Source organism: Arthrobacter sp. BGA-UO-ETr-C19, assembly GCF_059568005.1.
This window is the reverse complement of the sequence record NZ_JCAQPC010000007.1, coordinates 114417-170538: the sequence shown is the minus strand read 5'-3', so window position 1 is coordinate 170538 and position 56122 is coordinate 114417. Positions and strand designations below refer to the sequence as shown.

General features: G+C 67.1%; 54 protein-coding genes, 1 tRNA gene and 2 riboswitches (2 of these 57 only partly in view). Of the genes, 35 read left to right on the top strand and 20 right to left on the bottom strand.

Annotated elements, in window-relative coordinates; genetic code table 11:
• Together AC57BR_RS02840 and AC57BR_RS02835 are read left to right on the top strand one after the other, a co-directional pair.
• Positions 1 to 957 carry the 3' portion of a lipid II:glycine glycyltransferase FemX gene (locus AC57BR_RS02840; RefSeq protein WP_496358246.1) on the top strand. Its footprint begins 117 nt before the window's first position, so 957 of the gene's 1074 nt are visible here — the last part of the coding sequence; its start codon lies off the left edge, out of view; its stop codon occupies positions 955 to 957.
• Between the two features lie 54 nt (positions 958 to 1011).
• Positions 1012 to 2508, top strand: a complete 1497-nt coding sequence (locus AC57BR_RS02835) for a threonine/serine exporter family protein (RefSeq protein ID WP_496358245.1) — start codon at positions 1012 to 1014, stop codon at positions 2506 to 2508.
• Between the two features lie 21 nt (positions 2509 to 2529).
• On the opposite strand, the gene AC57BR_RS02830 is transcribed toward AC57BR_RS02835, so the two are convergent.
• Complete coding sequence (locus AC57BR_RS02830) at positions 2530 to 3369, bottom strand: siderophore-interacting protein (RefSeq protein WP_496358244.1); 840 nt, start codon at positions 3367 to 3369, stop codon at positions 2530 to 2532.
• Positions 3370 to 3379: 10 nt separating this feature from the next.
• Entirely contained in the window at positions 3380 to 4174 is a 795-nt protein-coding gene (locus tag AC57BR_RS02825; protein ID WP_496358243.1) for a uracil-DNA glycosylase, read from the bottom strand.
• A gap of 139 nt (positions 4175 to 4313) precedes the next feature.
• Between AC57BR_RS02825 and AC57BR_RS02820 the strand changes: the two genes are divergently transcribed.
• The 6 genes from AC57BR_RS02820 to AC57BR_RS02795 all read left to right on the top strand — a co-directional run bounded on the left by AC57BR_RS02820 (position 4314) and on the right by AC57BR_RS02795 (position 10119).
• The gene (locus AC57BR_RS02820) at positions 4314 to 4688 is read left to right on the top strand and encodes a DUF3263 domain-containing protein (protein WP_496358242.1); all 375 of its coding nucleotides are present in this window, start codon (positions 4314 to 4316) and stop codon (positions 4686 to 4688) included.
• 48 nt (positions 4689 to 4736) lie between these two features.
• Entirely contained in the window at positions 4737 to 5387 is a 651-nt protein-coding gene (locus tag AC57BR_RS02815; RefSeq protein ID WP_496358241.1) for a LytR C-terminal domain-containing protein, read from the top strand.
• Between the two features lie 158 nt (positions 5388 to 5545).
• Positions 5546 to 5749, top strand: a complete 204-nt coding sequence (locus tag AC57BR_RS02810) for a cold-shock protein (protein ID WP_496358240.1) — start codon at positions 5546 to 5548, stop codon at positions 5747 to 5749.
• Complete coding sequence (locus AC57BR_RS02805; protein WP_496358239.1) at positions 5749 to 7023, top strand: ABC transporter substrate-binding protein; 1275 nt, start codon at positions 5749 to 5751, stop codon at positions 7021 to 7023. The genes AC57BR_RS02810 and AC57BR_RS02805 overlap by 1 nt, the downstream gene beginning before the upstream one ends.
• A 289-nt stretch (positions 7024 to 7312) precedes the next feature.
• Positions 7313 to 8941 (top strand): chaperonin GroEL, encoded by a 1629-nt coding sequence (groL, locus tag AC57BR_RS02800; RefSeq protein WP_003804695.1) that lies wholly within the window; start codon positions 7313 to 7315, stop codon positions 8939 to 8941.
• A gap of 104 nt (positions 8942 to 9045) precedes the next feature.
• The gene (locus AC57BR_RS02795) at positions 9046 to 10119 is read left to right on the top strand and encodes an RNase H family protein (protein WP_496358238.1); all 1074 of its coding nucleotides are present in this window, start codon (positions 9046 to 9048) and stop codon (positions 10117 to 10119) included.
• Between the two features lie 13 nt (positions 10120 to 10132).
• Here the strand turns inward: AC57BR_RS02795 and AC57BR_RS02790 are convergent, their stop codons facing one another.
• The 6 genes from AC57BR_RS02790 to AC57BR_RS02765 all read right to left on the bottom strand — a co-directional run bounded on the left by AC57BR_RS02790 (position 10133) and on the right by AC57BR_RS02765 (position 17293).
• Positions 10133 to 10420, bottom strand: coding sequence for a WXG100 family type VII secretion target (locus AC57BR_RS02790; protein ID WP_496358237.1), 288 nt, complete (start codon positions 10418 to 10420; stop codon positions 10133 to 10135).
• A gap of 127 nt (positions 10421 to 10547) precedes the next feature.
• Positions 10548 to 12050 carry a sensor histidine kinase gene (locus AC57BR_RS02785; RefSeq protein WP_496358287.1) on the bottom strand — a complete coding sequence of 501 codons (1503 nt, stop codon included), beginning with the start codon at positions 12048 to 12050 and terminating at the stop codon, positions 10548 to 10550.
• A gap of 74 nt (positions 12051 to 12124) precedes the next feature.
• Complete coding sequence (locus tag AC57BR_RS02780; protein ID WP_043419482.1) at positions 12125 to 12838, bottom strand: response regulator transcription factor; 714 nt, start codon at positions 12836 to 12838, stop codon at positions 12125 to 12127.
• 61 nt (positions 12839 to 12899) lie between these two features.
• The gene (locus AC57BR_RS02775; protein WP_496358236.1) at positions 12900 to 14543 is read right to left on the bottom strand and encodes a DNA repair helicase XPB; all 1644 of its coding nucleotides are present in this window, start codon (positions 14541 to 14543) and stop codon (positions 12900 to 12902) included.
• A gap of 13 nt (positions 14544 to 14556) precedes the next feature.
• Positions 14557 to 17049, bottom strand: coding sequence for a helicase-associated domain-containing protein (locus AC57BR_RS02770; protein ID WP_496358235.1), 2493 nt, complete (start codon positions 17047 to 17049; stop codon positions 14557 to 14559).
• A gap of 10 nt (positions 17050 to 17059) precedes the next feature.
• Entirely contained in the window at positions 17060 to 17293 is a 234-nt protein-coding gene (locus tag AC57BR_RS02765; RefSeq protein ID WP_494018091.1) for a hypothetical protein, read from the bottom strand.
• A 183-nt stretch (positions 17294 to 17476) separates the two neighbouring features.
• On the opposite strand from AC57BR_RS02765, the gene AC57BR_RS02760 reads away from it, so the two are divergent.
• The gene (locus AC57BR_RS02760; RefSeq protein ID WP_496358234.1) at positions 17477 to 17860 is read left to right on the top strand and encodes a cold-shock protein; all 384 of its coding nucleotides are present in this window, start codon (positions 17477 to 17479) and stop codon (positions 17858 to 17860) included.
• Between the two features lie 7 nt (positions 17861 to 17867).
• Positions 17868 to 18467, top strand: coding sequence for a DUF3027 domain-containing protein (locus AC57BR_RS02755; protein WP_496358233.1), 600 nt, complete (start codon positions 17868 to 17870; stop codon positions 18465 to 18467).
• Between the two features lie 204 nt (positions 18468 to 18671).
• On the opposite strand, the gene serC is transcribed toward AC57BR_RS02755, so the two are convergent.
• Positions 18672 to 19802, bottom strand: a complete 1131-nt coding sequence (gene serC, locus AC57BR_RS02750; RefSeq protein ID WP_496358232.1) for a phosphoserine transaminase — start codon at positions 19800 to 19802, stop codon at positions 18672 to 18674.
• Positions 19803 to 20147: 345 nt separating this feature from the next.
• On the opposite strand from serC, the gene AC57BR_RS02745 reads away from it, so the two are divergent.
• The 10 genes from AC57BR_RS02745 (at position 20148) to AC57BR_RS02700 (ending at position 31421) form a co-directional block, all read left to right on the top strand.
• A complete protein-coding gene (locus AC57BR_RS02745; RefSeq protein ID WP_496358231.1) occupies positions 20148 to 20843 on the top strand; it encodes an iron-dependent transcriptional repressor DtxR in 696 nt (231 codons plus the stop codon).
• 149 nt (positions 20844 to 20992) lie between these two features.
• A riboswitch (cyclic di-AMP (ydaO/yuaA leader) is annotated at positions 20993 to 21232 on the top strand.
• 11 nt (positions 21233 to 21243) lie between these two features.
• A complete protein-coding gene (locus AC57BR_RS02740) occupies positions 21244 to 22068 on the top strand; it encodes a M23 family metallopeptidase (RefSeq protein WP_496358286.1) in 825 nt (274 codons plus the stop codon).
• Between the two features lie 136 nt (positions 22069 to 22204).
• A riboswitch (cyclic di-AMP (ydaO/yuaA leader) is annotated at positions 22205 to 22374 on the top strand.
• A 52-nt stretch (positions 22375 to 22426) separates the two neighbouring features.
• A complete protein-coding gene (locus tag AC57BR_RS02735; RefSeq protein ID WP_496358230.1) occupies positions 22427 to 23137 on the top strand; it encodes a C40 family peptidase in 711 nt (236 codons plus the stop codon).
• A gap of 101 nt (positions 23138 to 23238) precedes the next feature.
• Complete coding sequence (locus tag AC57BR_RS02730; RefSeq protein ID WP_496358229.1) at positions 23239 to 24027, top strand: NlpC/P60 family protein; 789 nt, start codon at positions 23239 to 23241, stop codon at positions 24025 to 24027.
• A gap of 222 nt (positions 24028 to 24249) precedes the next feature.
• Entirely contained in the window at positions 24250 to 24750 is a 501-nt protein-coding gene (locus AC57BR_RS02725) for an HNH endonuclease (protein WP_306921098.1), read from the top strand.
• A 35-nt stretch (positions 24751 to 24785) separates the two neighbouring features.
• Complete coding sequence (mobA, locus tag AC57BR_RS02720; RefSeq protein ID WP_496358228.1) at positions 24786 to 25394, top strand: molybdenum cofactor guanylyltransferase; 609 nt, start codon at positions 24786 to 24788, stop codon at positions 25392 to 25394.
• A gap of 35 nt (positions 25395 to 25429) precedes the next feature.
• A complete protein-coding gene (locus AC57BR_RS02715; protein WP_496358227.1) occupies positions 25430 to 25777 on the top strand; it encodes a DUF6457 domain-containing protein in 348 nt (115 codons plus the stop codon).
• Positions 25774 to 27219 carry a molybdopterin molybdotransferase MoeA gene (locus AC57BR_RS02710; protein ID WP_496358226.1) on the top strand — a complete coding sequence of 482 codons (1446 nt, stop codon included), beginning with the start codon at positions 25774 to 25776 and terminating at the stop codon, positions 27217 to 27219. The genes AC57BR_RS02715 and AC57BR_RS02710 overlap by 4 nt, the downstream gene beginning before the upstream one ends.
• A gap of 46 nt (positions 27220 to 27265) precedes the next feature.
• Positions 27266 to 28138, top strand: coding sequence for a formate dehydrogenase accessory sulfurtransferase FdhD (gene fdhD / locus AC57BR_RS02705; RefSeq protein WP_496358225.1), 873 nt, complete (start codon positions 27266 to 27268; stop codon positions 28136 to 28138).
• A 226-nt stretch (positions 28139 to 28364) separates the two neighbouring features.
• Positions 28365 to 31421, top strand: a complete 3057-nt coding sequence (locus AC57BR_RS02700) for an alpha-mannosidase (protein ID WP_496358224.1) — start codon at positions 28365 to 28367, stop codon at positions 31419 to 31421.
• Between the two features lie 113 nt (positions 31422 to 31534).
• Here the strand turns inward: AC57BR_RS02700 and AC57BR_RS02695 are convergent, their stop codons facing one another.
• From AC57BR_RS02695 to AC57BR_RS02665, 7 genes are all read right to left on the bottom strand, one after another.
• Entirely contained in the window at positions 31535 to 32371 is an 837-nt protein-coding gene (locus tag AC57BR_RS02695; protein ID WP_496358223.1) for an amino acid ABC transporter ATP-binding protein, read from the bottom strand.
• A complete protein-coding gene (locus AC57BR_RS02690; RefSeq protein ID WP_496358222.1) occupies positions 32358 to 33023 on the bottom strand; it encodes an amino acid ABC transporter permease in 666 nt (221 codons plus the stop codon). The genes AC57BR_RS02695 and AC57BR_RS02690 overlap by 14 nt, the downstream gene beginning before the upstream one ends.
• On the bottom strand, positions 33024 to 33845 hold the full coding sequence (locus tag AC57BR_RS02685) for an amino acid ABC transporter substrate-binding protein (RefSeq protein WP_496358221.1): 822 nt from the start codon (positions 33843 to 33845) through the stop codon (positions 33024 to 33026). It lies immediately after the preceding gene.
• 285 nt (positions 33846 to 34130) lie between these two features.
• On the bottom strand, positions 34131 to 34865 hold the full coding sequence (locus tag AC57BR_RS02680) for a hypothetical protein (protein ID WP_496358220.1): 735 nt from the start codon (positions 34863 to 34865) through the stop codon (positions 34131 to 34133).
• Complete coding sequence (locus AC57BR_RS02675) at positions 34862 to 35593, bottom strand: hypothetical protein (RefSeq protein ID WP_496358219.1); 732 nt, start codon at positions 35591 to 35593, stop codon at positions 34862 to 34864. Before AC57BR_RS02675 ends, AC57BR_RS02680 begins: the two co-directional genes overlap by 4 nt.
• A 35-nt stretch (positions 35594 to 35628) precedes the next feature.
• Positions 35629 to 36363 (bottom strand): hypothetical protein, encoded by a 735-nt coding sequence (locus AC57BR_RS02670; protein ID WP_496358218.1) that lies wholly within the window; start codon positions 36361 to 36363, stop codon positions 35629 to 35631.
• Positions 36360 to 37109, bottom strand: a complete 750-nt coding sequence (locus tag AC57BR_RS02665) for a hypothetical protein (protein ID WP_496358217.1) — start codon at positions 37107 to 37109, stop codon at positions 36360 to 36362. Before AC57BR_RS02665 ends, AC57BR_RS02670 begins: the two co-directional genes overlap by 4 nt.
• Before the next feature lie 194 nt (positions 37110 to 37303).
• Here AC57BR_RS02665 and AC57BR_RS02660 point away from each other — a divergent pair, with 194 nt between their 5' ends.
• The gene (locus AC57BR_RS02660) at positions 37304 to 38968 is read left to right on the top strand and encodes an ABC-F family ATP-binding cassette domain-containing protein (protein WP_496358216.1); all 1665 of its coding nucleotides are present in this window, start codon (positions 37304 to 37306) and stop codon (positions 38966 to 38968) included.
• Positions 38965 to 40878 (top strand): ABC transporter ATP-binding protein, encoded by a 1914-nt coding sequence (locus AC57BR_RS02655; protein ID WP_496358215.1) that lies wholly within the window; start codon positions 38965 to 38967, stop codon positions 40876 to 40878. Before AC57BR_RS02660 ends, AC57BR_RS02655 begins: the two co-directional genes overlap by 4 nt.
• A gap of 59 nt (positions 40879 to 40937) precedes the next feature.
• Here AC57BR_RS02655 and AC57BR_RS02650 read toward each other — a convergent pair whose 3' ends face one another.
• The 3 genes from AC57BR_RS02650 to AC57BR_RS02640 all read right to left on the bottom strand — a co-directional run bounded on the left by AC57BR_RS02650 (position 40938) and on the right by AC57BR_RS02640 (position 41982).
• Positions 40938 to 41342: an NUDIX hydrolase gene (locus AC57BR_RS02650; protein ID WP_306921127.1), complete on the bottom strand. Its 405-nt coding sequence runs from the start codon at positions 41340 to 41342 to the stop codon at positions 40938 to 40940.
• A complete protein-coding gene (locus AC57BR_RS02645) occupies positions 41339 to 41908 on the bottom strand; it encodes a DUF6314 family protein (protein ID WP_496358214.1) in 570 nt (189 codons plus the stop codon). The genes AC57BR_RS02650 and AC57BR_RS02645 overlap by 4 nt, the downstream gene beginning before the upstream one ends.
• Position 41909: 1 nt before the next feature.
• Positions 41910 to 41982, bottom strand: a tRNA-Arg gene (locus tag AC57BR_RS02640).
• An 87-nt stretch (positions 41983 to 42069) separates the two neighbouring features.
• On the opposite strand from AC57BR_RS02640, the gene AC57BR_RS02635 reads away from it, so the two are divergent.
• Positions 42070 to 42855: a DUF998 domain-containing protein gene (locus AC57BR_RS02635; protein ID WP_496358213.1), complete on the top strand. Its 786-nt coding sequence runs from the start codon at positions 42070 to 42072 to the stop codon at positions 42853 to 42855.
• On the opposite strand, the gene AC57BR_RS02630 is transcribed toward AC57BR_RS02635, so the two are convergent.
• Positions 42852 to 43493, bottom strand: a complete 642-nt coding sequence (locus AC57BR_RS02630) for a hypothetical protein (protein ID WP_496358212.1) — start codon at positions 43491 to 43493, stop codon at positions 42852 to 42854. The two genes, AC57BR_RS02635 and AC57BR_RS02630, sit on opposite strands and share 4 nt — an antisense overlap.
• Before the next feature lie 103 nt (positions 43494 to 43596).
• Here AC57BR_RS02630 and AC57BR_RS02625 point away from each other — a divergent pair, with 103 nt between their 5' ends.
• The 12 genes from AC57BR_RS02625 to AC57BR_RS02570 form a co-directional block, all read left to right on the top strand.
• Positions 43597 to 44445 (top strand): inositol monophosphatase family protein, encoded by an 849-nt coding sequence (locus tag AC57BR_RS02625; protein WP_496358211.1) that lies wholly within the window; start codon positions 43597 to 43599, stop codon positions 44443 to 44445.
• Positions 44446 to 44558: 113 nt separating this feature from the next.
• Complete coding sequence (pcrA, locus tag AC57BR_RS02620; protein ID WP_496358285.1) at positions 44559 to 47096, top strand: DNA helicase PcrA; 2538 nt, start codon at positions 44559 to 44561, stop codon at positions 47094 to 47096.
• A 56-nt stretch (positions 47097 to 47152) separates the two neighbouring features.
• The gene (locus AC57BR_RS02615) at positions 47153 to 47824 is read left to right on the top strand and encodes a hypothetical protein (protein ID WP_496358284.1); all 672 of its coding nucleotides are present in this window, start codon (positions 47153 to 47155) and stop codon (positions 47822 to 47824) included.
• A gap of 224 nt (positions 47825 to 48048) precedes the next feature.
• Positions 48049 to 49215, top strand: coding sequence for an ADP-forming succinate--CoA ligase subunit beta (gene sucC, locus AC57BR_RS02610; protein WP_003804621.1), 1167 nt, complete (start codon positions 48049 to 48051; stop codon positions 49213 to 49215).
• Between the two features lie 30 nt (positions 49216 to 49245).
• Positions 49246 to 50148: a succinate--CoA ligase subunit alpha gene (sucD, locus tag AC57BR_RS02605; RefSeq protein WP_003804619.1), complete on the top strand. Its 903-nt coding sequence runs from the start codon at positions 49246 to 49248 to the stop codon at positions 50146 to 50148.
• Positions 50149 to 50332: 184 nt separating this feature from the next.
• Positions 50333 to 50695 carry an ArsR/SmtB family transcription factor gene (locus AC57BR_RS02600; RefSeq protein WP_496358210.1) on the top strand — a complete coding sequence of 121 codons (363 nt, stop codon included), beginning with the start codon at positions 50333 to 50335 and terminating at the stop codon, positions 50693 to 50695.
• The gene (locus AC57BR_RS02595) at positions 50692 to 51165 is read left to right on the top strand and encodes an SRPBCC family protein (protein WP_496358209.1); all 474 of its coding nucleotides are present in this window, start codon (positions 50692 to 50694) and stop codon (positions 51163 to 51165) included. The genes AC57BR_RS02600 and AC57BR_RS02595 overlap by 4 nt, the downstream gene beginning before the upstream one ends.
• Before the next feature lie 231 nt (positions 51166 to 51396).
• The gene (locus AC57BR_RS02590) at positions 51397 to 51801 is read left to right on the top strand and encodes a tautomerase family protein (protein ID WP_496358208.1); all 405 of its coding nucleotides are present in this window, start codon (positions 51397 to 51399) and stop codon (positions 51799 to 51801) included.
• Between the two features lie 221 nt (positions 51802 to 52022).
• Positions 52023 to 53036, top strand: coding sequence for a 5-dehydro-2-deoxygluconokinase (gene iolC, locus AC57BR_RS02585; protein WP_496358207.1), 1014 nt, complete (start codon positions 52023 to 52025; stop codon positions 53034 to 53036).
• Entirely contained in the window at positions 53033 to 53983 is a 951-nt protein-coding gene (locus tag AC57BR_RS02580; RefSeq protein WP_496358206.1) for a Cgl0159 family (beta/alpha)8-fold protein, read from the top strand. Before iolC ends, AC57BR_RS02580 begins: the two co-directional genes overlap by 4 nt.
• A 24-nt stretch (positions 53984 to 54007) precedes the next feature.
• Positions 54008 to 55936, top strand: coding sequence for a 3D-(3,5/4)-trihydroxycyclohexane-1,2-dione acylhydrolase (decyclizing) (gene iolD, locus AC57BR_RS02575; RefSeq protein ID WP_496358205.1), 1929 nt, complete (start codon positions 54008 to 54010; stop codon positions 55934 to 55936).
• A 51-nt stretch (positions 55937 to 55987) separates the two neighbouring features.
• Positions 55988 to 56122: the 5' end (the start) of a CoA-acylating methylmalonate-semialdehyde dehydrogenase gene (locus AC57BR_RS02570; RefSeq protein ID WP_496358204.1), read on the top strand. Its footprint extends 1374 nt past the window's final position; only the first 135 of its 1509 coding nucleotides appear in the window; it begins with the start codon at positions 55988 to 55990; its stop codon lies beyond the right edge, outside the window.

Here is a 56122-nt window from a genome sequence, read left to right as displayed (position 1 = left end):
AAGCAGCACTTCGGCTGGAAGACCCTGCACCTCGTCTACGAAACAGCCGACTACACGAGCTACAACCTGGTACTGGAAAAGAGCTTCCCGGTGCTGGGCAAGCTCTGGTACCTCATCAAGGGGCCGGACGTTGCCGGCGTCGAGGACATCCCGGGGATTGCCGCGGCAAACGCAGAGTTCGTCAAGCGCGCACGGCTGGGCGTCTTCGCCATCAAGATCGAGCCGGACATCATCCTTAGCGACGCCGCCCGCCGGGTCATCGAGGGGGCGGGGCTGGTCAAGACGCACAATCTGCAGCCCAACGACTCGACCGCACTGCTGGATATTTCGCCCGAGGAGAACCAGCTGCTCCGCAACCTTCACTCACGGGGACGGAACGCCGTCCGCCGCGCCATCCGTGAGGGCGTCGAAGTGCACAACGTTGACCCCAGCGAGGAAAACTTCAAGTCTATGTACGCCCTGATGACCGACACTGTCCAGGCGAAGTCGCAGGTCCGGGTCCGCGAGTACGGGTACTACCGCCAGTTCTGGACGAACTTCATCAAGCGCGGCCAGGGCAGGCTCATGTTTGTGTACGAAAACGGCGTTCCCTCGGTGGGCGCGTTCGTCATCAACTACGGCCGCAAGGGCACCTACAAGGACGGCGGGTCCCTGCAGAAACGCAACCAGTACGGTGATTCGCACCTGGTGCAGTGGACTGCGATCAACCAGCTCAAGGAGCTGGGCTGCACCGAATACGACTTCTGCGGAACGCCGCCCAGCGACAAGCTCAAGGACACGTCGAATCCCTTCCACGGGCTGGGGCTTTTCAAGACCAGTTTCAGCAAGACAGTCACTGATTTCGTCGGCTGCTATGACCAGGTCATCAGCCCGTTGAAGTACAAGGCGTGGATTGTTGCGGGCGAACGCGTCGCCCGGCAGCTGTACACGCGGCGCACCGGGCAGCAGTTTTACTGAGGCATGAACGGCTGAGGCACTGAACGGCTAAGGCACTGAACGGAGGGAGCCCCGATGACTAAAGAACCCCGCGGCGCCAACCGGCCGCCCACGGACGGGCTGCCCAAGACGGAGCCGCTCACCGCCTCTCAGCTGCACCAGAACGCGGCCGCCAAGCGCATGCTGCGCCGTTTGGTGCAGGGGGAAAATCCGCCGACGGCGCCGCTGAGCATCGTGGACCGGCTCGCCGGGAGCCCCTACGCCAATCCCATGATTCAGGTGAGCGGGATCGATGAGTCTGCCCGCAAGACGATGGACTTTGCGCTGCATCTTGCCGAGTCCATGTTCCGCTACGGTGCCGGCGCCCTTGAGGTGGAAACAAGCATCATTGCCGTGACGGCTGCGCTGGGGCTGAAAAACATCGAGGTGGACATCACCAACCAGTCCGTGGGCATCAACTATGCAGCCAAGGACCAGACACCCATCACCCTTCTGCGGGTGGTCCGTTCCTGGACGAACAACTATGCGGGGCTTGCCCAGGTGCACCAGCTGGTCACCGATATCGTGGCCGGAGGCGTCGGCCGCGATGAGGCCGTCCGCCGGCTCGACGAGATCGTCCGCCGCCCCAAGCCGTTCCCGCGCTGGATGGTGACAGTGGCGTTCGCGGTGTTCGCGGCCGTGTTCGTGGCCGTCATTGGCGGCGGTCCGGGCGCCTCGGCCGTCGCGTTCGGCTCCAACCTGCTCATCAGCCTGGTGGCCCGGAAGCTGGGCCGCTGGCGGACTCCTGACTTCTTCATCACGGCGGCCTGTTCCTTTGTGGTGACGGTCATCGCGCTGCTCCTGTGGAGGTTCGGCAGTCCCGTGGGGATCCGGTTGGCCCCCGCCATTGTGGTGGTGGGCGGAATCCTGTTGCTGCTGCCCACCGGGCGGCTCGTGTCCTCGGTCCAGGATGCCATCAACGGCTTTCCCGTCACGGCGGCCGGACGGTTCCTGTCCACCCTGCTGACGTTCGGGGCCGTCGTCGCCGGGATCGCCGTCGCGTTTGTGGTGGGGGACAGGATCGGCATGGAGCCGATCGACGTCACGGAGACCTTCCCGCCGGCCTATCCGCTGTGGGTGCAGGTGATCCTGGTTGCCGTCGCTGTCGTGGCGATCGGCGTTACGGAACAGACCGACTGGAAGCTGCTGCTTCCGACGGCGGCCGTTGGTGTGGTGGGGCACCTGGCCCTCATCGGCGGCGAGGCGATCGGCATTGGGCCGCGGTTCTCGCCGGCGCTCGCCGCTGTGGTGATCGGCCTGCTGGCCCGCGTGGTGGCATTGAAGATGGGCGCCCCGCAGCTGGTGGTCGCCGTGCCGGCCGGTCTGATTCTCCTGCCCGGACTCACCATTTTCCGGTCGATGTACGTCCTGACCATCGAGGAGTCCGAGATCCTGCTCGGGGCGGGCGGGATGCTCAGCGCCGGGGCGATCGTGTTTGGCGTAGCGGGCGGCATTGTTCTTGGTGACACGCTGGCACGGCCGCTCACGCGGAGCCTCGCCAGCAATGAGCGGCGGCGGTCCCGCCGCCGCTAGGGCCCGTTAGATCCTGCGGGGTTAAACCTCGCCTATCGGGAGTTTCTTCTCGGCCTGGAAGACGTCCTCGACGCGGCCCTTGGCCCAGTAGCCGGAGAGCGAAACCTGGCTGCGGTCCAGGCCGTGCTCGCGGAACAGCACGTCCCGCAGGCCCTTCATGTAGCCGCGCTCACCGTGCGCAAAAACGTTCACGCGGCCCTCGGGCCAGGCGGCGTTGCGCACTGCCTCCACGAGCAGGTCGCTCTCGCCGGCGGGAACGTCCGCGCGCCGCAGCCAGACCAGCTCGAGCCCGGCCGGCGCAGCAATTTCCTGGACGTCGGCCTCCGTCCCTACTTCGATGAACGCCAGGCCGCGGGCGTCCGCGGGAAGGGCCTCGATGACGGCGGCCACTGCCGGCAACGCGGCCTCGTCCCCGGCCAGCAGGTACCAGTCAGCGGCCGGATCCGGGTTGTAGCCTCCTCCGGGTCCGGTGAAGATGAGGCTGTCGCCCGTTTCGGCCGCAGCAGCCCAGGGGCCGGCGAGGCCCTCGTCCCCGTGGACCACGAAATCAATGGCCAGTTCGCCGGCGGCCGTGTCCACCCACCGGACAGTGTAGGTCCGGGTGTGCGGCCACTGCTCCCGGGGCATGGTTTCCCGGATGGACCAAAGGTCCAGTGGCTGGGGGTAGTCCACCCCGGGCTGGGGAAAGACGATCTTGACGTACCGGTCCACGAAATCGTTGTTGACGTAATCAGCGAACCCCGGGCCGCCGGCGACGATCCGCACCATGTGCGCGGAAAGCTGCTCCCGGCGAAGGACGGTCAGGGTGACCTGCGGCCGGGATTTTTTCGTGGCGGAGGTAGTGGCCGGAAGGGAAGTCATGCAGGTAAGCCTAGCCTAAGTACCGTGGCGGGACGGCCGGGAGTTCCCAGTTGACAGGCTCTGCGCCCTGCTCCGTCAGCAGCGCGTTGGCGCGGCTGAACGGCCTGGAGCCGAAGAATCCCCGCGAGGCGGAGAGCGGGCTGGGGTGGGCGCTGGCCACCACAGGTGTGCCGCCCAGCAGGGGGCGGACGCTCTCGGCGTCCTTCCCCCAGAGCACAGCGACGAGCGGCGCTGCGGTTCCCTCCGCTGTCCGGCGGCCGGCGACGGCGGCCACAGCCGCCGTCGTGATCGTTTCCCAGCCTTTGCCTCGGTGGGACCCGGCAGCACCCTCACGCACGCTCAGCACCCGGTTGAGCAACAAAACGCCCTGGTCCGCCCACGCACCGAGGTCACCATGGATCCGCGGCGGGAGGCCCAGATCCGATGCGAGCTCCTTGTAGATGTTGGCCAGGCTGCGCGGGATGGGGCGGGTGGCGCCGTCCACGGAAAAGGCGAGGCCCACAGCATGTCCGGGAGTCGGGTAGGGATCCTGGCCCACGATCAGGACCCGTACGCCGTTCAACGGCTGCCGGAAGGCCCGGAGGACGTTCGACGCCGAGGGCAGCACCCGCTGCCCCGCCGCCTCCTCGCCGGCGAGGAAGGACAGCACAGACCGCAGCTCCGCCTCCACTCCCGCCAGCGCATCCGCCCAGTCGGGTGCCATCAACTCGCCGAGGGGGAGCCCGGCCAGCTCCGCAAAGTCCGGGCCAGCTGCCATTGCGGGCTCGAGGTCGAAGAGCGGTTCAGGTTCCGTCACGGTGTCCATTCTCCCGCACGGCTGTCCCTGGCCCGCTGCAGCCGTCGGTGAATCGGCGGCGGGTGCCGCCGCGCCTCAAATGACAAGGCTGTTATTCCTCCGTAACATAGGGGAGGTACTTTGACCGGATTCAGCTAAGGAGAGCGCAGTGGCCGAGCCGTTGCAGGACCACCTCGCGGAGCGGGATTCAGGGCGGGATTCAGGGCGCGATTCATCGCTTGAACGCGGGCTGCGGGGCGGCTCGCTGCTGGACGACTTCACGCCCAGGGATTCGCCACTGAGCGAGCGGGAGCAGCAGATTCTCGCCCTGGAACGGCAATGGTGGAAGTACGCCGGCGCCAAGGAACAGGCCATCCGCGAGCTCTTTGACCTGTCCGCGACGCACTACTACCAGATCCTTAATGCCCTCATTGATACAGAGCACGCGCTGGCCCACGACCCCATGCTCGTGAAGAGATTGCGTAGACTACGTACGTCACGTCAGCGGGCCCGCACTGCCCGCCGCCTTGGATCTGACGCGTAACTGCCAGTGCCGGACTGCCGGCGAAACCAACGAGGACGCCTGTTTACCATGACTAATTTTGCCCGGGACGAATTCGACAGGGTGCCTGAGGTCTCCTCCCGGCAGGGCGTACACCGCGCTGTCTCCGCGCCGTCGCGCCCGAAGTTGTGGCCGATCCTTTCCGTGGGAATCGGGGCACTCGCCGTCGGACTGGTTGCTTTTTTCCTGCTGCCCCAGCTGGGTTTCCAGCCCGCCATCGCGCCGCGGCCGGCCGCGGCGGCAGGCACTTCCACGGCCTCGGCCAGCCCCACGGCGACGCCTTCTGCAAGTGCGACGCCCAGCGCCTCGGCCTCAGCCTCAGCCTCAGCGTCGGCGTCCGCCTCCGACCCGGCTTCGCCCTCTGCGCTGGAGCCCGCCACCTCGGAAACCATTGCCCCTGCAGCGGTGGACAAGTCGCAGCCGGTCGCCATTTTCAATGGAACGCTGACTTCCGGACTCGCCGGACGTGTAGGTGCCACAGTCAAGTCCGACGGCTGGGTGCTCGGTGAGGTGGCCAACTGGCAGGGTGCTCCCCAGCAACAGTCGGTGATCTTCTACTCGGACGCTGCCCACAGGGCCAACGCCGAGGCGCTCGCTGCCTTGCTGAACATCCCCACACTGGTGGAGAGTGCGGACTTCCCGACGCCCGTTGCGGTGGTGCTGGGCCCCGGCTACGAGTAGCTATTCCGGTTACGCCTAAATAACTATTGCCTCCGCTGCCGTCGGCCGGCCTGCGTCTGCAAGGGCCTGACTGGATAGAGTGATGACAGGCTTCAAGGCGTAATTTACGGCACACACCGACGTGGGCCTTACGGGAGCAACCTGAAAGTGTGGGGATCATGGCATTGGGAACCGTGAAGTGGTTCAACGCGGAAAAGGGCTACGGCTTCATCACCGTTGACGATTCGGGCGACGACGTCTTTGTGCACTGGTCGGCCATCCAGACTGACGGGTACCGGGCGCTGGATGAGGGCCAGCGCGTGGAGCTTGAAGTGGGCGAAGGCGAAAAAGGCCCGCAGGCAGAAAAGGTCCGGCCCGTCTAGTGGCACGACGCATGGGATTCCGGGGTTCCGCCGTCTGGGGCGCCGCCGTCGTGATGACGCTGGGTGCCTGCTCCGGATCCGGGGACAACGCCCGGACGGCTCCGGTTGAAGCCAGCGGCGACGGGACCCTGCGGATCGGGCTGATCCTCGACAACACCGGACCCCAGACCTTCCTGAACGCCGCACAACTGGCCGCGGCCAAGCTCGCCGTCCAGCAGATCAACGCGGCGGGCGGGCACAAGGGCCGGCCCGTGGAGCTGCTGCCCGAAACCACCGGCAGCGACACCGCCGCGCAGGCCCGGAAGCTAGCCGACGCCAAGGCGGACGTCGTGATCGGTCCCACCGATTCCAGCCGGGCGCCGGCCGCCATCGACGTGCTGTCCAAAGCCAGGATCACGCTCATCTCTCCCGCCAACACGGCACCCGAACTTAGCGGCTACAAGAGCGGCGGCTACTACTTCCGCACGACGGCGGCTGACATCGCACAGGCTCCCGTCCTGGTGAAACTCGCCAAGGACGGCGGCGCCAAGAGCCTCGCGGTGGTCTACGAGGACGGCAGCTACGGCCAGGCCATCTCTGCAGCAGTGTCCGCTTCCGCCAAGGCCGGCGGGCTGGACCCGGTCACCGTCTCCGGCTTCAAGGCGGGCGAGGCGAAGAAGTCCGCGGCCACTGCCCGCGACGCGGCGCCGGACGCCGTCGTCGTCATTGCCCGGGACGGTGCGCAGGGCGCCATCGCCGAGCTCACCAACGCCGGGCTGCCGGGCAATAAACTCATCCTGGGCGACGGCGCCTTCAGGCAGTACGGGTCCGCTCTCGGTTCGAAGTCGCTGGAGGGGGCGCGCGTCCTGGTGCCCGGGGTCTTCCCCTCGGCGCATTTCCAGGCTGAACTCGTGGCCATCGATGCGGGGCTCAAGGACACGACGTTCGCGGCCGAGGCCTTTGATGCCGTGAACCTCGCGGCCCTGGCCGCCGCTGCGGCAGAGGACGACGCCGGTGCCTCCATCGCCGGTACGCTCATCTCCGTTTCCGGCGGCACTTCCGGCAGCCGGGCGTCCGCCTCGCCGTCCGGCCAGCGGGCCGTCTGCTCGACGTACAAGGACTGCCTGGCCGCCATCCGGGACGGAAAGGCCATTGACTACGACGGCGAGTCAGGGCCAATCCGCTTCGATGCGAACGGAGACGTCACTGCCGCGAAGTACATGGTGTTCACCTACGGAGCCGACAACAAGGCCAAGCTCACGGGCAGCGAGGCCGCCGGCAGGGCTGCCGGCTGATCGCTGGCAGCGAATACTCCGCCCGTTCGCAGGATAAACAGACACATCTGCTTGCACTCTCCCCGGGGGAGTGCTAATTATTGATTAGCACTCCAGCGTGCCGACTGCTAATGGGTCGTCCGGTTCAGGCCGGCAGCACCCAGGCGGCGGCGCACGGAGCGAAAGAAACACCTGGTTGGGGTGAGATCCGGACCGTCGGGCATACAGAGGCCTGCGGAAAGGATCGTCCGTCGCGGGCACCGCAGCGAGGTTCCTTCTTAACGACTGTCCCGAAAGGACTATTGCCGTTATGGCCAAGATCATTGCATTTGATGAAGAGGCACGCCGCGGTCTTGAGCGGGGCCTGAACATCCTCGCCGACGCCGTCAAGGTCACCCTCGGCCCGCGTGGCCGCAACGTCGTCCTCGAAAAGAAGTGGGGCGCCCCCACGATCACCAACGATGGTGTTTCCATCGCCAAGGAGATCGAGCTGGACGATCCCTACGAGAAGATCGGCGCCGAGCTGGTCAAGGAAGTTGCCAAGAAGACGGATGACGTCGCTGGTGACGGCACCACCACGGCCACCGTTCTGGCCCAGGCGCTGGTCAAGGAAGGCCTGCGCAACGTCGCGGCCGGCGCTGACCCGCTGTCCCTCAAGCGCGGCATCGAGAAGGCCGTTGAAGCCGTAACCGCCGAACTGCTGAACTCCGCCAAGGAAATCGAAACCAAGGAAGAGATCGCAGCCACGGCTTCCATCTCCGCCGGTGACGACGAAATCGGCGCCCTGATCGCCGAGGCCCTGGACAAGGTGGGCAAGGAAGGCGTCATCACGGTCGAGGAGTCCAACACCTTCGGCCTCGAGCTGGAGCTCACCGAAGGCATGCGCTTCGACAAGGGCTACATCTCCGCGTACTTCGTTACGGACACCGAGCGCCAGGAAACGGTCCTCGAAGACCCGTACATCCTGATCGTCAACTCGAAGATCTCCAACGTCAAGGAACTGGTTGCTGTCCTCGAGAAGGTCATGCAGTCCAACAAGCCGCTGCTGATCATCGCCGAAGACATCGAGGGCGAGGCCCTGGCCACCCTGATCGTCAACAAGATCCGTGGCACCTTCAAGTCCGTCGCCGTCAAGGCTCCGGGCTTCGGTGACCGCCGCAAGGCGCAGCTTGCCGACATCGCCATCCTCACCGGCGGCCAGGTCATCGCCGAGGAAGTTGGCCTCAAGCTTGAGACCGCCGGCCTCGAACTCCTGGGCAAGGCACGCAAGGTTGTCGTGACCAAGGACGAGACCACCATCGTCGAAGGTGCCGGCGACGCCGACCAGATCGCCGGCCGCGTTTCCCAGATCCGCGCCGAGATCGAAAACTCCGACTCCGACTACGACCGCGAGAAGCTGCAGGAGCGCCTGGCCAAGCTGGCCGGCGGCGTTGCAGTCATCAAGGCCGGTGCCGCCACGGAGGTTGAGCTCAAGGAGCGCAAGCACCGCATCGAGGACGCTGTCCGCAACGCGAAGGCTGCCGTCGAAGAGGGCATCGTTGCCGGTGGTGGCGTGGCCCTGATCCAGGCCGGCGCCAAGGCATTCGCCAACCTGAACCTGACCGGCGACGAAGCAACCGGTGCGAACATCGTCCGCGTTGCCATCGACGCCCCGCTGAAGCAGATCGCCTTCAACGCCGGCCTCGAGCCCGGCGTCGTGGTCGACAAGGTCCGCGGCCTGCCTGCAGGCCACGGCCTGAACGCAGCAACCGGCGAATACGTCGACCTGCTGGCTGCCGGCGTGAACGACCCCGTCAAGGTGACCCGCTCTGCCCTGCAGAACGCGGCTTCCATTGCCGGTCTGTTCCTGACCACCGAGGCCGTTGTGGCCGACAAGCCGGAGAAGAACGCCCCGGCCGTCGGCGGCGGCGACGAGATGGGCGGCATGGGCGGCTTCTAGCCTCCCGCTGCTCCCAGCGTCTAATGAGTGCGGCCCCCTCCACCGAGGGGGCCGCACTTTTTTGTCTGCGCATTTTTGTCCGTGCAGTCTGGCAGGATGGTTCGGTGACGATTACTGCAGCAGCCGACGGTTCGGCATTGGGAAACCCGGGTCCCGCAGGGTGGGCCTGGTATGTGAACGACGACTGCTGGCGGGCCGGCGGCTGGCCCCACGGCACCAATAACCAGGGTGAGCTGATGGCCGTCCTGGACCTCTTCCGCTCCACCGCGCACCTCCCTGACGAAGACCTGCACATCCTCTGCGACAGCCAGTACGTGATCAACTCCGTGACCAAGTGGATGCCCGGATGGAAGCGCAAAGGGTGGCGCAAGGCGGACGGCAAGCCCGTGCTGAACGTGGACATCCTCAAGGACATCGACAGGGAGCTCGCCGGGCGGAAGTACAGGTTCGAGTGGGTCAAGGGCCACGCCGGGCACGAGCTCAACGAGGCCGCTGACGAGCGCGCCAGGGCCGTGGCGATCGCTTACCAGCAGGGCGTTGCCGCCCGCTCAGGACCCGGTTTCCCCGATGCGGAACCGGCAACAGGCCGGCGGGCCGTCAAGGAGGGCCGCGGCGAGGGCGGTATCCCTTCGCTCTTTGAGCCTGAAACACGGGCCCGCGGCGCGGCGGAAACACTCGCCCGCGGGGCCGCCGGGTCCCCGGCCCGCAGTGCTGCTGCCAACCGGGACGGCTTCGAGTCCGGAACTCCGGCTCTCTTCGGAGACGAGCCCGACCTCTTCAGCGAACTGGGTGCCGGCGAACTCGGTGACCAGGCGTTTGCGGAACCCCCGGCGGGCGCCACGCCCGAAGAGATTGTCGAGGCCCTGGAACGAGAGCTCCTCCGCCCTGACGTCCGCAGCGACATCGGCCGGACGGGACAGCTCCTGCACCCGGACTTTACGGAAATCGGTACCGCCGGGCGCCTCTGGACCCGCGACGCGATGATGATGTCCCTTGAGGAAAGCCCAGCGGGTCATGTCGACCTGGACGTGCTCAGCGCCGACCGGATCGGCACGGACACGGTCCTGCTGACCTACCGCAGCTACTCCCGCGCCGGCTCAGCCCTGCGCAGCTCCCTGTGGGTCCTGGACGGCGAACAGTGGCGCCTGCGGTTCCACCAGGGCACACCCGAAGCCTGAGCCGCCGCAGGCGTCAGCTGAAGCGCTGCGCGTTGCCCTGCTCCGCCTGCGCATAGGTGTCCGCGGCCGACGACAGGGCCAGGTTGATGGAGGCGAGGGAGGCCTCGACCTTGCCTTGCGTCAGCGTCCACTCGGCAACGAGGGCCTGGAAGTTGGTGGCAGCCGAACCTCGCCAGGTGGCCTGCAGTTCGTCCAGGCCATGCTTCATCGCCTGGACGTCGGCGCTGATCCGGTCAACGGTTGCCTTGACGTTGGCTGATTTCACCTGCAGCTGGTCGGTATCAACGGAAATGATGCTCATGGCGGGCCTCTCGACAACTTGAGGAACTGCCCCGGCAGGACAGTCGCTGTGGCTGGCGGACCGGCCGTTCCGGTCCGCTACATCGAGCCTAGGAACCCGCCTGCAGGCGGCGCCATAGCGGGATTCGCTATGTGGATAACCGGTTCCCGCCGGCAGCCCGGTTCCGGTTGGCAGCGCTGTCCGCGGCTACACCGACTTCGGCAGAGCTGTCCGAGAACGTTCCGATGCCGTCCGCCTCCGGGCTGTCCGCCTCGGGGGAGTCCTCCCGGAGCGGGAGGCTGACCACGAGGGTTGCGCCTCCGCCGTCGGTACCTTCCACCCGGACGGAGCCGCCGTGCGAGCCGACAATGGCAGCCACAATCGCCAACCCCAGCCCGCTGCCGCCCGTCTCCCGGGTGCGTGACGTGTCGGCCCGGTAGAAGCGCTCAAAGACCTTGGGCGCCTCGGTGTCGGAGATGCCGGGGCCGTGGTCCCGGACCTCCAGGACGGACTGCGTGGAACCGTCGTCGGCGCGCCGGACCCCCACGGCGAGTTCGATGGGAGTTCCCCGGGGCGTGTAGCGCAGGGCATTGCCCACCAGGTTGCCGATGACCTGGCGGAGCTTTGCCTCGTCGCCGAGCACCGGCGCCGGTTCTGCGCTGCCGTTGTGCAGGCCGGTGAGGGTGATGGTGCGGTTCCGTTCACTGGCCTGGGTATCCACCACGGCGTCATGGGCGAGCAGCTGCAGGTCGATGGGCTTGCGCTGCAGCGGCCGCTGCTCGTCGAGCCGGGCCAGCAGCAGCAGGTCCTCCACCATAGAGCCCATTCGCTTGGCCTCACTCTCGATCCGGCCCATGGCGCTGGCCACATCCTCTGACGACTGCAGCGCGCCGTGCCGGTAAAGCTCCGAGTAGCCCCTGATCGTCACCAGGGGGGTGCGCAGCTCATGGGACGCGTCCGCCGCAAACCGGCGCATCCGGTCCTCGGAGGCCATCCGGGCCGCGAAGGCCGCCTCGATGTGGGCGAGCATGGCGTTCAGCGACCTGCCGAGACGGCCCACTTCCGTGGAGGGGTTCTCGACGTCGACGCGGCGCGAGAGGTCTCCGGCGGCGATGGCGGCGGCGGTCTTCTCCACCCTGGCCAGCGGGCGGAAGGACCTGGTCACGGTCCAGTTGGCGATGAAAAAGGCGAGGATGAGGGTCAGCACCCCCACACCCACCCCGACCAAGCTGATGTGGCGAAGTACCTCATCCACCGTGGACAACGGCAGCCCGATGACCACCACCGCCCGCTGCTGTTCACTGCCAACAACAACGGGCACAGCCACCACGCGCCAGTTCTTACCGTCAGTGCCCCGCACCTGGTAGGGGCGGAAATCACGCTCGCGGGCTTCGTCAACCGAGATCGACGCAATGTCGGGGCGGGCCAGCTTGTCGTCGATGGGGTCCCGCTGCGTTCCCGGATAGTAGAGCGTCACCGTGTAGTCCGTGGGCACTGCCGGGTTCGCGATGGGGGAGATGGAGCGCTGCGACTGGGCGGCAGCGACGGCGGCCCGCAGCTTGTCGTCCACCTGGCCCTCGAGGTAACCGCGCAGCAGTGTCAGTGCAACCGCCCCGGTCACGGCCAGCGCCACCAGCAGGAGGGCCATCATGATGGCCACCAGCTGGGACCGGAGGGTGGCGGACTTCCAGCGCTCCAGCGCGGACCTCCATCGGTCGAGCAAGGTCAGCGCTTTTCGGCTGTCCGCAGCACGTAGCCGACGCCGCGCTTGGTCTGGATGAGGGCCGGGGCGTCGGGATCGATGTCCACCTTGCGCCGCAGGTAGGAAATGTAGGACTCGACGATGGAAGCGTCACCGTTGAAGTCGTATTCCCAGACGTGGTCCAGGATCTGTGCCTTGGACAGGACGCGGTTGGGATTGAGCATCAGGTAGCGGAGCAGCTTGAATTCGGTGGGGGACAGCTCGATCACCTTGCCGCCGCGGCGCACCTCGTGGGCGTCGTCGTCGAGCTCCAGATCGTCCACCCGGATGACGGCCTCGTCATCCTCCAGCATCGGCTGCGTCCTGCGGAGCACGGCGCGGATGCGGGCCACCACCTCATCCAGGCTGAAGGGCTTGGTGACGTAGTCGTCCCCGCCCACTGTCAGCCCCGTGACCTTGTCCTCTGTGTCATCCTTGGCGGTCAGGAAGAGGACAGGGAAATGCTTCCCCGCGGCGCGCAGCCGGCGGGTGACAGTGAAACCGTCCATGTCCGGAAGCATGACGTCCAGCACCGCGAGGTCGGGCGCGTGTGCCTCGACGGCGGCCAGCGCCTCCCGCCCGTTCCCCGCGGACACCACTTCAAAGCCGGCGAAGCGCAAGGACGTGGAAAGCAGCTCGCGGATGTTCGGTTCGTCATCAACCACGAGGAGCTTCGCTTCGGCGCTGTTCTTTTTCATATCTCCCATGATGCTCCCAGAATCTGGGAGTTTTCTGGATGTATGTTGAGTGTTGCTTGGGTCAGCAGGATTCGACGTCCTTAGCGTCCATGATGCGGTAGGCGTAGCCCTGCTCGGCCAGGAAGCGCTGGCGTTTGGCCGCGAAATCCTGGTCCAGGGTGTCGCGGGCAACGAGGGAGTAGAAGCGTGCCGCCCGGCCGTCCTGCTTGGGGCGCAGCAGCCGGCCGAGCCGCTGGGCCTCCTCCTGGCGGGAGCCGAAGGAACCGGAGACCTGGATGGCCACGGAGGCCTCCGGGAGGTCGATGGAAAAGTTGGCCACCTTGGACACCACGAGTGTCTGGATCTCGCCGGCGCGGAAGGCGTCAAAGAGCTTCTGCCGCGCCTTGACCGGGGTTTCGCCCTTGATGACCGGGGCGCCCAGCCGCTCACCGAGCTCGTCGAGCTGGTCGATGTACTGCCCGATCACGAGGACCTGCTCGCCCCGGTGGTGTTCCACCAGCTGTTCGGCCACGAGGGTCTTGGTCTCGGACGTGGCGCACAGCCGGTACTTGTCCGCGTCCTCGGCCATGGCGTACGCCACGCGCTCGTCCTTGGGGAGGTCCACGCGCACCTCCACGCAATCCGCGGGGGCGATATAGCCCTGGGCCTCGATGTCCTTCCACGGCGCGTCATAGCGTTTGGGGCCGATGAGGCTGAAGACCTCCCCCTCCCGGCCGTCTTCACGCACAAGGGTTGCCGTGAGGCCCAGCCGGCGCCGCGCCTGCAGGTCCGCCGTCATCCGGAAGATCGGCGCGGGCAGCAGGTGGACCTCGTCGTAGATGATCAGCCCCCAGTCGTGGCCGTCCACGAGCTCAAGGTGCGGGTACAGGCCGCCGCGCTTGGTAGTAAGGACCTGGTAGGTTGCGATCGTCACCGGGCGGACCTCCTTGACGGCGCCCGAATACTCGCCGATCTCGTCCTCGGTCAGCGAGGTCCGCCGGAGCAGCTCATCCTTCCACTGCCGTGCCGAGACCGTGTTGGTGACGAGGACCAGCGTTGTGGTGGAACTCGTGGCCATCGCCGCGGCGCCCACGAGCGTCTTTCCGGCGCCGCAGGGGAGCACGACGACGCCGCTGCCGCCGGCCCAGAAGTTCTCCGTGGCCAGCCGCTGGTATGGCCGCAGCGTCCAGCCGGATTCATTGAGCATGATGGGGTGCGGCGTGCCGTCGACGTAGCCGGCCAGGTCCTCCGCCGGCCAGCCGATCTTCAGCAGCAGCTGCTTCAGCTGGCCGCGCTGGGAGGAATGGACCACCACGGTCTCCGCGTCGATCCGCGGACCCAGCAGCGGCTGGATCTTCTTGGCCCTGCTGACCTCCTCCAGCACCGGATAGTCGCTGGTGCGCATGACCAGCCCGTGCTGGGGGTCCTTCTCCAGCCGCAACCGGCCGTACCGGGACATGGTTTCTTCGATGTCGATCAGCAGCGAGTGCGGCACGGGGAACCGGGAATAGGTGAGCAGCGTGTCCAGCACCTTCTCGGCGTCGAGCCCTGCTGCCCGGGCGTTCCAAAGCCCCAGCGGCGTGAGCCGGTAGCTGTGCATGTGCTCGGGCGCGCGTTCCAGTTCGGCGAAAGCCGCGATGGCGTGCCGGGCCTCCGTCGCCTGCTCGTGGTCCACTTCGAGGAGGATGGTCTTGTCGCTCTGGACAATCAGGGGCCCGTCATTCACGCAGGTAGAACCTTCACTGCTGCATTTCCTCTGCTGCTTCGATGTCGATGATCCGGTGGATGGAGAGCACCCGCTCCGTGTCCTTCGCGGGATCGAAGACACGGACGCGTCCGCCCGCCACGGATACCGGAACGACCGTTTCCAGTTTCGCATTCCCCAGGCTGTCCACGACATTCATCACGACTTTTTGCCGGAGCCGGATGGCTTTATGCAGGGTCTCCAGTCCCAGCTGGGTTGCCTCCTCGCCGCCGGCCGGAGCCGGACGGGAACCGTTGGGGCTGGCGGCGTGCTCCGCATGGCTGCGGAGGACCGCGAGCTGGGCGGTGACGTCGGCATCGGGAAGGGCGGTTCGCGGCGCGCTGTAGACGGGGCGCCCGGTGCCCGTAAGGGGCGCGGCGCGGTTGAGGCGTACGACGGCGGATCCGGCCTCTTCGACGGCGGGTGACAGTCCCAGCCCGCGCAGCACAAGGGCCGTCTGCCGGGGAGAGGCCATGGACACCAGGACGGTGGGGGCGATCCGGACCAGGCCAAGGGACGAGGCTGCAGCTTCCCGGCAGAGCTCACTGAGGGCGGCTTCGTCGTCACTCTGGATGAAGCTGGCGGCCGCCCCGACCCGCAGCTTGCCGTGCCTGGCGGCCGTGTCCTCCACGAGATACTGCAGTGGCTGCGGCACGGCGGTGGCGGAGTGCCGGCGGAGGAAATCGAGGATGGCTGCCGCGTCCTGGCCCGAGTCCAGGGCGCGCCGGATGGACTCCACGGAGAACCTGTACGTCGTGGCCGGGCCCTGCCCTTCGGCGTCGGCCATCCGCAGGAGCTGCTCAGCCAGGTCGGGGGCCAGGTATCCCGGCGCCACCGCTGTGAGGTCGGCCTGCAGGAGCACGTGGTTGAGGGCCGCAGGCAGGTGTTCGCCCAGGAGGTTCATGGCGTCGTCAGGCGCGTCCGCGGCGATGGCGGCACCGAGCTGGCTGAGGGCGCCGGACCCGATCAGTCCCAGCAGCTCCGCCTCGGCCAGGACGCCGCTGATCAGGGAACTGAACCGCCGCGCCATGCGGGGCTGCGCCCACTCGGCACGCTGCAGCACTGCCTCTGCGTTGAGCACCGGCGCCGCCCCGTCCGGCATCTCCGCCTCGAGCGTCAGCTCCCGCAGTATCTCCAGGATCCTCTTGCGGATGACGGGTGCGTCGGACCGCTGGGCCTCCGCGGAGAGGGCGTTGACGGTGGCTGCCGGGGCAGTCCGGTGGTTCGCGGGCCCGGCGGGTTGGCCATTCATGGGCTGCCCCACGAGTGACGGGGCCCGCTCGCTGGCCAGCCAGGCGTTGACGAGCCACAGCCACTGTTCCTGCCGCGGCAGCCCGAGCCATTCCAGCTGGGGCGGCTGCACCCAGCTCGAGCTATCCACGTCCAGCCGGATCAGGCCCGCCAGGGCGCTGAGCTCCAGCAACACGGCGGTGGTGTGGTGGTCCACACGGAGCGTCTCGGCGAGCCTCCGCATTTCGCGGATGCCCACGCCGCCGCTCCGCAGGGTGGCCAGTGGCTGGTCCCTGACGGCATACAGCAGTTCGCCGGTGAGTCGCAGGGTCTCGGCGATGGCGCCGAGCGCGGCGTTGCGGCGAAGCGCGGCGGTGGTGACGCCGAGCGTCGGCGCCGGGGGAGTCAGGGAGAAATTGGCGATGATGGCGCCGCCGCGCAGGGAGATGCCCACGCTGTGCGGCAGTTCCACGTGGGCGGCGTCCAGCGGTACCAGCAGGCCCCGGGCCAGCAGCCAGTCAACGGGCCCGACGTCGTGACCTTCAGTTGTGACCGAGGCCTTCCGCTGGGCCTGGGGGACGGCGCCCATGGCCCAGTTGCTGAACCGTGCAAGCAGTGCAGTGGTCCGTTCCGGGGCGCCGGCGAGGAGCGCGTGCAGTCCTTCCGGGGAAGAGGTCCAGTGCTGCAGCGCCAGCGCTGCCTCCATCGGCGTGGTGGCAGCCTGCACGGCTGCGCCGCTGCGGTGCAGCTCCGCGACAAGCTGGACAACGCGCTGGGCGAAGGCCGGCTGCAGCCTGACCAGCTCGGTGTAGCTGCGACCCAGCCCTGCCGGGTATATCCCGACAACGTCCTTGAGGCTGCTCACCGGAAGGTAGAAGCGCTGCCGCTGGGCGCCGGGTCCCGCACCGTGCGGCGGCTCCGCCCGCTGCACCAATGCCAGGTCATGCAGCGACTGCAGGAGCTGCTCAATGGCCGCCACCGTGGAGCCGGCGATGCTCTTCTTCAGCACCGCGGCCGATGCGCTGTGCCCGGTGTCCGTGTTGGTGCACAGGTGCAGCGTCTCCAGGACCTGCATCTGCGGGCGGTTCAGGCGTTCCAGGGCCCGCTGCACGCTCACCCGCGCGCTGGCGCGGGCGGCCAGCGCGGGGAAGTCGGGTACCCCGGGGGAGATCAGGTCCGGCCGCGCAGCGAACAAAGCCCGCAGGGACTCGTCGCTGCGTGCCTCCAGTTCCTTGCTGAGCGCTCGAATGAGGGACATCAGTCCAACGTTACCGCCCGCCGGGGCTTCCTGCCCGGCGGCGGGCGGCAACGCCGTCGACCACCAGCACGAGCATCAGCAGGAAGGCTGCTGGAAGGCCGTAAAGCGCCGTCGACGTGATCCACTGCGGCGCGGCTTGGCCCGCAGCGGCCAGCGCCATGACTGCCCCGACGGCTGCGAGGGACAAAACGGCTAGGAGCACTGCGGTGGCCATCAGTGGCCGCCGGATACGCGCGGATGTCATGGACGTAACGCTAACAGCAGCGCCGCGGCCGCGCCTCAAAGCGGGATTAGCCTGCCAGTCAGGATAACCTTGAAGGAACAGACCAACATGGTCCAGGCAGTCATACCCTGAACCCGCACATCAGTGCGGATGCGGTGACGGCTGGCCATGTCCCAGAACGTCAGAACGAAGAAGGTTGATTAGGTGCCTACCGGCAAGGTCAAGTGGTACGACAAGGACAAAGGTTTCGGATTCCTCGCGGGCGAGGACGGGCAGGAAGTGTTCCTTCCCAAGTCCGCGTTGCCCGCCGGGGTTTCGGAACTGAAGGCCGGCACCCGGGTTGAATTCGGCGTCGCGGACGGACGCAAGGGCGCCCAGGCCCTGGGCCTGCGCGTCCTCGAAAAGGCGCCGTCCATCGCCAAGGCCAAGCGCCCCAGCGCGAGGGATCTCGCTCCGCTGGTGCAGGACCTGGTGACGGTTCTGGACAACCTGTCCGGCACGCTGTCGTCTGGCAAGTACCCGGATGGCAACAAGGGCAAGGCCATTGCCGCTGCCCTGCGTAAGGTTGCCGACGAGCTGGACGCCTAGGCCTCCGATGAACCCGGAACCTGAACAGGCCGAATCCAAGGTGGAACCCAAGGCACCCAAGCGGCGCACCGGTGTCCCGGTGTGGCGGACGGGGAAACCCGACGCCGTGCTGGCCGCTGCCGTGGACACTGCCCGGACCGCCATCGAAGGCATTGCGAAGGCATCCGAAATCGGGGACCATCTGGCCGCCCGCACCGAGGGCGACCGCGTGGTGACGCACCTTTTCGAATCACGGCTGCCGGGGTACATAGGCTGGCAGTGGTATGCCGTCCTGACCCGGAACTCCCGCTCCAAGATGATCACGGTCAACGAGCTTGGCCTGCTTCCGTCGGAAGACTCGATCCTCGCCCCGGAGTGGGTGCCGTGGGCCGAGCGCGTGCGCCCTGAGGACGCCCAGGAACAGGATACGGATGACGTCCAGGACGAAGCTCCTGCTGAAGACGGGGCTGCTGACGGCGCTCCGGGCGAGACTGCCGCGGACGCCGAAACAGTGCCCGACGCCGAAACCGAGTCCGACGCCGATGCAGAGTTGGGTTCCGATCCGGCATCCGCTGATGAGGCTGGAACCGGCGGCCAGACTGAAACTGGAAGCCCAGGGCAGGGCTGATCAGGCCGCCGGATCATCCGCCATTTAATATGCGAAATGCCCCCGCTACCTCGTAGGTAGCGGGGGCATTTCGCATAAGTCCGGACGGAGCCGGACGCAAGCCCGCCCGACGCCGTCGAACCTCAGCTGAAGAGTTTTTGTCCAGATAATGGGGCTTAATGGCCGTCGAAGTCCGATTATCTGGACAAAAACTCAAACTCCTTGCTACTTCTTCAGCTCGCCCACTACGTAGTCGATGCATTCGAGCAGGGCGGAGACGTCGGACGGCTCGATTGCCACGAAGGTGGCGATGCGCAGCTGGTTGCGTCCCAGCTTCCGGTAGGGCTCGGTGTCCACGATGCCGTTGGCGCGGAGCACCTTGGCGATGGCGGCGGCATTGATCGAGTCATCGAAGTCGATGGTGGCGATGACGTTGGAGCGCTCGGCGGCATTGGCAACGAAAGGCGTGGCGAATTCGGAGGCTTCCGCCCACTTGTAGATGCGTCCGGCCGAGTCGGCCGTGCGTCCGGCGGCGAAGTCCAGGCCGCCATTGGCATTCAGCCACTGCACCTGGGCATCCAGCGTGACGAGCGTGGACAGCGACGGGGTGTTGTAGGTCTGGTTCAGCTTGGAGTTGTCGATGGCGGTCTTCAGGTCCAGGAAGTCCGGGATCCAGCGCCCGCTGGCCTTGACGCGCTCGGCCCGCTCCAGCGCTGCCGGGGAGAACAGGCCCAGCCACAGCCCGCCGTCGGAGGCGAAGTTCTTCTGCGGTGCGAAGTAGTAGACATCCGTCTGGGCCACGTCGACGTCGAGGCCGCCGGCAGCCGAGGTGGCGTCCACCAGCACCAGTGCTCCCTCGTCGGCGCCGTTCACCCGCTGGACGGGCGCGGCCACACCGGTAGATGTCTCGTTCTGCGGCCAGGCGTAAACGTCAACGCCGGCCTCGGCCCTGGCGACGGGGCAGGTGCCGGGGTCGGACTTGATGATGGAGGATTCCGCCAGGAACGGTGCCTTGTTGGTGGCCGCGGCAAACTTGGACCCGAATTCGCCGAAGGACAGGTGCTGTGCCTTCTCTTCCACCAGGCCGAAGCTGGCGACGTCCCAAAACGCGGTGGAACCGCCGACGCCAAGGACCACTTCGTAGCCTTCGGGGGCACGGAAGAAGGTGCTGAGGCCTTCGCGGACGGAACCCACGAGGTTCTTCACCGGGGCCTGGCGGTGGGACGTGCCCAGGAGCGTCGTGGCGGCTGCGGAGAGTGCCTCGATCTGCTCCGGCCTGACCTTGGAGGGACCGGCGCCGAACCGTCCGTCCTTGGGCAGGAGGTTTGCGGGAATAGTGATGCTGGTGTCGCTCACAGTGGCTCCAATTTTCGGCATGGAAGTGCGGTTCGGCTGGGTCGGGGCGATGGCCGGCAGGCAACCATGACCGCCACGAAGACCCTCCTTATTCTGCCCGAAGCGCGGATAACGCAGGAACACGGCCCCGTCATAGTCCAGTCATTGAGACGGTGCCTGCCGGCTGCCCTGCGGATTATCCGGACTAATTCAAAATAGGCTAAGCTGGCACTGAACGTACGGGCAGAGCGCCGGTGCTGCGCCGCCGTCGGATATGCGACCGCCGCTGCAGCTTGCCGGACCCCGGTGCGGCGGGCCCGCGGTACGGTGGGACGGACACATACTGTGCTCGAGGAGCTGAGCTGAATGACGGATCTGATCGACACCACGGAGATGTACCTTCGCACCATTCTGGAGCTGGAGGAAGAGAACATCGTGGCGCTTCGGGCACGCATCGCCGAACGCCTCCGCCACTCGGGCCCCACCGTTTCGCAGACCATCGGCAGGATGGAGCGCGACGGCCTCGTCGTCGTCTCGGGTGACCGCCACCTCGAGCTGACCGAAGTGGGCCGGAAACGCGCCACCGAGGTGATGCGCAAGCACCGGCTCGCTGAACGCCTCCTCGCGGACGTTATCGGCCTCGACTGGGCCTACGTGCATGACGAGGCCTGCCGGTGGGAGCACGTGATGAGTGAACGGGTGGAGCGCAGGATCTACGAGTTGCTCGACCACCCCACCGAGTCGCCGTACGGTAACCCGATCCCCGGCCTGGCAGCACTGGGCGGGCAGCCTGCCCGCCCCTTCTCGGACGGCGTGGTGAACCTGCTCGATGCCATGACCGGCTACGGCCCGGAGTCCAAGGTCACCGTCAGCCGCCTGGCGGAACCCATCCAGGTGGAGCCTGAGCTGCTGCTCCAGCTGGATGAAGGCGGGATCCGGCCCGGCGCCGCCGTCTCGCTGGAGCGTGTGGGGGAGTACATCTCTGTCCGCGTGCCCGGTTTCGAAGGCGCCCTTGAGCTGCCGCCGGAAGTTGCTGCGCACGTGTTCGTACGCGTCGGCTAGCTTCCAAGCGCCCCCCGGGCGGATGCCGCGGCCTGTCTGACATCTGCAGGCAGGATGACCTACCACTTTTGCACAGTGAATATAACGGAATTATTACTGCGTCCTTTAATCGCCTATAGTTAAACGGCGACGCCGATACAAAAGCGTTACCTGATCTGGAGCCGAACCCTGCCAGCAGATCAGCAGCAAGTCACCCACTGGCAGGGGCGGGGGAACCACAACCGGCTGTTTCTACAGCCTTGGGGTGAAGTCCGCAGCAGCAAGTCTCTTCCGCAGAAGGAATCCTCCTGGGATACCCCTGTGCCGGAATGGCTTGTTACGGCGGACCGGGTCCGAACTCTCTGACCCGAATCCGACAGCTAACTTCGCAGGCTATCCAGAGAGGAAGCAGTACTTGTCCATGCAGAATGCCCGGGGCCGCCGCCGCGCGTCCGGTCCCGCTCCGGAGCCGCGCCTCGCGGAGGCCGTTGCCGCGGACCGTCCCCGGGACGCCCAGCGTGAAGCGCGCCGCCGCCGCCGGGGTCCGTTCCGCCAGGTTACGGATTTCGCCTCAGCCAGTGGCGTTGGGCAGAAAGCCGGCGTAGCCCTTGCGGCCACAGGCCTGCTGCTGACAGTTACTGTCCCCGCCACCAGCCCTGTCCTGGCTGCCGGAGAGCAGCAGGGAGGGGCGTCAGCGTCCGCTGCCTCACCGGCCCAGCCGAAGGTATCGGCTGAAGCGGCGGCAAAGATCGACTTCAGCCGCACGTCGGTCTCCACCACCGGTGACCCGGACGGAAAGCTCAAGCAACTCCTGAGTGCCCAGTCGGCCGGCAGCATCAGCCGTTCGGCCTCGGTGGGCACCTTGGGAGGGCCGCTGACCACGCTGGTCAAGTCCTCGCCGTTCGGTTACCGGGTCAGCCCGATCACCGGCGGCGCCGGCGAGTTCCACCGTGGGCAGGACTTCGCCGCCCAGTGCGGCACCGAGGTACTGGCCGCAGCCAGCGGCACGGTGACGTTCGCCGGATGGCACCCCTACGGGGGAGGCAACCGCGTGGTGATCGATCACGGGAACGGCCTGGAGACCACGTATAACCACCTGTCGTCCTCCAGCGTCCAGGTTGGCCAAAAGGTCACCCGGGGCGAAGTGATCGCCCTCAGCGGGACCACAGGGGCCTCCACCGGCTGCCACCTCCATTTCGAAGTGATGGTCAACGGCGACGTCGTTGATCCCACCGGCTGGCTCTGAGGCAAGCCGAGTGAGCACTCTCATTCCTGTGACACGCCGTGACCTGAATGTGACATTGGCTCCGAACTGCTGTACCGTCTAAACCGCGTCAACTTTTCCGAAGTTGACGCTCTTGAGTGGATTGCCTAACTCTGCCACCGCTCAAGGTCCGTTCGCATTACATCGTCTGGCAGGGGCGGGGGAACCAATTTTGGTCTTCGCAAGAAGGCCTTGGGGTTAAGTCGCAATGCTTCCCAGGAAGCGGAGCGGCCGGGTGACTCCCATCCGAATCCGACAGCTCACCTCGCAGGCATTGGGAGAGGCTACCTTCGTGTCTTCACGCCACAATGCCGCGCGCCACCGCGCGCAGACGGTTCGTATGAACCCGTTGGACTCCGTGTCCAAGGCGGTTAGCGCCAATGCCGGCACAGTAGGTCGCCAGGCAGCTGTCATCGCAGCTGCTTCAGGACTCATCCTGAGCGTTGGCATGCCTGCCAACGCAGCCGACGCCAACATTGGTGTTTCCGCCTCCTCGGAGACCGGATCCCAGGCCGCGCAGCTTGCTGTGACCGCCGCGCCCACCGCCACTGTCTCCTTCGAGCGTCCTGCCGTCACTACGGTGGCAGCCCCGGTCGCCGAAACCATCGCTCCGCAGTCGAACGATGAGAGCCAGACGGCCGACGCAGGCCAGGCCGCCAATGAGATCGCAGGTGCGGCCCAGGCCGTCACCGCCAAGTCCACCGATGGTGCGGCCTCCGCCGCAGCTTCCGGACTGGCCGCAATCGCATACACCGGCATCGGCAGCCCCTACGTCTGGGGCGGCACCACGCCCAGCGGCTGGGACTGCTCCGGCTTTACCCAGTGGGTTTACGCTCAGGCAGGCATCAGCATTCCCCGCGTCAACGCGTGGAACGCCATGAAGCCCACCTCCACGCCTGCTCCCGGCGACCTGGTCATGCAGAACGGCGGCGCCCACGTGGGCATCTACGTCGGCAACGGCATGATGATCAGCGCGCTGAACCCCTCGCAGGGCACTCTCCTGCACGCGGTGTCCGCAACGGGCACGTCCGCTTTTTACACCCTTCGCTAAGAATCCGATTCGAGGCGGGCCGGCTTACCCCCAAGATGCCGGCGCGTCGATAACCCATGGCCTGCTACCGCGGGTCCGTGGAACACGAAAGAGAGAAATTAATGACTACTCGTGCGACCATTGCACGGCACCGCGCCGAGGTCACGAAGACCAACTCGCTGGCTGTCATTGCCAAGGCTGTCGGCGACAACGCCGGTGGCGTGGGCCGCCAGGCAGCAGTTATCGCTGCTGCTTCCGGTCTTGTCCTGACCAGCGGCATCGCCGCCAACGCCGCTGAGACCAACGTCCAGCGCGAATCCGCCGCAGCTTCCACGCTGGAGGTCCAGTCCGCTGCGCCGTCCACCATCTCCGCGGCTTCCAGCATCGCCATCTCCTACGAGAAGCCTGCTGTCTCCACCACCCCGGCTCCCGTCGTCGAGGCCCCCAAGCCTGTTGTCAAGGTCCAGGAAGCCGCTCCCGCCGTTGAGGCTGCTCCGGTTGCCGACGCTGCACCGGCAGTCCAGGCCACCGCCGCCGTCGAGACCGCCGCCCCGGCAGCGCCGAAGACCACCGCCGCCAGCGGCAAGGGCGCTGCAATCGCTGCGGCTGCCTACGCGCAGCTGGGCGTCTCCCAGGACTGCACCGCGCTGGCCACCAATGCACTTGCAGCCGTCGGCGTCCACTACCACGGCTGGCCCGCAGGCTACCTGTCCCTCGGCCGCACCGTCAGCGCTGCTGAAGCTCAGCCGGGCGACCTCGCCTACTACCAGAACGGCGGCATGGGCTTGGCCCACATCGCTGTGTACGTCGGCAACGGCCAGGCCGTCCACGGCGGCTGGAACGGCGGAACCACCGCACTGTTCAGCGTCAACGTCGGCTCCGGCCCGGTCTTCATCCGCGTCGGCGGCTAAGACAACCGAAGCGTCACGAAAGAACCCCCGCCGGCTGGCGGGGGTTCTTTTTTGCCTAGCGCCCGCATGAATTTTTGGTGACACGCCATGACGATGCTTGTGTTCGATTCGCTCATCTGCCTAGTGAGTGTTTACTCTTATGGTGTCGATCCATAGCCCGGACATGCAGAGGGCAGCCGGCCCTCGCGCCTCTGCCGGGTGCGGCCGTGAAGAGGTATGTGCATGCGCACACTCGTTCTGAATGCTGGATATGAACCGCTGGCGGTAGTGACCTTCCGCCGGGCGCTGGTCCTTGTGCTCACCGGAAAGGCAAGCGTGGTGGCCGAAGGCGACGATCCTGTCGTCGGGCCGCAGGACATCATGGGCCGTCCGTCCGTGATACTCCTTAACCGCTACATCCGTCCCCGGTACAACATGATCACGGCGGTGAGCAGGCGCGGGGTGCTCCGCCGCGACGGCCACCGGTGCGCCTACTGCGGCAAGGCAGCCCACACCATAGACCATGTCCAGCCTAAATCCCGGGGCGGTGCCGACTCTTGGGAGAACCTTGTCGCCGCCTGCCTCCGCTGCAACAACGTCAAGGGTGATCACACGCCCGGTGAAATGGGTTGGAAGCTCCGGTTCGATCCGGCTCCACCGGTGGGCACCATGTGGCAGATCAAGGAGCTGGAGAAGCCCACACCGGCGTGGGATCCGTTCCTGCTTCCGGAAAGAGCAGCCTGACGCTGGTCTGAGCCGCACAGCATTACGCTGGGTGTGTGGACTTTGACGCAGTAATCCTGGCCGGCGGCCGCTCCTCGCGACTGGGCGGCTCACCCAAGTCTGCCCTGATGTTCGACGGCGCCACCCTCCTTGAGCGCTCCCTCGCGGCGGCCGCGGATGCCCGGCACACTGTTGTGGTGGGACCTGAAACGGCGGGCCTCCCCGGTGGCATTCTCACCTCGCGTGAGGATCCGCCCTTTGCAGGTCCGGCCGCGGCAATCGCCGCGGGCCTTGCCGCGCTCCGGGGTGCAGATCCCGCGGACATGGTCCTGGTCCTCGCGTGCGACATGCCGCATGCGGGCGATGCCGTCCGCGCACTCCTGGACGCACTCACCGGCGCCGCTGGGGAGGGCGCCGGTGCGGACGGCGTCATGGCGGCGTCGGCCGACGGGCGGCTGCAGCCGCTGGCGGCTTTTTATAGCACAGCTGCGCTGGAACGCGCTGTGCAGGACGCCGCCGCCCGCAACGCCCTTGTTCACGCGTCAGTCTTCGCCCTCCTTGCTAGTCTTGACGTGCAGGCTGTGGTTGTCCCCCCAGGCTCCACGGACGACGTGGACACGTGGGACGATGCCGCCGCGTTGGGAGTAGCTGTCCGGGAGCAATGACCGCATTCCGGACCGCCGTGAATTTGGAGGCAGGCATGAAAAGCCAGGACGAGACGCTTGAGGAATGGTGCCGTCTTCTGCTGCGGGCCTTTGAGCTCGAGGATGTGGACGTGGACATCAACGAGGTGTTGTCCGTCGCGGGAGTGGCAGCGCACTCCGTGGTGCGCCCAGCTGCACCCCTCACAACCTTCATAGCGGGGCTCGCCGCCGGCCTCGACTGTGCGTCGGGCCAGGCACCTGACGTCCACGCCATGCAAAGCGCCATGGACGTGGCCCGTGCCGTTGCGAAAGCCTACGCGGCCGATGAGGCGCAGGCTGCGGCAGGTACTCCGGCCGCGGGCTCCGCCGGCACATCGGCGCCCAGCGGGACTCCGGGGGAATGACAGCCGCGCCCGAGCACCGCTCTGACGCGGAACCCGTTTCCGATGTCGAACCCGCCGCGGCGGGGGAGCCGGAGGGCCAGGGGGAACCGGAAGCGCCGGGAGAGCCGGACGCACACGCCAAGCACCTGGCGCACACCTGGGAGGAGGCCCGGCAGGCAGCCTTCGACTGTGCTGCCCCGATCCCTGCGGCACCCGTTCCCTTGCGCGAAGCCGTGGGCCGGACCTTGGCCGCGGACATCACCGCCCATCAGGACATGCCCCACTATGCGTCCTCCGCCATGGACGGCTGGGCCGTCAACGGAACAGGTCCATGGATCCTTGCCGAGCCGGGGCAGCGTCTGGCACCGCACCAGGCGAGCGTGATCGTAACAGGCGGACTGATTCCCCCCGGCGCCAAGGCGGTGCTGCGCACCGAAAGCGGGGTGATCTCCACGGACGACGACGGACTGCCTGTCCTGACACTGGGCGGCAGCGCCCGGCCCGGTGAACCGAGGAACGGCCAGCACATCCGCAAGGCTGCAGAGGAGGCGGCTGCCGGCGACGTGCTGATCAGGGCCGGCGTCGTGCTTAACCCCGCCCACGTGGCCCTCGCCGCCATCGCCGGGTACGACGAGGTGGAGGTCCTCGGCAAACCGGTGGTGAAACTGCTGCTGACAGGCTCCGAAGTGGTGGAGCAGGGAGTGCCCCAGCCCGGGCGGGTGCGTGACACTTTCGGACCCCAGCTGGGCACGGTGGTGGAAATGCTGGGTGGCCTGTGCCGGGAACAGGTCCGCATCGGCGACGGCTACAGGGAATGGCTGGAGGGCCTCGAGGACGCAGGCATCGCCGAGGCACAAAACCTGCCGGCCGACGTCGTCGTCACCACCGGCGGCACCGGCCGGTCCGGCACCGATCACTTCAGGCGTGCCGTGGCCGAACTGGGCGGGCGGCTGATCATTGACGGCGTGGCAATGCGGCCGGGACACCCCGCCGTCCTCGCCGAACTGCCGGACGGGCGCTTCGTGCTGGGGCTGCCGGGCAACCCCCTGGCCGCCATGATGGCGCTGTCCACGGTGGGCGCGCCGCTCTTGGCCGCCCTCGGACATGGGCAGCTGCCGCCGGTCCGGGAAGTTCCCTCCGGAACCATGTTCGAACCCGAACCCGGCCGAACCCGGCTTATGCCCTTCCGGCTCCTCTACGGCATGGCATCACCAGCGCAGCACACCGGCCCCGGCATGATGCGTGGACTGGCCTCCGCCGACGGCGTCCTGGTGGTGCCGCCGCACGGCGTGCAGCTGGGCGAGATGGTGCCGGCTTTCGCCCTGCCCTGGGGTCCGGCCATTCCCGAGCCGAAGAGCGCCGAACCCAAGCCCAAGAGCGCGGCGCGGAAGCCCTCCTCCCGCACTTCCGCCAAGCAGGCAGCACAAAGCGGGCCCGTGGACTGGAGTGCCCTGCTCGACTGAGGTGCAATGATGGAGGCATGAACAGCCACTCATCGCGGAGTCTCGTATGGGCCGTGTAACGCAACGACGCAAGGTGCACCGCTACGTCCTGGACGGCTCGGCCGCGGCGTTGGAGTTCCCCGTAAGGCACCGCGAGGACGTGCTCGCCGTGGAGGAACCGCTTGAGATCCGGCTGGGCAACCTGTCCTTCTCGGTCACCATGCGCACGCCCGGGGACGACTTTGACCTCGTGGCAGGTTTCCTGGTTTCGGAGGGCGTCATCTGGGACGCCGACCAGCTGATCTCGCTCAGGTTCTGCGCCGGCGAGGACGAAAACGGGGTCCAGACATTCAATGTGGTCGAAGCCCAGCTGCGGCCCGATGTGCCCCTGCCGGACACCGGCCGGCACGTTTATACGTCCAGCTCGTGCGGGATCTGCGGCACGGACTCCATTGAATCGGTGACCAAGTCCTCGCACTTCAACCCCGCCGCTGACCGGCTTACCGTTCCGGTCGAAACGCTCGCCTACCTGCCGGACCGGCTGCGGGAGGCGCAGGCAGTCTTTGACGTGACCGGAGGAGTGCACGCTGCCGGACTGTTCAGGATTGACGACGACGGCGGTGCGGAGCTGCTGTGCCTGCGGGAGGACGTGGGCCGGCACAACGCGGTGGACAAGGTGGTTGGCTGGGCGCTGCGTGAACGGCGGCTGCCGCTTACCAACACCGTGCTCCAGGTCTCGGGGCGGGCCTCCTTCGAGCTCGTCCAGAAGGCCGCACTGGCCGGCATCCCGGTGCTCGCCGCGGTCAGCGCACCCTCGAGCCTGGCGGTGGAGCTGGCAGAGTCCACCGGCGTCACGCTGGCCGGGTTCAGCCGGGGAACCAGCCTGAACGTCTACGCGGGTGCGGACCGCATTTCGACACCTGCGCCGATGCCGCGCTAGCGGGCGTGAGGCCTTGGCGGCCGGGCCCCAAAGCAGTAGATTTTATCCATCGAATGGAAGCGTTGTTCCGCTCGCACAGCAGTTGAACTCAGGCGGCAGTTGAACTCACTCGCAGTTGAACTCACACCGCAGCTGAACTGCCAGGACCCAAGCTGACCGCGACGCCCATGCCCGCACGAAAGCCAGCACAGCCCGCTTTCGCTTTCACGTACTAAAGAGGTACACATTGCACGACGACCGCCGGATCACGGAAGTCCGCCTGGACCGCTTTCTCCGCGAACGGATTATCCCCGCCATCTACGGCCGCAGCGTGCCGCTGGAGCTCAGCAGCTGGGATGTTCCGGATGAACCCGTCCCGGTTCTGGAGGCGCTGCGCCAGGAGTTCACGCCGCAGGAACACGGAGCCGCCTGGGGACGTCCGTGGAGCACAAAATGGCTGCGGCTCCAGGGGGAGGTACCGGATGCCTGGGGAACCGCGTCGGATACCGAGGTGGAGATCGTGGTGGACCTCGGCTTCACCACGGAGATTCCCGGCTTCCAATGCGAGGGGATCGCGTGGCGCCCGGACGGCACCATCATCAAGGCCATCTCGCCGCGCAACCAGCACATCCCGCTCAAGCTTCTGGGCAGCGGCCTTGCCGTGGACTTCTACGTGGAGGCAGCAGCCAACCCGGACGTCGCCCAGGGCTGGAGCTTCGCGCCGACTCCATACGGGGACAAGTCCACTGCGGGAACCGAACCACAGTACCGCCTTGGCAGCATCGCCATAGCCGAACTGAACCGCGCCGTGTGGGAGCTCCAGCAGGACGTGGTGACGCTCAGCGGCCTCATGCACGAGCTGCCCACGGAACTGCCGCGCCGGCACGAGATCCTCCGTGCCCTCGAGCGCATGATGGACACCATGGATCCCGACGATGTCGGGGGCACCGCGGCGGAAGGGCGCGCTGCCCTGGCCGAGGTGCTGGCCAGGCCTGCCTACGCCTCCGCCCACCGGCTGCTCGCCACCGGGCACGCGCACATCGACTCGGCCTGGCTCTGGCCGGTGCGGGAAACAATGCGCAAGTGCGCCCGGACTTTTTCCAACGTGGTTGCCCTCATGGACGAGGACCCGGACTTCGTGTTCTCCTGCTCCTCGGCCCAGCAGCTCGCCTGGATCAAGGAATACTACCCTGAGCTCTTCGGACGCATCCGGGAAAAGGTGAAGTCAGGCCAGTTCATTCCCGTGGGCGGCATGTGGGTGGAATCCGACACCAACATGCCAGGCGGAGAGGCCATGGCCCGGCAGTTCGTGGAAGGCAAGAGCTTCTTCCTCAAGGAATTCGACGTCGAGTGCAGGGAAGCATGGCTGCCGGACTCCTTCGGTTACTCCGCAGCGCTGCCGCAGATCGTCAAGGCCGCGGGCAGCCGCTGGTTCCTGACCCAAAAGATCTCCTGGAACCAGATCAACCGGATGCCGCACCACACCTTCAACTGGGAAGGCATTGACGGCACCCGCCTCTTCACGCACTTCCCGCCGGTGGACACGTATAACTCCGAACTCAGCGGCCGGGATCTGGCCCACGCGGAGCGCAACTACCGGGACCACGGACACGGCACCATCTCGCTCGTTCCCTTCGGCTATGGCGACGGCGGCGGCGGACCGACGCGGGAGATGGTCGCTGCCGCGCACCGCGCGGCCGACCTGGAAGGCTCGCCGAAAGTCCGGATCGGAACGCCGGGCAGCTTCTTTGAACAGGCCGAGGCCGAGTACAAAGCTCTGCCGGTCTGGGTGGGGGAGATGTACCTGGAGCTGCACCGCGGCACCTACACGAGCCAAGCCAGGACCAAGCAGGGCAACCGCCGGTCCGAGCACCTCCTCCGCGAGGCTGAGCTGTGGTGCGCCACCGCCGCCGTCCGTTCCGGTGGGGCGTACACGTACCCCGCGGCCGAGCTGAAGCGGCTGTGGCAGCTGGTCCTGCTGCAGCAGTTCCACGACATCCTCCCCGGCAGTGCCATCGCCTGGGTGCACCAGGACGCCGAACGCAACTACGCTGCCGTGGCCAAGGGGTTGGAAGCACTCATCAGCGAGGCTGCCGCGGCCCTCCTTGGCGAAGGGACACGGGAGTTCCTGCTCAACGCCAGCCCCCATGGCCGGCTGGGAGTCCCGGCGCTCGCGGCAGGAGCGTCTGTGCCAGCCCAGGACGCACTGTCCACCCAGGACGAGGCCCAGGATGAGGTTGAGGCCACGCCGCTGGATGGCGGCTTCGTCCTGGACAACGGCGTTATCCGTGCCGTGCTGGACGACAACGGGCTCCTGACGTCCCTGCGGGATCACGGGACAGGCCGCGAAGCCATCGCCCCCGGCCAGTTCGGAAACCACCTGGAACTGCACCGCGACACCCCCAACGAATGGGACGCCTGGGACATCGACGAGTTCTACCGGCGGAACGTCACCAGCCTGACCGACGCCGCGGAGGTGCGGCTGGAGCGGCGCGGCGGGGACGCCGTCGTCGTGGTGGAACGGCTCACCGGTTCCTCCCGCATCACCCAGCGCATCACGCTGGCGGCGGGCAGCCCGTCCCTGGGAATCTCCACCGAGGTCGACTGGCAGGAACGGGAGAAGCTGCTCAAGCTGGGGTTCCCGCTGGACCTGAGGGCCGACCGCTCGGCGGCGGAGACCCAGTTCGGCCACGTCTTCCGGCCGACCCATGTGAACACCTCATGGGAGGCGGCCAAGTTCGAGATCTGCGCGCACCGCTGGATCCACGTCGCCGAACCCGGGTACGGCGTGGCCATCGCCAACGCCTCCACCTACGGGCACGACGTCGCCCGGTCTGTCCGGGACGACGGCGGGACCACCACCACCGTCCGGCTCTCACTGCTGCGGGCAGCCAAGTTCCCCGACCCCCAAGCCGACCGCGGCAGGCACGTGCTTGACGTCTGGGTCCGCCCGGCAGCGGGAATCGCCGAGGCAGTGGAGGAAGGCTACCGCGCCAACCTCGCGCCGAGGAAGGTGCGGGGCGCCCACCCGGCCGAAGCGCTGGTTGCTGTGGACAACCCGGCCCTGGTGATTGAAGCCGTGAAGCTGGCCGAAGACGGCTCCGGCGACGTCATCGTCCGGCTGTACGAATCACTCGGCCAGCGCTCGGCCGGACGCCTCACAGCCAACTTCCCGGCCACCGGAATCCAGTCCGTGGACCTGCTCGAGCGGCCGGTTGAGGCGACGGGCGTGGTGGCCGGGGCGGACTCCGCCGAGCTCACCCTGCGGCCGTTCCAGCTGGTGACACTGAGGCTTGCCCGCTGACAGCTGCCCCCGCCTCCTGCGGTTTACCATAAAGGGCCGCTCAGCTTGCTGCTGGGCGGCCCTTTTTGGCGAAACGGTGAAGGCTTGGGGCAGTGGCGGTCGCTGGAAGGCGTTCAGAACTCATGCAGCAGGCGCCGGACGAACTGCCGGGTCCGCTCCTGCCGCGGCGCGCGGAGGACTTCGGCGGCCGGTCCGCGCTCCACCACGAGGCCGCCGTCCATGAAGATGACCTCGTCCGCGACCTGGCGGGCGAAGGCAAGCTCGTGGGTGACGATCACCATGGTCCATCCCTCGTCGGCCAGTTCCTGGATGACGCCCAGGACGTCGCCCACGAGTTCCGGGTCCAGCGCCGAGGTGGGCTCGTCGAACAGCAGCAGCTGGGGTTTCAGGGCCAGGGCACGCACGATCCCTACCCGCTGCTGCTGGCCGCCGGAAAGCTCGAACGGGTAGGCGTCGCGCTTGTCCGCCAGCCCCACCCTTGCGAGCAGCTTTTCGGCCTCGGCCACCGCCTCGGCCCGCTTGCGCTTCTGCACCTGGACGGGTCCTTCGATGACGTTCTGCAGGACGGTCATGTGCGGGAACAGGTTGTAGTGCTGGAACACCATGGCGCTGCGGTCCCGCAGGTCTGAAATCTCCTTCTTGGAGACTTTGGCGGAGAAATCCAGCGCCAGATCGGGGCCCGGCCCTGCGGAGGTGCCCGGGCCTGCAAAGGTAACCGTCCCGGCGTCGGGCGTTTCCAGTCCGTTGAGCGAGCGCAGCACGGTGGTCTTGCCGGAACCTGACGGCCCGATCAGGGCCACCACATTGCCCCGGCGCACGTCGAGGTCGATGTCCCTCAGCACCACATTGCTGCCGAACGCCTTCGCGAGGTTCCGGACCGACAGCACGGGCCTGGCCTGTGGCGAGGCTCCGTGGGCTGCTGCGTGGGCTGCTCCGTCAGTGGGCGACATAGCGGTCCAATCTCCTTTCAAGGACGGACTGCCCGGACGAGAGCGCCAGGCAGATCACCCAGTAGACCAGGGCAGCCTCGAGGTAGAGCGCCATGAACTCCTGGCTGAAGGCCGCGATCTGCTGGGCGTTGCGGAAGAGCTCCGTGACCAGGATCAGCGAGGCCAGGGACGTGTCCTTGACCAGCGAAATGAAGGTGTTGGACAGCGGCGGCACCGACACCCTCGCAGCCTGCGGCAGGATGATGCGGCGCAGCGACTGGCCGCGGGACATGCCGATGGTGTGGCCGGCTTCCCACTGCCCCTTGGGCACCGACAGGATGGCGGCGCGGATGACCTCGGCGGCATAACCGCCAACGTTGAGCGAAAAGGCGATGATGGCGCTGGGCCACGGATCAAGCTTCACGCCCAGGCTGGGCAGGCCATAGAAGATCACAAACAGCTGCACCAGCAGCGGAGTGCCGCGGATCACCGAAACGTAGAACCGCGCTACGCCGGACACCACGGCGTTCCGACTCAGCCGCATCAGGGCCACCAGCAGGGCCAGGGCGAGGCCGATCACGAACGAGGCCAGCGTCAGCGGGATGGTCCCGGTGACTGCCCCCGTGACAAGCGGGACGAAGGAGCTCCAGATGAGATCCCAGTTCAACGGCATCTACTTGGTGACGTCCGTGCCGAAGTACTTCTTGGAGATCTTGGCCAGCGTCCCGTCGGTGCGGAGGTCGTCCAGCGCCTTGTCCACCGCTTTGGTGAGCTCCGTGGAACCCTTGCGGAAGACGAAGGCGCTTTCTGACTTCTCCGTGGTTTCGGCGGCAATCTTCAGCCCGGCGTCCGGGTTCGTCTTGGCGTAGTCGAGGTAGGTGAGCTTGTCGTTGACGATGGCGTCCACGCGGCCCTGCCGGACCAGAGCCACGCCCTGGGCCCAGCCCTCCACGGACTGGACGTTGGCGCCGGCGTCGACGGCCATCTTGTAGAAGTTGCTGGTGAGCGACTGGGCTGTGGTCTTGCCCTTGAGGCTTTCAAAGTCGGTAATGCTGTTGTTGTCCGCCTTCGTCACGATTACGCCCGTGGAGACGGTGTAGGGCTTGGAGAAGTCGTACTTGGCCTTGCGTTCGTCATTGATGGAGATCTGGTTGGCGATGGTGTCGAAGCGTTTGGCATCGAGGCCGGCGAAGATGCCGTCGAACTGGGTCTCCTGGAAGGTGGCCTTCACGCCCAGCTTCTCCGCCACCGCCCGTGCGATCTCCACGTCATAGCCAGTCAGGTCGCCGGCGCCTTCGGCGTGGAACGAGAACGGCTTGTAGGTGCCCTCCGTGGCGATCACGATCTCGCCCTTGGACTTCACATCGCTGAGTGACGTGTCCGAGCTGCTGGCGGCCGGGGCCTGGGACCCTCCGCTGCCGCAGGCTGTCAGAGCCAGGGCCAGTCCGGCAAGGGTGGCCGCAAGGGCGGAGCGGCGGGAATGGACACGGTTCATGGCGGGTACCTTCTTCTTCAGGCTGCGGCGAGGGCAGCACGGCGGCCGATCCGGCCCCGCGGTGCCAGTGCATGCAACGTCTTGGCAAAGTCCTTTATTTCGCCATCATACGGGGGTTGAAACGGGCCCTTAAAAAGGCTGAGTGGGGGCGGTCCCCAACGGCCGCCACCACTCATCCCCCCAATGTGCGATCCGGCAGGCGCCACGGCTTGTTAGCCAGGCAGCAACTGCTTTCACACATTCATGATTCTCTCACGGTCTAATGATTTTGTGAATCCCGGATCGCTACCTGTCGGTAGATGACGTTCCGTGACTCCCGGGACTGGCGGCCTTCACCCGTGCCAGCCACACCATAACGAGGCCTGACATGTAGAAAACCACCGCCCCGTTGTTCACCGCCGGCGCCGCCGGGAGGAGCTGGGGAGGGGCGAATTCAAGGCAGAGCCCGGCAACAGTGGCGACAGCGCCGGCCGCCATCAGGGCCGCCCCGGTCCTGACGAGCGGGGGCAGGCTTTCCCTGACGCTGCGGAGCAGGGCAGGCAGCAGCGCGAGGGAGACGTACGCCAGGTAGCCCCGGGCCGCAGCCCAGTAGTACGGCATCAGTGCCTCATTCCGGGCGCTGGTCCCGGCGTCCCTGAAGCCCGCCGACGAGGCGGAGGCATCCATCATGAGGAAAATGGCCACCAGCGCAGCGGAGAAAATCGCGAGCATGGCCAGACCGGGAGGGCCGGCGATCATGCGGTGGGCGTCAGGGGCGCCAAACCCCTTCGTGACGCGGAGCGCAATGAGGTAGATCGTGGCGAAAACAATCAGGCGCAGCACGACGTGGGCAATGTTGATGCCGCCGAGGGCGCCGTCGATGGCTAGGTAGAACTGTTTGATGCTCAGGACCGCGGCCGCCGTCGCCAACAGGAAGATGAAGAACAGGGTGGGGTTCACACCGCGCACGGCGCTGGGAATCCGGGCCAGGGCGGCACCCAAGCAAACAACCAGCGTTATCCACGGGAGAATCTCGCTCATACCAGGTTCTCCCAGATTCTTTCGGTCTGTTCCTGGTCCTGTTCCTGCCGCCGCAGGGTCCTGCCGAGTGCCTGAAGGCGTTCGCCGGACAGGGCGGTGAGGTCTCCGTCGCTGAGCCGGTCCAGCGCCGCCTGCCGGGCACCCGGGGGCCAGCCGGCTTCGGCTTCGGTCACAAGTCCGGTGGCTACCAGTCCGCCTGCCAGTCCGACGCCGGCGGCCCGGGAGGTGGCGACGGCCAGTTCCGGGGCGAGCCGGTTAGCGGTCAGCTGTGCTGAGTAGTTCTGGGGGGCGACGCCGGTGGCGGCGGAGACGCGGTGGCGGAGTTCGCCGTCGTCGATTGCATCCACCCAGTTTTTCACGGAGGTGGCGTGCGGCGGCGGGCTGAGTTCCGGCCGGCCCGCGCCGGTAGAGCCTTTAGGGGCGGTGCGGACAATGACGGCCCGCAGCAGGTCGACGGTGGCGATTTGGCTCACCAGTTCCTTGTCGGTCGGAGGGATGGAGGAACCGGCGAGGTCGCTGTAAGTCTCGAAGGTGGCCAGCGCGGCAACGGGATTGATGTTGTAGGCCCGGCTGATGCTCACGACCGTAGTCTCGGCAACCTTTCCCCGCACCATCTGCTGGGCGAGGGTGGTGCGCTTGACCCCGGAGAGCCTGCAGACATCGGCCGTGCTGGTATCCGGTGCTACGCCACTAAGCCAGCGCTGGAATGCTTTGGCGGGGAGGGGCATGAAACGCTCTCTGCTGAACGAATGTTTGACTCATATTAGCGGCGTTCGGCGGACAGCCGCCGGTGCTTTCGGCCGGCCCGGCCGCTGTCCAGCCAGACAAGCGCCAGGCCGGCGACAAAGCAAAGGATGGCCGTGTAGTTGATGACAAAACGCATGAACGCCAGCCCGGACGGGATGGCCGGGAACAGCAAGGTAAGGGGAACTGCGATGCTGCCTATGGCCAGAAGCGCCGCGCTTATCCGGAGCAGGGCGGGCAGCGAGCTTCTGATGGCCTGCAGCATCCCGGGCAGGATTGCGAGGCACACATAGGCCGGATAGGCCCGGCCAGCGGCGGCGTAGTACTGGAGCAGCGCAGCGTTCTGCCCGCTCCTGGCTTCGAGGCCGGTCATGCCCACGGCCGAACCCGCGGTGTCCATCACGGCGAACAGCACCACCAGCGCGGCGGAAATTAGCGCGAGCGCGGATATACCGGCATGGCCCCGGACCAGCCGCAATCCCCGCTTATCGCCGAAGCCGGTTGCGATCCGTATGCCGAGGAAAAAAATAGCCCCGAAAATGATGAAGCGCAGCAGAAGATTGGCAAGGTTGGTGCTGCCAAGCAGGGCATCGATCGCCATGTAGGGACCGCGAATGCTCAGCAGGATGGCCAGCGTCAGCAGCGCCAGGGCATAGAAAATGGCCCTGTTCTTCCGGCGGACCAGGTTGGGGATCCGGCTCAGCGCCGCCGCGCCTGACGCGATCAGGGTGGTCCATTGCAGGATTTCAATCATCCGAGGTTCTCCCAGATCGTTTCGGTTTGCCGTTGGTCTTGTTCCTGCCGCCGCAGGGTCTTGCCGAGCGCCTGGAGGCGTTCGCCGGCCAGGATGGTCAGCTGGCCGTCGCTGAGCCGGTCCAGGGCCGCCTGCCGGGCACCTGGCGGCCAGCCGGCTTCGGCTTCGGTCACCAGTCCGGTGGCTACCAGTCCGCCTGCCAGTCCGACGCCGGCGGCCCGGGAGGTGGCGACGGCCAGTTCCGGGGCGAGCCGGTTAGCGGTCAGCTGTGCTGAGTAGTTCTGGGGGGCGACGCCGGTGGCGGCGGAGACGCGGTGGCGGAGTTCGCCGTCGTCGATTGCATCCACCCAGTTCTTCACGGAGGTGGCGTGCGGCGGCAGGCTGAGCTCGGGCGGTCCTGCGCCCGTACCTGTGCCTTTGTCGGTGCCGGCGTCCTGCCCGGTGCGGGCAATGATGGCGTGCAGCAGGTCCGCGGTGGCGATCTGGCTCACCAGTTCCTGCAGCGTCGGCGGGATGGGCGGCTTTCCCAGATCCCTGTACGGTTCGAAAGCGGCCAGCGCGGCCACCGGATTGATGCTGAAGGCGCGGCTGATACCCACCACGGTTGTCTCCGCCACTTTCCCGCGGACCAGTTGCTGGGCCAGGGTGGTGCGCTTGACCCCGGAAGCCCTGGCAACATCAGCAACGCTGGTGTCCGGCGCAACGCCGTGAAGCCAGCGCTGGAAGGCCTTGGCGGAGAGGGGCATCGAACGCTTTCTGTCGACGGGAAGGGTGACTTGAAGGGCAGCCCGCCGGCCTCGATTTTATTTAGCGCGCCGCTTCAACTATGCTAGGTGGTCGAACCCGCTGGTCCGTACACCCCCCAAGTCCGGACCAGCGGGTTCTTTCATGCCCGCCGGAATTTTCCGGCGAAAACGGGCAGCGGTGAGAGGATGGATTGATGACTGCAACCCTTGTTGCGAAGGACCTTTCGGGCGGTCATGATCACCGCACCCTCTTCTCCGGGCTGTCCCTCACAGTGGCTCCCGGGGACGTCGTTGGCGTGGTCGGCGCCAACGGTGCGGGCAAGTCCACGCTGCTGCGGCTCCTTGCCGGCGTGGACCAGGCGCAGGACGGCACAGTCAGCCTCGCGCCGGCCGACGCCTTTGTGGGCTGGCTGCCGCAGGAGCACGAACGCGTCTCCGGTGAGACCGTCGCCGGCTACATCGCCCGCCGCACCGGCTGCGCCAAAGCCACCGCGGAGATGGAATCCACGGCGGAGGCCCTGGGCTCGGGAGCGCCCGGAGCGGACGACGCCTACTCCCTGGCCTTTGACCGCTGGATGGCCTCCGGCGCCGCGGACCTGGACGAGCGGATAGCGCCCGTCCTCGCGGACCTGGGCCTCGACGTCGGACCTGACGCCGAAATGACCGGGCTTTCCGGCGGCCAGGCAGCCCGCGTAGCGCTCGCTGCCCTGCTGCTGAGCCGGTTCGACGTGGTGCTGCTGGACGAGCCCACCAACGATCTCGACCTGGACGGCCTGGCCAGGCTGGAAGCCTTCGTGCAGGGGCTTCGCGGCGGCGTGGTGCTGGTTTCGCACGACCGCGAGTTCCTCGCCCGTTGCGTCACCTCCATCGTGGAACTGGACCTCGCCCAGAACTCGGTGGCTGTCTACGACGGCGGCTATGAAGCATTCCTGGAGGAGCGGGCCGTCGCCCGCCGGCACGCCCGTGAACGGTACGAGGAATTCGCCTCGACCAAGGCGGACCTGGTGTCCCGGGCCCGCACCCAGCGGGAATGGAGCTCACAGGGCGTCCGGAACGCCATGCGCAAGAGCCCTGACAACGACAAGATCCGCCGGGCTGCCAGCAGCGAATCGTCCGAGAAGCAGGCCCAGAAAGTCCGGCAGATGGAATCGCGCATCGCCCGCCTGGACGTGGTGGAGGAACCTCGCAAGGAGTGGCAGCTGCAGTTCAGTATCGGCCAGGCGCTGCGGTCCAGTTCGGTGGTGGCAACGCTGCGCGATGCTGTGGTCCGGCAGGGCAGTTTCACCCTGGGGCCGGTGAACCTGCAGCTCAACGCCGGCGAGCGGATCGGCATCACCGGGCCCAACGGCGCCGGCAAGTCAACGTTGCTCCGGCTCCTTCTGGGAACCCAGGAACCGGACTCCGGCGACGCTTCCCGCGGTGTGTCCGTGGCCGTGGGCGAGATCGACCAGGCCCGCGGGCTGCTGGCCGGGCACCTGCTGCTGGCTGACGCCGTCGAAGCCGTCCTGACGGATTACACGTCCGCCGAGGTCCGCACGCTGCTGGCGAAGTTCGGCCTCAAAGCCGACCACACCGCGCGCACGGTGGACTCGCTGTCGCCAGGGGAGCGGACCCGTGCCGCCCTGGCCCTGCTGCAGGCCCGGGGAGTGAACCTGCTGGTCCTGGACGAACCCACCAACCACCTGGACCTCCCTGCCATCGAGCAGCTGGAAGAAGCATTGGAAAGCTACGACGGCGCCCTGCTGCTGGTCACCCACGACCGGCGGCTGCTGGAAAACGTCCGCCTGGACGTGCGCTGGAACGTGGACAACGGCGTCGTCACCGAACTGGTGGCAGGCAAGATGGAGCAGAACAAATGAGCATGGACGGCGTCGCGTGGCGCTCGCTATACAACATCACCCGGGCCAAGAGCGGCTCCCGGCCGTTCTCCAAGGAGACCCTCAAACGTGTCCTCGGCTTTGCCCGGCCGCACCGCGGCAGGCTGATCGCGTTCGTGGCCGTGTCCGTCGCCATGGCCTTCCTGGCGGTGGCCACGCCTGTGCTCGCCGGCCAGGTGGTCAACACGATCGTTGCCCGCGCCGACTCGGGCGAAGTGATCCGGCTGGCGGCCCTGATCGCCGCCGTGGCGGTGGCCGAGGCAGCCCTTGGGATGGTGAGCCGCTGGCTGTCCTCCACCATCGGCGAGGGTGTCATCGTGGACCTCCGCACCAGGGTGTTCGACCATGTCCAGAGAATGCCCATCGCGTTCTTCACCCGGACCCGCACCGGCGCGCTGGTCAGCCGCCTGAATAACGACGTTATCGGTGCGCAGTCCGCCTTCGCCGGAACCCTGTCCGGTGTGGTCAGCAACGTGGTGGCCCTCATCCTCACCCTCGTGGTGATGCTCAACACCTCATGGCTGGTCACCGTGCTGGCCATGATCCTGCTGCCGATCTTCCTCATCCCCGCCCGGCGGATGGGCTCCCGGCTGGCCGACCTGCGGCGCGAGGCGGCCGAGCACAACGCCGCCATGGGCACCCAGATGACCGAGCGCTTCTCCGCCCCCGGCGCCACCCTGGTCAAGCTCTTCGGACGGCCCGACGACGAATCCCGCGAGTTCGCGCTCCGGGCCGGCCGGGTCCGTGACATCGGCGTGCGGACGGCCATGCTGCAGTTCACCTTCGTGACGGCGCTGACGCTCGTCTCAGCCCTGGCCCTCGCCCTGGTCTACGGCCTGGGCGGCTGGCTGGCCATCGGGGGCCAGCTTGCGCCGGGCGACGTCGTGGTGCTGGCACTGCTGCTCACCCGCCTTTACGCGCCGCTCACCGCGCTGTCCAATGCCCGCGTGGAAATCATGAGCGCCCTGGTCAGCTTTGAACGGGTCTTCGAAATCCTGGACCTCGAGCCCCTCATCCAGGAAAAGCCCGGTGCGCTGGCAGTCCCGCCCGGGCCCGTGGCCGTGGAGTTCGACGACGTGCGGTTCTCCTATCCTTCCGCGGACAAAGTTTCGCTGGCCTCGCTGGAGGAGGTCTCCACGCTGGACACCCGTGGCGGCGAGGAAGTGCTGCACGGCATCAGCTTCCGGGTGGAACCCGGACAGACCGTCGCCCTCGTGGGCTCCTCCGGCGCCGGCAAGTCCACCGTGGCCCAGTTGCTGTCCCGGCTGTACGACGTCGACTCCGGCGCCGTGCGCCTCGGCGGCACCGCCCCGGCCTCCGGCCTGGACGTGCGCGACCTGACCTTCGACTCCATCCGCGCCACCCTGGGTATGGTCACCCAGGACGGCCACCTGTTCCACGAAACCATCGCCTCCAACCTCAGGCTGGCCCGCCCGGAGGCCACCGACGAGGACATGTGGGCGGTGCTGCGCCAGGCCCGGCTCGAAACCATGATCCGTTCCCTTCCCGACGGCCTGGAAACCGTGGTGGGGGAGCGCGGCTACCGGCTCTCCGGCGGCGAACGGCAGCGGCTCACCATCGCCCGGCTGCTGATCGCCCAGCCCCGCGTGGTCATCCTCGACGAAGCCACCGCCGCGCTGGACTCCACGAACGAAGCCGCCGTGCAGGCGGCGCTGGGCGCTGCGCTGGAAGGCCGCACCGCCGTCGTTATTGCGCACCGGCTCTCGACGATCCGTGCGGCTGACGCCATCCTGGTGGTTGAGGACGGACAAATCGTGGAACGCGGAACCCACACCGAGCTGTTGGCCGCGGATGGCCGCTATGCCGAGCTGTACCGGACCCAGTTCGCCGAGGCCACTGCCGTGGCGGAGGAAGCCGTTCCGGAGTACTGAGTCGTTGCCCGGTGTCTTGGCCGGCGCGTCGTCCTGGGCGTCGCGTTAGCGACCAAGCGTCAGCGCCCGGATTCCGCCAGTGCCGGAAGGATATGGTCCGTGAGCAGCGGCGCCAGGTCCCCGGGCAATTCCGCCGCGAGGTCCAGCCACCGGATCTCCGCGATCTCCGCGGAGGGATGGGCCACCCAGGTGCCCGGTGCGGTGAAAACGGTGGCTTCGATTTCCGTGGCTGCCTCGTTGGCGGCATCGGCCAGCCAGACGCCCATGAGGGTCAGTTCCCGCGGATCCACGATGATGCCGACTTCCTCCTGGAGCTCCCGCGCGGCGGCCTGCACCGCGGTCTCGCCGGGCTCGGGCTTGCCGCCGGGATGCATGAACTTGTCCGTACCGCGCTTGCGGACGGTCAGGAGCCGGCCAGCGGCGTCGTAGACACACACGGCGGAAACGATGATGCGCGGATTCACGGTTTCGAGCCTAGCCCGTCTGCCGCCGCCGCCGTTACGGGCAGCCGCCGCAGCACCGACTCCAGCAGCAGGTCCTTACGCGGGCCGGTGACGTCCCAGACGTAGCTGAACTCGTTCCCGCCGTGCCGGACGTAGGTGACCCGGTAGGTGTCCGGATCGCACCAGTGCCGGTCCTGGCTGGCCTCCGGCGAGAAGCTCATCCGGTGGAAGGGCCGGCCGTCGGGGAACAGCATGTCCATGGCGTCCGGCGTGTCCGCGGGCCTGAGCAGATAGTCGCGGGTGGCCGGGCCGGTGAAGGTCTCGCCACCCTCTGCAGGCAAGTCCCCGGCAGGCCACTGCACTGAAGGCCAGACCACGGTCCCTTCCTCGTGGAAGCGGAGCCCTTCGGCGCCGTCGGGGGAAAAGATCACGACGCCGGTGAAGGTGCCGCGGGTGCCGGCGGCCCGGTCCAGCAGGGTCCGTTCCACGGACCAACGCCCTGCATGGGGACGGCCGGGGGATGGGTGGTCCGCCGGCGCTGCGCCCAGCAGATAGTCGCGGAGACCGGACGGGTGCTGCAGATTCAAGTGCCCTCGATTGGAATCGAACCAACGACACCGGCTTTAGGAGAGCCGTGCTCTATCCACTGAGCTACGAGGGCGGGCGCCCGCCGCGGCCGGGTTTTGGACCGGCCCGTTCGGGCACGCTTACAAGCATACAAGGTGACGGCGCGTACTACGCTCTTGGCATGGCCGCCGCAGCTCAAGTCCCGACCAGCCGGGCAACGTTCATCCCGGACACCGCCTCCACGCGGCAGTACATCGGGGCGTGGGCGGTGCTCAGCGTGGTCCAGTATTTCGTGGCGGAGGCGGCTGTTATCGGTGCCTGGGCCGGACCCGGTCCCTACAGCCGGCGGACCGGCCTCATCAGCGACCTGGGCGCCGTCACGTGCGGAATCTACAGCGGCCGCAGCATCTGCTCGCCGCTGCATGTGCTCATGAATTCCTCCTTCGTGGTGCAGGGCCTGGGCATGTTGCTGGGCGCGCTCCTGCTGAGCTCGGCGCTGCTGCGGGTGGCCGCCCGGGCCGGAGTGCGGGTGGCGGCAAGCCATTCAAAGGAAGTGCCCTGGTACACGGCGGTGGCGGCCCGGATCCTCACCGGGACGGCCGGCACTGGCACGATCATCGTGGGGCTGGTCCCGGAGGACCTGGAGTCGGGCTGGCACTACGCGGGGGCCGTGATGTACTTCATCGCCGGATCACTGGCATTGCTGCTGCTCGGCGCGCTGTGGCTCCGGCAGTCGCCGCTGGGCTGGTTCGTGCTGGCCAGCGGCGGGGTGTCCGCGGCCGCGCTCGTCACGGCAGCCGTCACCGGCCTGGACGTCCCCGAGCCCGGAACCCTGGAGCGGCTGATGGGCTACCCCATCACGATAGGCCTGGCCACCGCCGGCCTGGTCATCGCCCAGCGCGTCCGGCGGGAACGGCAGGTGCGCAAGGCCTACGCCCGTGCCCAGGCGGCCCGTGGAAACGCCTAGGCTCCCTGCTGCGGGGCCTTCTTTGCGGACCGGCGCCCCTGGAACACGGCGGCGCCGCCGGCGAGAAGGCTGGCCACGAACAGTGCCCAGCCGGCCACGGTGAGGCCGGACGCCAAGGCGACCTGGCCGCCGTCGAGGTTTACCGCCGCGATCATGGAATCGATGGTGACGTTGCCCCACAGCCGGACCACCACGAACAGCAGCGGCAGCGCCCAGAGCGCCCAGCGAAGCGCCTTGTTGGCCACGTTGGTGCCGATCAGCAGCAGCCAGGTGAAGCCGAAGATCAGCGGAAACAGGGTGCCCGCCGTCTTGTGGACGTAATTGAGCTGGCCGCGGGCGTCGCCGTCCAGGGCGCGGCGGAGCTGTTCAATGTAGCCCGAGTCGAAGCCGCCCACCAGGGAATCGGGCATGGCCAGCCCGCCGGACAGCTGGGTGAGCTGGTTCAGCGTGAGGAGGTGGACGTACCAGAACAGGAACAGGCTGGCGACCACGCCGGCGATGACGATGAGGTTGGCGTTGTTCTGCGCCTTCGCGGGTGTGCGGTCCGTGCCGGGATTGATCACCGGCGGCAGGTGGTGCTGGGGTACTGCGGCCTTCGCGCCGTGCTTCTTGATCCGCTGTGCAGGTGTTTTGGCCATGCGTCCATTATCGCCCGCTGCGAACCAGGGCTGCTGTACTCTGCCTCTGCTGTGCTCTGCCTCTGCTGTGCAGGGCACGCCTGGCGCCGATAGGGTGGGAACCGTGACGGAACTGGGCAGACACAAACTGGGTAGACACAGCGCCACCAACCTGAGCCCCGAGCTCGACGACTACGAGCTGGCGGCCGAGCTGGTCCGCGAGGCCGGGCAGCTGGCGCTGCTGATGCGGCAGGGCGGCCTCGACGCCCAGCGCAAGACCTCGATCTCCGACGTCGTCACGGCCGCGGACCATGCGGCCGAGGCGTATGTGCTGGAACAGCTGCAGCGCTGCCGCCCGGACGACGGCGTCCTGGGCGAAGAAGGCGCCGCCGTGCGCGGCAGCAGCGGGCGGACCTGGGTCATCGATCCGGTGGACGGCACCTACAACTTCCTGCAGGGCTCCACCTACTGGTGCTCAGCCATCGCCCTCAAGGACGAATCCGATGTGCTCCTCGGCGCCATTTTCCAGCCCGAGGAGGACAAACTCTGGATCGGCGGGAAGCAACGCGCCACCACCCTCAACGGCGACCCCGTCACCACCTTCAAGGAGGACGGAACCAACCGCAACGCCGCCGACCTGTCCCACCTCGGCGCCGCCACCTACATCCACCCGCGCTGGCTCTCCGACCCGATGTGCGCCATGCCGTGGCACGCCGCCGCGACCTCGGCCGCGACGCTGCGGATGCTCGGATCCGGCTCGTGCGACCTCGGCCGCGTCGCTGACGGGCAGCTTGGCTGCTGGTTCCAGCACAGCTGCCCGGAATGGGACTGGCTCCCCGGAAAAGCGATCGTGACCGCCGCCGGCGGCGTCGCCGGCAGCGTCCACGTCAACGGCCTGGAATGGTTCATGGCCGGAGGTACGACGGCGGTGCACCAGCTGCGTGCCGCCCTCGAGTCAGGCTCTGTCGACTAGATTTCCGCCTGCCGGACGGCCGTCCTGACCTGCCGCGGCTTGCCCGCACCGGGTTATCCACAGGGCGGAATCCAGTGTCAGCCCCACCGCCTAGACTTGTAGTCACCATGGATATGTTGTTTGACCCCTACGCTGACGGTCCGTTCAAGGCTGGTTCCCACGCCGGTGCCATCACCAGGTCGCGCCCCGAAACAGGGCTGATGACGCCCGCGTTCGGCGGCGGCCCGGCTGAATCCGCGCCCCGCCCGGCAGCTGGCCCGGCTGCCGGACCGGCTGGGGGGAGCCCGGCAGAGGAGCACGCCCGGCACCAGCTCCCCGACGCCGGCGCGCTGCTGGCGGGCCTGAACCCGCAGCAGGAGGAAGCGGTCAAACACTCCGGCAGCGCACTGCTGATCGTGGCCGGAGCCGGCTCCGGAAAAACCCGTGTCCTCAGTAACCGGATCGCCTACCTGATCGCCACCAAGCGGGCCCACCACGGCGAGATCCTGGCCATCACGTTCACCAACAAGGCCGCCGCGGAAATGCGCGAACGCATCGAGGCCCTTGTGGGCAACAGGGCCAAGGCCATGTGGATCTCCACGTTCCACTCGTCCTGCGTCCGGATCCTGCGGCGCGAGGCCGCCAACGTCGGCCTGAACTCCAACTTCTCCATCTACGACTCCGCCGACTCCCTGCGGCTGATCACCCTGGTGGCCAAGAACCTGGACCTGGACCCCAAGAAGTTCGCGCCCAAAGCCATCCAGCACAAAATCTCCGCGCTCAAGAACGAACTGATCGACGACGACTCCTTCGCGTCCGCCGCCAACCACAGTGACCCGTTCGAAAGCGCCGTGGCAGACGTCTTCAAGGGCTACACCCAGCGGCTGCGCCAGGCCAACGCCATGGACTTCGACGACCTGATCGCGCAGACCGTCTACATGTTCCGGGCCTTCCCGGCGCTGGCAGATTCCTACCGGCGCCGGTTCCGGCATGTCCTGGTGGACGAATACCAGGACACCAACCACGCGCAGTATGCCCTGGTCCGGGAGCTCGTCGGCGAGGGGCCGGGGGCGGCGGAACTGACCGTCGTCGGCGACTCGGACCAGTCGATCTACGCGTTCCGCGGCGCGGACATCCGCAACATCGTGGAGTTCGAGAAGGACTACCCCGACGCCCGCACCATCAAGCTGGAGCAGAACTACCGCTCCACCCAGAACATCCTGAGCGCGGCCAACTCCGTGATCTCCCGCAACCCCAACCGCCCCGAGAAGCGGCTCTGGACGGCGGAGGGCGAGGGCCACAAGATCATCGGCTACGTGGGCGAGAACGAGCACGACGAAGCCCAGTTCATCGCCAAGGAGATCGACCGGCTCCAGGACGAGGACAACCTCCGCCCCGGCGACGTCGCCATTTTCTACCGCACCAACGCGCAGTCCCGTTCCATCGAGGACGTCCTGGTGCGGGTCGGGCTGCCGTACAAAGTGGTGGGCGGCACCAGGTTCTACGAGCGCAAGGAAATCAAGGACGCGCTGGCGTACCTGCGCGTGCTGGTCAACCCGGACGACGACGTCAACCTCCGCCGCGTCCTGAACGAACCCAAGCGCGGGATCGGGGACCGGGCCGAGGGCGCCCTGGCGGCCCTCGCCGAGCGGGAGCGCACGTCCTTCATGGCTGCGGCCCGCCGCGCCGACCAGGCGCCCGGCATGGCCACCCGCTCCGTCAACGCGGTGCTCGGCTTCGTGAAGCTCCTGGACGACCTCGCCGAGGTCGCCGCAGGATCCGGCGCCGCGGCCGCGCTCGAGGCGGTGCTGGAACAGACCGGCTACCTTGCCACGCTGCGCTCCAGCAACGATCCGCAGGACGAGTCCCGGGTGGAGAACCTCGCCGAGCTTGTCGCCGTCGTCCGCGAATACGAGCGCGACAATCCCGAAGGATCCCTGGGCGCCTTCCTCGAGCAGGTGTCCCTGGTGGCCGACGCTGACCAGATCCCGGACGCCCCCGGCGCGGACATTGACGCCGCGGTGGCCGAGGCCAAGCGGCTGGGCGTGGTCACGCTCATGACGCTGCACACGGCCAAAGGCCTCGAATTCCCTGTGGTGTTCCTGACCGGCATGGAGCACGGGCTCTTCCCGCACCAGCGTTCCGCGACGGACCCCAAGGAACTGGCGGAGGAGCGCCGTCTCGCCTATGTGGGACTGACGCGGGCCCGGAAGCGGCTCTACGTCACGCGGTCCGAGGTCCGCAACATGTGGGGGCAGAGCCAGTACAACCCGGCCAGCCAGTTCCTGGAGGAAATCCCCTCCGAGCTCGTCGAATGGAAGCGCGAGGGCACCAGCCGGCAGTCCGGGGGCTGGGGGAGCGGCGCCGCCATCGGATCGGGCCGGTACAGCGGATCCTTCTGGGGCGCCGGATCGGCGCGCGGCACCCGGGCGGATTCCTCCGCGGGCTTCAACGCCGACGTTCCTGCCGCCGTCGCGAAAAACCGTGTGCAGCCGCAAAAGGAAGTCATTGCCGTCAGTGTGGGGGACAAGGTCAACCACACCAGCTTCGGCAACGGCACGGTGCTCGCCGTCGAAGGCGCCGGGGACAAGACCGTGGCGAAGGTGAAGTTCGACGTCGGCGAGAAGCGGCTGCTGCTCCGGTATGCGCCGCTGACCAAGATCGACGCCTGAGCGTGCCGGGGCAGCGCCTGGGGCGCGTTGCTGCAGGCCGGGCGCTGCTGCTCTCGATGGCCCTGGTCTCGGTGGCCCTGGCCGGCTGTTCGGTGACCGTCGCGGATCCGGAGTACACCCCTCCGCCGCCGCTGCCGGCCCTGGAGCAGCTGAAACAGGCACCGCTCACAGACCCCGCGGGGTTTGCCGCCGGGGAAGACGTGCTGGCGTTCGTCACCGCGGACCGGAACGTGGTGTGCGCCCTGACCTCAGCCCGCGGACCGCACCTGAATCTGCCCTACGAAATCAACAACTTCAGCGATTCCGACAACCAAAAACTGGCAACCGTGCCCGTGGCGCACTGCGAACTCGCGGTGTATCCCGCGCCGGCAGCGTCGGACGTCGGTGACGACTGTTCGGGGACGGGACTCGGCTTTCTGGGCGGTGCGGCCCTCCTGACGCCCAGCCGGGCCGGGTACGGCGAATGCCGGTCCGGCGTCACCCGGATGGAGGCCGAGTACGGGCCCAAGGGAAGGCCTAATGGGCTGATCTCCAAGCTTCCCGTCCTGCCCGACGGCGGCAACCTCGAACGGAACGGACTGCGGTGCTCCGCCTACCGCTCCGGAGTGGCCTGCGGGAACGTCTCAGGCGGCGTTGGTTTCTTTATCAGCCGGGATCATTACGAACTCATCTCCGCGAAGGGCAAAAACGTCCAAACGGCGCCCGCCAAGGCTTCAAAAACCCCGTAATCACGGGGTTTTTCTACGATCCATAGAATAGTGTCCTTACTCACAGAACAGGTAGTCTGGAACGGGCCGGTCCCTCCAAAGGACTAGAGTTCCCACAGGAGCATTGCGCCGCGTGGCTCGTTTCCGGACCTGCCGCAGGGCGCGTTAATTCCGCAGCCCGGTCCGCACCTTCGGTGTTGTCCGGCTGTACAGAAAACTACTTCGACGTAGAAGGACACTAAACCGTGGACCTGTTTGAATATCAGGCGCGCGATATGTTCGAAGCGCACGGTGTACCCGTGCTCGCCGGCATCGTGGCGCACACCCCTGAAGAAGCAAAGGCAGCTGCCGAGAAGATCGGCGGCGTAACTGTCGTCAAGGCACAGGTTAAGGTCGGTGGCCGCGGCAAGGCCGGCGGCGTCAAGGTTGCCAAGTCCGCCGACGAGGCACTTGAGCACTCCACCAACATCCTGGGCATGGACATCAAGGGCCACACCGTCAACAAGGTGATGATCGCCCAGGGTGCGGACATCGCCGAGGAATACTACTTCTCCGTCCTTCTGGACCGGGCCAACCGCAACTACCTGGCCATGTGCTCGGTTGAAGGCGGCATGGAGATCGAGCAGCTCGCCGTTGAGCGGCCCGAGGCCCTGGCCAAGGTAGCCATCGACCCCGCCGTGGGCATCGACCAGGCCAAGGCTGACGAAATCGTCGCCGCCGCCGGCTTCGCTGAAGAACTGCGCGGCAAGGTCGCCGGCGTCATTCTGAAGCTCTGGGACGTCTTCAAGAAGGAAGACGCCACCCTCGTGGAGGTCAACCCGCTGGTCAAGACCGGCGCAGGCGAGATCGTTGCCCTCGATGGCAAGGTCACGCTCGACGAGAACGCCGAATTCCGCCACCCCAAGCACGCCCAGCTTGAGGACAAGGAATCCGCAGATCCGCTGGAGGCCAAGGCCAAGGCGCAGGATCTGAACTACGTCAAGCTGGACGGCGAAGTCGGCATCATCGGTAACGGCGCTGGCCTCGTCATGTCCACTCTGGACGTCGTTGCCTACGCCGGCGAGAACCACGGCAACGTCAAGCCCGCCAACTTCCTGGACATCGGCGGCGGAGCCTCCGCCGAGGTCATGGCCGCAGGCCTGGACGTCATCCTGGGCGACGAACAGGTCAAGTCCGTGTTCGTGAACGTCTTCGGCGGCATCACCGCCTGTGACGCTGTTGCCAAGGGTATCGTGGGCGCGCTGGCCGAGCTGGGCCACTCCGCCAACAAGCCGCTGGTTGTTCGCCTCGACGGCAACAACGTCGAAGAGGGCCGCCGCATCCTCGCCGAGGCCAACCACCCGCTGGTTACCCTGGCCGCCACTATGGACGAGGGCGCCGACAAGGCCGCCGAGCTCGCCAACGCCCGCTGATCGAGCCTGTCGAGATCTAGGAAAGAAAACATGTCTATTTATCTGAACAAGGACTCCAAGGTCATCGTCCAGGGCATCACGGGCGGCGAGGGCACCAAGCACACCGCCCTCATGCTCAAGGCCGGCACCAACATCGTGGGCGGCGTCAACGCCCGCAAGGCCGGCACCACCGTCCTGCACGGCGAAAACGAGATCACCGTTTTCGGCACCGTCAAGGAAGCCATGGCAGAGACCGGCGCCGACGTCTCCATCGTCTTCGTCCCGCCGGCATTCACCAAGAACGCCGTTGTTGAAGCCATCGAGGCCGGCATCGGCCTGGTCGTCGTTATCACCGAAGGCGTGCCGGTTCAGGACTCCGCCGAGTTCTGGGCACTGGCACAGTCCAAGGTCGACGCCGACGGCAACCAGGTCACCCGCATCATCGGACCGAACTGCCCCGGCATCATCACCCCGGGCGAGGCCCTCGTGGGCATCACCCCGGCGAACATCACCGGCAAGGGCCCCATCGGCCTCGTGTCCAAGTCCGGCACGCTGACCTACCAGATGATGTACGAACTGCGCGACCTCGGCTTCTCCACGGCCATCGGCATCGGCGGTGACCCCATCATCGGCACCACCCACATCGACGCCCTGGCTGCGTTCGAGGCTGACCCGGAGACCAAGGCCATCGTGATGATCGGCGAAATCGGCGGCGACGCCGAAGAGCGTGCCGCAGACTTCATCAAGGCCAACGTCACCAAGCCGGTTGTCGGCTACGTCGCCGGCTTCACCGCGCCGGAAGGAAAGACCATGGGCCACGCAGGCGCCATCGTCTCCGGTTCCGCCGGTACCGCCCAGGCGAAGAAGGAAGCCCTCGAGGCTGCAGGCGTGAAGGTCGGCAAGACGCCCTCCGAGACCGCCAAGCTGCTGCGCGAAGTCTACGCAGCGCTCTAAGCCCCACCTCAGGCAACGCGGGGTCACTCCCAGCCCAATCCACCCCCCGGATTGGGCGCAGAGTGACCCCGCGTTTCTTCTTTTTAACCCTTGCCTGCCAGCGAAGCGAGGTCTATGGTGTTTATCAACCGGATGGTTGATAAACAAGTAGGTTGATTATAGAGCCAGGGCAGTGACAGTGGACATGAGCAATGACGACGACGACCTGTTGGACGCGGCCTTCCTGGCCCTGTCGGATCCGGTGCGCCGCCAGCTTATCTCTCGGCTCAGCCGGGGACCCGCCACCGTCAATGAGCTGGCCGAACCCTTCGCGATCTCCAAACAGGCGGTCTCGAAGCACATCCAGGTTCTCGAGCAGGCGCAGTTGGTCACGCGAAGCCGTGACGCGCAGCGCCGGCCCGTGCACCTGAATCCCGCACGGCTCGAAGCGCTCACCGCGTGGATCGACCAGTACCGGCTGGTCCGTGAGGCGCAGTTCCGCAGCCTCGATGCCGTACTCCGCACCAACTCCGCCCCGCGCGGCAGCAGTGACAAGGACAGATCATGAGCAACGCACTCAAACTCACCGTCCCCGACGGCGTCCCCTTCATAGATTTCGAGCGTGAGTTCGATTTCCCGGTCGCTGAGGTGTTCCGCGCCCACAAAGAGCCGGAGCTGATTACCCGGTGGCTGGGTCCGCGCGGCACCAATGTTGACATCGACCACTATGACTTCCGCTCCGGCGGCAGCTACATGTACAACCACACCGGCCCCGATGGTGTGTCCTATGCGTTCAGCGGCATCTTCCATACCGTCCGGGAGAACGAGTTTGCCATCCAGACCTTCGAGTTCAGTGGCTACCCGGACATCGTCAGCATCGAATTCATGAACTTCGAGGATCTTGGCGGAGGGCGGTCCCGCCTCCGCGGTCACTCGGTCTATCCCACCATGGAAGCCCGCGACGGCATGGCCCAGTCCGGCATGGAAAGCGGCTTGAGCGACGGCTACGAGCGGCTCGAGGAGCTTCTGGCTAAGTAGGAACGCGTCACCCCTCTAACGTCCGACGGCGGCCGGTGACCTTCATCTTGAAGGTCACCGGCCGCCGTCGGCCATTTAAGCCAGGCCCGCGCCCGTCTAGGTAGCAGCAGATGGCGTTTTGAGCGCCTAGAACGCCATCTGCTGCTACTTACTTGGGTGGACGTGCGCGAAACTCTTGCGCACCCTCGCTACTTTGATAGTATGTCAGGACAAACTATTAAAGGAGATCGCATGCCGCTCGTACGAATTGACGTCCACTCGGGGCGGAGCCAGGATGAACTCAACCGGCTCAGCCGGGGCATCCATGACGCCATCCTGGCCGAGTACGGCATCCCGGAACGCGACTACTTCCACATCGTCACCGAACATGCGCCGGGCCAGATCGTGGCTCAGGACGCAGGCCTTGGCTTCGAGCGCACGCGGGACGTCGTCATGATCCAGATCTTCACCCAGGGCGGGCGTAGCCAGGAGGCGAAGCAGAGCCTCTTTGCAGCAGTGGCGGGGAAGCTCGCGGGGCTGGGGATCGCCGGCGAGGACGTCTTCATTGGCTACGTCGAGAACACGGCGGGGGACTGGTCCTTCGGATTCGGCCGCGCGCAGTACGTCACCGGCGAGCTCGCCGTGCCCAAGAAATAGAGCGGAAACGGTACCCCTGCCGGCCCGTGCCTGAAGCTCCCCAGCGCGCATTTTGGGCCGAGTTCTGCTTGTTGTAAGTATGTCAGTACAAACCTTTGACAGGACATAAATTCTAGGGCACAGTAGTTCATGTGGTCCCGCTCACGGGCCCGCGGAACGCCGGAGCCTTGGCCGTTCGGCTGCTTAGAGGTTGAGATCCAAAAGAAAGGTCCACGATCACCGTGACCCACGAACTGCTCACGATCGGGCGAATCAGCGTTGATATCTACCCGAACGACATCGGGGTGGGGCTGGAGGATGTCACGTCCTTCGGCAAGTACCTCGGCGGCTCGCCATCGAACGTTGCTGTGGCCGCCGCCCGCCATGGCCGCCGGACCGGCGTCATCACCCGCACCGGCGATGACCCCTTCGGCCAGTACCTGCACCGCGAACTGGAAAAGTTCGGTGTTGACGATTCCTTCGTCAGCCCGGTCCAGGGGCTGCAGACGCCCGCCACATTCTGCGCGATCCAGCCGCCGCATGATTTCCCGCTGTACTTCTACGGCCGTTTCCCGACGGCGCCTGACCTTCAGATCAAGGCCGACGAGCTCGATACGGACGCCATCCGGAACGCCGGGATCTTCTGGTCCACGGTGACCGGCCTGTGCCAGGAGCCGAGCCGCGAGGCGCACATCAAGGCGCACGAAGCACGGCCCCGCACCGGCCTGACGGAGGGCCAGTACACCATCCTGGACCTCGACTACCGCCCCATGTTCTGGGCCTCCGAAGAAGAAGCCCGGGAGCAGGTGGCCCGGATCCTGCCGCACGTCACGGTGGCCATCGGCAACGACCAGGAATGCTCCGTGGCCGTCGGCCCGGGGACCCCGGATGAGCAGGCGGACCGCCTGCTGGACGCCGGCGTCGAGATCGCCGTCGTCAAGCTCGGCCCGGAAGGCGTGATGGCCAAGACCCGCACCGAGCGTGTGGTCTCCGCCCCAGTCCCGGTGGAGACCGTCAACGGCCTGGGTGCCGGCGACTCCTTCGGCGGCGCCTTCGTGCACGGGCTGCTTTCCGGCTGGCCGCTGGCCCAGGTCCTGGACTACGCGAACGCTGCCGGCGCCATTGTTGCCTCCCGGCTGTCCTGCGCAGACGCCATGCCCACCCCGGCCGAGGTCACCTCCCTGCTCACCGAGCGCGGACGCCTTGTTCCCGATGCTGTTCCCGGCACCTCAATCCCCGAAGGAGCGGCCCTGTGAGCCTTAACCCCGGTACCGCGACCCTCGCGGTGGATGACAACCCACGCCGCTACGAGCACCTGAGCACCATCCGGCTCGAAGACCCCGCCGCAGTCGCCCGGGCCGCCAAGGCCCGGCGCCGCCACCCCGGGCTGAAGTACGGCCGGCAGAACTTCATCGTCGCCGCCGACCACCCGGCCCGCGGAGCGCTCTCAGTGGGCAACGATCCGGTGGCGATGGCGGACCGCCGCCAGCTGTTGGACCGGCTGCAGATTGCACTGGCCAACCCGGCTGTGGACGGCGTCCTGGCGTCCCCGGACATCATGGATGACCTGCTGCTCCTGGGGGCGCTGGAGGGCAAGCTGGTGTTCGGTTCGATGAACCGCGGCGGCCTCACCGGCCTGGTCAATGAATTCGACGACCGTTTCACCGGCCACACCGCCGCGGCGCTGGAAGAACTGGGTGCGGACGGCGGCAAGATGCTGACCCGCATCTGCCTCGGCGACCCGGACACCGTCTCGCTGCTGGAGGCCACGGCGAAGGCGATTGATTCGCTGGCCGAACGCAAGCTCATCGCCATGGTGGAGCCCTTCCTGTCCGTCCGGGAGAACGGCCGGGTCCGCAACGACCTGTCCCCGGACGCCGTGATCAAGTCCATTGCCATCGCCGAAGGCCTCGGTTCCACCAGCGCCTACACCTGGATGAAGCTGCCGGTCGTGGCCGAGATGGAACGCGTCATGGCCGCCACCACCATGCCCACCGTGCTGCTGGGCGGGGACCCGGCGGGCACCCAGGACGAGGTGTTCGCGACCTGGGGAGCCGCCCTCGCCCTCCCGGGCGTCCAGGGCCTGACCGTCGGCCGGACCCTGCTGTACCCGCAGGACGGCGACGTTGCCGGGGCTGTCGCCGCGGCCGCTTCACTCCTCCACCACACCACATCAGCCCACACCGCAGAAGTATCGGAGTAAACGATGGGAACAGGAACCCGCCGGATGACCGTGGCACAGGCCGTGGTCGAATACCTTTCCAAGCAGTACACCGTTGACTCCGTGGGTGGGGCCGATTTCCGCGAGCGGCTGATCCCGGGCACGTTCGGCATTTTCGGGCACGGGAACGTGGCCGGTGTGGGCCAAGCCCTGAAGCAGTACCAGGCCAAGGACCCGCGCATCATGCCGTACTACCAGGGCCGCAACGAGCAGGCCCAGGCGCACCAGGCCGTGGGTTATGCGCGCCACACGCGCCGCCGGCAGACGTTTGCGATCAGCACCTCGATCGGCCCGGGCTCGTCCAACCTGCTCACCGGTGCGGCGCTGGCGACCACGAACCGGCTGCCGGTCCTGCTGCTGCCCAGTGACACGTTCGCTACGCGTGCCGCGGACCCGGTGCTGCAGCAGCTTGAGCAGCCCTACGCTTACGACCTCACGGTCAACGACGCCTTCCGGCCGCTGTCCAAGTTCTTCGACCGGGTCACCCGCCCGGAGCAGCTGTTCTCCGCGTTCCACCACGGCCTGCGCGTCCTGACCGACCCGGCCGAGACCGGCGCGGTGACCATCTCGCTGCCCCAGGACGTCCAGGCCGAGGCCTTCGACGTGCCCGAGGAATTCCTGGCCGAGCGTGAGTGGCGGATCCGCCGCCCCGAAGCGGACGACGACGACATCCGCCGCGCCGCCGAAGCCATCAGGGCCGCGAAGCGGCCCCTGATCATCGCCGGCGGCGGCGTCCTGTACGCGTACGCGAACGAGGAACTCGCTCGTTTCGCGGAGCTGACGGGCATCCCGGTGGGTAACACGCAGGCGGGCGTCGGCGTCCTGCCCTGGGACCACCCGTTCTCCCTCGGCGCCATCGGCTCCACGGGCACGACGGCGGCCAACGCCCTGGCAGCCGAAGCGGACCTGATCGTCGGCATCGGCACCCGCTACGAGGACTTCACCACCGCCTCCCGGACCGCGTTCCAGAACCCGGACCTGAAGTTCATCAACATCAACGTTGCACCGATCGATGCGTACAAGCACGGCACCTCACTGCCGATCGTCGCCGACGCCCGCAAGGCGCTGGTCAAGCTCAACCAGGCCCTGGGCGGCTACCGCGTCGGCGCCGACCTCGAGGAGAAGATCGCCGCCGAAAAGCAGCGCTGGAACACCACGGTCGATACGGCCTTCGACACCCGGTACACACCGCTGCCGGCACAGAACGAGATCATCGGCGCCACCAACCGGGCCATGGACGCCTCCGACGTGGTCATCTGCGCCGCCGGCTCCCTCCCGGGCGACCTGCACAAGATGTGGCGGGTCCGCGACCCGTTCGGCTACCACGTCGAGTACGCGTACTCCTGCATGGGCTACGAAATCCCCGGCGGGCTGGGCGTCAAGCGCGCAGCGCTGGCCGAAGCCGCCAAGGGCGGTACCCAGCGCGACGTCGTCGTCATGGTCGGGGACGGCTCCTACCTGATGATGCACACCGAACTGGTCACCGCCGTCGCCGAACGGATCAAACTGATCGTGGTCCTGATCCAGAACCACGGCTACGCCTCCATCGGTTCACTGTCCGAATCGCTCGGCTCGCAGCGCTTCGGCACCCAGTACCGCGTCCTGGACGAGGAACAGCACAGCTTCGACGAGGGCGAGACCCTCCCGGTGGACCTGGCCCTGAACGCCGAATCCCTGGGCGTGAAGGTGATCCGGATCGAGCCGGGGGAGAAGGCCATCGCCGAACTCGAGCAGGCCATCCGCGACGCCAAGGCCGCACCGGAACGCGGCGGCCCGATCGTGATCCACGTCGAATCCGACCCGCTGCTGGACGCGCCGAGCTCCGAATCCTGGTGGGACGTGCCCGTCTCTGCGGTTTCCGAACTCGACTCCACGAAGCAGGCCTTCCAGACCTACATCGACCATAAATCCCGCCAGCGCAAGCTGCTCGGCTAACCTCCCCCAACGCCACAGCCCCCGAAGCCTCAGACCAAGGAAGTCATCTCTATGTCAACGACGACCGTCACCACCATCAACCACTTCATCAACGGTGCCGAGACCGCCGGCGAAGGCGACCGCACCCAGCCCGTGTACAACCCGGCCACCGGGGCCGTGTCGGCTGAGCTGCGTCTGGCCAACCGC

Excerpts from the sequence above, each read along its gene's own strand:
- AC57BR_RS02695 (WP_496358223.1), bottom strand. The coding sequence starts at position 32,371 with ATGTCGCCCACTGACGGAGCAGCCCACGCAGCAGCCCACGGAGCCTCG.
- AC57BR_RS02765 (WP_494018091.1), bottom strand. The coding sequence starts at position 17,293 with ATGACATCCGCGCGTATCCGGCGGCCACTGATGGCCACCGCAGTGCTC.
- AC57BR_RS02835 (WP_496358245.1), top strand. The coding sequence starts at position 1,012 with ATGACTAAAGAACCCCGCGGCGCCAACCGGCCGCCCACGGACGGGCTG.
- AC57BR_RS02810 (WP_496358240.1), top strand. The coding sequence starts at position 5,546 with ATGGCATTGGGAACCGTGAAGTGGTTCAACGCGGAAAAGGGCTACGGC.
- AC57BR_RS02615 (WP_496358284.1), top strand. The coding sequence starts at position 47,153 with ATGGCCCTGGTCTCGGTGGCCCTGGCCGGCTGTTCGGTGACCGTCGCG.
- AC57BR_RS02710 (WP_496358226.1), top strand. The coding sequence starts at position 25,774 with ATGACAGCCGCGCCCGAGCACCGCTCTGACGCGGAACCCGTTTCCGAT.
- AC57BR_RS02790 (WP_496358237.1), bottom strand. The coding sequence starts at position 10,420 with ATGAGCATCATTTCCGTTGATACCGACCAGCTGCAGGTGAAATCAGCC.
- AC57BR_RS02770 (WP_496358235.1), bottom strand. The coding sequence starts at position 17,049 with ATGTCCCTCATTCGAGCGCTCAGCAAGGAACTGGAGGCACGCAGCGAC.
- AC57BR_RS02745 (WP_496358231.1), top strand. The coding sequence starts at position 20,148 with ATGACGGATCTGATCGACACCACGGAGATGTACCTTCGCACCATTCTG.
- AC57BR_RS02635 (WP_496358213.1), top strand. The coding sequence starts at position 42,070 with ATGGCCGCCGCAGCTCAAGTCCCGACCAGCCGGGCAACGTTCATCCCG.
- AC57BR_RS02815 (WP_496358241.1), top strand. The coding sequence starts at position 4,737 with ATGACTAATTTTGCCCGGGACGAATTCGACAGGGTGCCTGAGGTCTCC.
- AC57BR_RS02685 (WP_496358221.1), bottom strand. The coding sequence starts at position 33,845 with ATGAACCGTGTCCATTCCCGCCGCTCCGCCCTTGCGGCCACCCTTGCC.
- groL (WP_003804695.1), top strand. The coding sequence starts at position 7,313 with ATGGCCAAGATCATTGCATTTGATGAAGAGGCACGCCGCGGTCTTGAG.
- AC57BR_RS02595 (WP_496358209.1), top strand. The coding sequence starts at position 50,692 with ATGAGCAACGCACTCAAACTCACCGTCCCCGACGGCGTCCCCTTCATA.
- AC57BR_RS02670 (WP_496358218.1), bottom strand. The coding sequence starts at position 36,363 with ATGATTGAAATCCTGCAATGGACCACCCTGATCGCGTCAGGCGCGGCG.
- AC57BR_RS02825 (WP_496358243.1), bottom strand. The coding sequence starts at position 4,174 with ATGGACACCGTGACGGAACCTGAACCGCTCTTCGACCTCGAGCCCGCA.
- AC57BR_RS02785 (WP_496358287.1), bottom strand. The coding sequence starts at position 12,050 with ATGATGGCCCTCCTGCTGGTGGCGCTGGCCGTGACCGGGGCGGTTGCA.
- AC57BR_RS02715 (WP_496358227.1), top strand. The coding sequence starts at position 25,430 with ATGAAAAGCCAGGACGAGACGCTTGAGGAATGGTGCCGTCTTCTGCTG.
- AC57BR_RS02660 (WP_496358216.1), top strand. The coding sequence starts at position 37,304 with ATGACTGCAACCCTTGTTGCGAAGGACCTTTCGGGCGGTCATGATCAC.
- AC57BR_RS02730 (WP_496358229.1), top strand. The coding sequence starts at position 23,239 with ATGACTACTCGTGCGACCATTGCACGGCACCGCGCCGAGGTCACGAAG.
- AC57BR_RS02680 (WP_496358220.1), bottom strand. The coding sequence starts at position 34,865 with ATGAGCGAGATTCTCCCGTGGATAACGCTGGTTGTTTGCTTGGGTGCC.
- AC57BR_RS02590 (WP_496358208.1), top strand. The coding sequence starts at position 51,397 with ATGCCGCTCGTACGAATTGACGTCCACTCGGGGCGGAGCCAGGATGAA.
- AC57BR_RS02630 (WP_496358212.1), bottom strand. The coding sequence starts at position 43,493 with ATGGCCAAAACACCTGCACAGCGGATCAAGAAGCACGGCGCGAAGGCC.
- AC57BR_RS02735 (WP_496358230.1), top strand. The coding sequence starts at position 22,427 with ATGAACCCGTTGGACTCCGTGTCCAAGGCGGTTAGCGCCAATGCCGGC.
- AC57BR_RS02690 (WP_496358222.1), bottom strand. The coding sequence starts at position 33,023 with ATGCCGTTGAACTGGGATCTCATCTGGAGCTCCTTCGTCCCGCTTGTC.
- sucD (WP_003804619.1), top strand. The coding sequence starts at position 49,246 with ATGTCTATTTATCTGAACAAGGACTCCAAGGTCATCGTCCAGGGCATC.
- AC57BR_RS02655 (WP_496358215.1), top strand. The coding sequence starts at position 38,965 with ATGAGCATGGACGGCGTCGCGTGGCGCTCGCTATACAACATCACCCGG.
- AC57BR_RS02755 (WP_496358233.1), top strand. The coding sequence starts at position 17,868 with ATGAACCCGGAACCTGAACAGGCCGAATCCAAGGTGGAACCCAAGGCA.
- AC57BR_RS02600 (WP_496358210.1), top strand. The coding sequence starts at position 50,333 with ATGAGCAATGACGACGACGACCTGTTGGACGCGGCCTTCCTGGCCCTG.
- AC57BR_RS02780 (WP_043419482.1), bottom strand. The coding sequence starts at position 12,838 with ATGAAAAAGAACAGCGCCGAAGCGAAGCTCCTCGTGGTTGATGACGAA.
- AC57BR_RS02665 (WP_496358217.1), bottom strand. The coding sequence starts at position 37,109 with ATGCCCCTCTCCGCCAAGGCCTTCCAGCGCTGGCTTCACGGCGTTGCG.
- AC57BR_RS02830 (WP_496358244.1), bottom strand. The coding sequence starts at position 3,369 with ATGACTTCCCTTCCGGCCACTACCTCCGCCACGAAAAAATCCCGGCCG.
- pcrA (WP_496358285.1), top strand. The coding sequence starts at position 44,559 with ATGTTGTTTGACCCCTACGCTGACGGTCCGTTCAAGGCTGGTTCCCAC.
- AC57BR_RS02740 (WP_496358286.1), top strand. The coding sequence starts at position 21,244 with ATGCAGAATGCCCGGGGCCGCCGCCGCGCGTCCGGTCCCGCTCCGGAG.
- AC57BR_RS02675 (WP_496358219.1), bottom strand. The coding sequence starts at position 35,593 with ATGCCCCTCCCCGCCAAAGCATTCCAGCGCTGGCTTAGTGGCGTAGCA.
- AC57BR_RS02725 (WP_306921098.1), top strand. The coding sequence starts at position 24,250 with ATGCGCACACTCGTTCTGAATGCTGGATATGAACCGCTGGCGGTAGTG.
- iolD (WP_496358205.1), top strand. The coding sequence starts at position 54,008 with ATGACCGTGGCACAGGCCGTGGTCGAATACCTTTCCAAGCAGTACACC.
- fdhD (WP_496358225.1), top strand. The coding sequence starts at position 27,266 with ATGGGCCGTGTAACGCAACGACGCAAGGTGCACCGCTACGTCCTGGAC.